Source organism: Methylomonas aurea, from assembly GCF_024505045.1.
In the GTDB taxonomy this organism is placed as follows: domain Bacteria; phylum Pseudomonadota; class Gammaproteobacteria; order Methylococcales; family Methylomonadaceae; genus Methylomonas; species Methylomonas aurea.
In genome coordinates, this window is sequence record NZ_JANIBM010000011.1 from 1 (window position 1) to 57,671 (window position 57,671).

Below are 57,671 nucleotides of genomic sequence, written 5' to 3' on the forward strand. Positions count from 1 at the left end.
CTCTGTTAAATCATGGTTGGTTTCCCAGTATCGATTACGGGCATCGTAATCAATTTTGAGCTCCTTCAGACGTTTAAGTAAAAGGGACAGATCACTATCATGGAAAATACGTTCGACAATTAATTGACCTTCCACCAAGTACAAAGGTGGGGGAAGTATATCGGCGACAACGTCTTTACCTTGGCCCATTCTTTGAGCAGCATCACTTACAGTTTGTAACGAGTGGTATCCAAGAAAAGTGACTCCAACTAAAACTAATGAAGCAACCCATGCCATTAATTGTAATTTGGTTGCTAGCGGTAGGCGGTTAAGCATGATTTTGGCACTCCGTTGTGTTTTATTGTCCGCCCGGCAAAGGTAGACCGGATTTATCAGGAATGCAATGTAAGGATTATCTGTCAGATAAACTAACAAAGAGAATAAATTTTCACCTCAGAAATTCCGAAAAACTACATAAAGCTTCTGGGCGGAGGGTTGTTTGAAATGCCAGGGAAATCAGGCTTTGCCAACGATGGCAATTTACCGCTATGCATAGTTGCGCACTATATGGGTTCGTCACAAGCCGATTATGCCCAAACCAACCAAGCCATGAATTTTCCCGGAATCGAATTCTAATCATGTGATTGAACTCAATCATAAACACAGCGGCTTTCATTCCTCTCTCATTTTGCAAATAGCTGAAAAAAACCCGCCATTGGCGGGTTTCCGCGGCTTAGATTTCGGCGCTGCTTAGCCACAAATCATGCTTGTTGCACAGACTAAGGGCATACAGCGTGCCGCTATAGTTATCCAGCGTAAATTCCGAGACCGGCAGCGGCTCCTTGGTTGGGTCGAACAAATGTTCGGCCAGGAATTTATAGTCCTTGTCCAGCAACACGTGCTTGACGATGTAATGCTCGTAAGCCTTCATTTCGTGCGTGGTCGTCACCTTTACCTTGGTCTTGCCACCGTCCTTGCTGGTCTCGATCAACGGCAAATGGGTTTTGCCCTTGCCGGCCCAGCGCCCCTGCGAGGCTTCGGTGTAGTACAAGTCGCCGGGCGGCGTCGGTTGACTGCCGGCTGCGGCGCGGTTGACCGTGGCAAGGCTCAGGCCGGCGACGGTGCCGGCCGCGCTGAGTTTCATAAAATCGCGACGTTCCATGGGTTATTTCCTGAGTAAGGGTGGATGGGTATCAGGCAGCCCATGTCTGGGCTGACCGGTTGGCTAAAGGCCTCTGCCGACGTTTGCCGTAATCGGTCCTCAGTTCGGTAAGCTTAACTGGGTTTCTTGGTTGCGGGTTCGGCTTTTTCCGCCGTTTTCGGCGCTGTTTCGACGATGCCGACCGTTTCGCCTTCGATCAACAAATCGGAAGGACTGGCGACCAGCAGGTCGTCGGCGGATAGGCCATCGACGATTTCGACTTCCTTGCCCAAATCCCGACCCAACTTGACCGGTTTGAAGCCGATTTTTTTGTCATTACCGACCACGACGACATGTGTTCCAGCCTGGTCGATCACCAAGGTATTGGCCGGGGCCACCAAGGCCGGCGCTTTGCTGGGTACGCTGATACTGATCTCGACGTAGCTGCCGGGCAGCAATTTGGCGTCGTTATTGGCCAATACTATCTCCGCCTGGCGGCTGCGGGTCGCGGTATCCAGCGCACCGGCCACCCTTTCGACCCGAGCGTTCAGCGGTTTGCTGTCCTCCTTGTCCGGCAGGCGGACACTGACGCTCTGACCGGTTTTGATTTCGTCGGCGTAGGCTTGCGGCACCCAGACGTTCAAGCGTAGCGGGTCGGTCTGGGTCAGTGCGAACAACTCCTGAGTACCGGCGCTGATCAAGGCGCCGACATCGACCGAGCGCCTGGTGATGACGCCGTTGAAAGGCGCCACCACCCGCCGGTAACCTTCGATGTTTTCCAAGCGCTTGACGTTGGCCACCGTAGCCGCGACATCGGCCTCCGCTTGCATGAAAGCAGCGCGTTTTTCCTCGAACTCCTGCAGCGGCGCGCCGTCGGTTTCGTTGAGCTGGCTCCAGCGTTGCAGCGTGGTGCGCGCCAGTTCGGCCTTGGCCTTGACTTGCGCCAGCGTCGCCCGGCCTTGCGCCAGTTCGTGTTCCAGTTCCGGCACGTCGATCTCGGCCAGCAAGTCGCCTTGCTTGACGGTATCACCGATGGTTTTGTGCCACTTCTTCAGGTAGCCGTTGGCGCGGGCGAAGATTTGGGTTTCGGTGTAGCCGCGCAAGGTCGCCGGCAGCGTCAGTTTACGCGCGCTGTCGCCAACCCGGGGACGAGCGACGATGACGTTGCGTTGCAAGGCTTCGGCGGTGGTTTGCTGTAATTGGACGTCATGGCGCTGATTGGCGGCCAGGCGCAACGCGGCACCGGACAATAACAGACCAAGCAGGACCAGGCCGGCGCGCTTGGTTTGCTTTAACGTGGCGCCGGCGTTAGCGGTTTTCGGTAGTTCGAAGGCATGACTGGGTTGAGTTTTCATAATCGGTTTTAGGCAACTGAAAAAACGGAATGGGAACGGCGCCGTTCCAGCCAGCGATGGACGCCGGCGAATACCAGGGGTACGAACAGCAGGGTGGACACAGTGGCGAAAGCCAGGCCGCCAATCACGGCGCGGCCCAATGGGGCGTTTTGTTCGGCGCCTTCGCCCCAGCCGATCGCCATCGGCAACATGCCGACGATCATCGCAAAGGCGGTCATCAGCACCGGCCGCAAGCGGGTGGCGGCGGCTTCCAGTGCGGCGGTGGTTGGCGGTACGCCGTCGGCGAGCCGGCTACGAGCGAACGACACCAACAAAATGCTGTTGGCGGTGACCACGCCCATCGCCATGATGCTGCCGGTCAGCGCCGGAATGCTCAAGGTGGTGCCGGTCAGAAACAGGGTCCAGGCGATGCCGGCCAGTGCTGCGGGCAGGGCACTGACGATGATCGCCGGGTCGAGCCAGGATTGAAAATTCACCACCAGCAGTAGGTAGAGCAAGACGATAGCCACCGCCAAACCCGACGCCAGGCCGGTGAACGAGCTGTCCAGGGTTTGCAACTGGCCGCGTACGTTCAGGTCCACGCCGCGCGGCAATTTGCCGCGCATCTCTTGGACGATGGCGTCGATCTCGCGGCCGACCGATCCCAGGTCGCGATCCTCGACGTTGGCGTAAATGTTCAGCACGTTATAGGCGTTGTAATGCGTGACCGCCGCCGGTAGCACGGTCCGTTTCAAGTTGACCAGATTGCCGAGCAGCTGCGGCTGGTCGCTGCTGCCGCTAACCGGGATGCGCAGCAGGGCATCAAGATTGTCCAGATCCAACGGATTGCCCATCACGCCGATATTGACCGAGTTGCCGTTGGCCGGATTCAGCCAGAATTGCGGCGCAGTCTGCATGCTGCCGCTCAAGGTCAGCAGCAGGTTTTGCGCCACGTCTCTGGCCGACAAGCCCATTTGCTGCAACTGCTGGCGGTTCATTTCCAGTTCCAGCGCCGGTTTGTGCATGCGTTGGTAAATATGGGCGTCGACGATGCCGGGAATTCGCTGCAGGCGGCGCTGGAACGCCAGCACATGCGGCAGCACGTCCTCGGTTTTGCCGCCGACGAATTGAACATCGATCGGCGCCGGCACGCCAAAATTCAGGGTTTGGCTGACCTGGTCGGCCGGTTGGAAGAAAAATTCCAATGCCGGAAATTGTTTGGGCAAGGCTGCGCGCAAGGCCTTGATGTATTCGACGCTGGGGCGATGGTCGCCGGGGCGCAGCGAAATCATGATCTCGCTGTCGGCCGTGTCCATCGTCCCGGAGTTGCCGAACAGGGTGTTACGAGTGCTGTAAGGGCCGCCGATGATGTCGAGCAGGTCGGCGATTTCTTCCTTGGGGATAATCCGGCGGATTTCCGCTTCGACGGCGTCGATGTGCTGCGGCATTTCTTCGATGCGGGTGCCGGACGGCGCGCGGACGTGCAGGCGGATCTGGCCGGCATCCACCGCCGGGAACAAGTCCTCGCCGAGCAGCGGCACTAAAGCCAACGAAGCCAGGCAAAAACCGAGAATCGTCGAGCCGTAGCGCAGCTTGTGTTTCAACAGATGGCTGACCAGCACCACGTATCGGCCCCGAAGAGTTTCGAAGCCGGTCTCGAAACCTTGGTGCAGATGCTGGAAACCCCGCGCCAACGCATTGCCCGGCGCGGCATCCAGCTGGCCGTGATGGCCGGACATGACGTACATCACCAGCGTCGGCACCAAGGTACGCGACAGAATATAGGAAGCCAACATCGCGAACACTACCGCTTCCGCCATCGGTACGAACAGGCTGCGGGCCACGCCGGTCAGGAAGAACATCGGCACGAAGACGATGCAGATGCACAGCGTCGAAACCAAGGCCGGCATTGCAATCTCCGCCGCGCCGTCGAGAATGGCCTGCTGCGGATTCTTGCCCAGCAGCATTTGCCGCTCGATGTTTTCGATCTCGACGGTGGCGTCGTCAACCAGAATCCCCACCGCCAAGGCCAATCCACCCATCGTCATCAGGTTGATGGTTTCGCCGAGCAAATACAAAGCAATCACCGACACCATAATCGACAATGGAATCGACACCGCAATGATGCAGGTGGTGCGCCAATTGCCCAGAAACAGCAATAGCATGGCTGCAGTCAAGCCGGCGGCGATCAGGGCTTCGTGCAACACGTTACCGATCGCGGCCTTGACGAACAACGACTGGTCGAACATCAAACGCATGTTGATGCCATCCGGCATCAGGTTCAACAGCCTGGGAATCAAGTTTCTGACGTGATCGACCACTTCCAAAGTCGAGGTCCTGCCGATCTTGAAAATGGAGGTCAAAATACCGCGTTCGCCGTTTTGTCTGGCAATCGTCGTGGTCGGCGCCGGACCGTCGCGTACCGTGGCCACGTCGCGGACCAAGGTCGTGGCGCCATCCACCGTGCGTACCGGCAAATCGGCCAGACGCGGAATCGCCGCCACTGCGCCGTTCAAGGTGACGTCGTATTCGTTACTGCCGACCTTGACGCTGCCGGTCGGTAGAATCAGATTTTGCTCGGCCAAGGCGTCGCTCAAATCCGACGGCGACAGGCCGCGCGCGATCAAGGCCGGCGCGTTGACGTCCAGCGTGATTTGCCGGCTCTTGGCGCCGAACGGATTGGTCATCGCCACGCCGCGCTTGGATTGCAATTCGGTCCGCAGAATGTTGTTGACCAGATCGTTGACCTCGGTTTCCGGCACCGTAGCGCTGGAAATGCCCAACTGCACCAACGGCAAATCCGCCGCCGAATACTGGATCACCTGCGGCGGCATGGTCCCGGCCGGCAGCGAGCGGTACACCGAATTGCTGCTGGACATGACCTGGGCGATGGCGGTGCGGATGTCGGTGCCGGGATGAAAAAACACCTTGATTACTGCCGCGCCGGGGTAGGTCAGGGATTCGCTGTGCTCGATGCCGTCGATCAAGCTCATGCTACGTTCGACGTTGCCGGTCAGCCGGTCGGCGATTTCCTTGGGCGTCATGCCTCGATAATCCCACAGCATCGCCACCACCGGTACGTCGATGGTCGGAAATATATCGGTCGGCATTTTGCGCAGCACGTAAGGCGTGGACAAAATAATGAGCAGGGCCGCCACGACAAAAGTATACGGGCGGCGCAGGGCAATTTGGACGATCCACATGGTGTTTGGGCGAAACTCGATTGCAATGAGAATTGCCTGGAGGGCTTTGTCGTGTTTTAAACGATCGATCCGCCAAGCAAGGCAACCAATACAGCAAGTAACGCGCCATTTTTGCCGGGTTGTCGGGATAACCTCCTTTCTCGGTTTGCGCTGCCGGCTGCGGGAAGGGAACCGGTATCAGGACTCTCCTAGTTGCTGTGATTGAGGCAGAGGTCGAGCAATAGCTGGTGATATGCCAGCAGGGAGCAATTAACGCAACAAGGTAGCCAGTCGTCGTCAGCAATGTTTGGTTTGGATCGTGCTCGTTATCGGGGGGAATAAACGATTCGCTGGTGTCAGGTCTTTACTGATCGGTACAGCTTTTTAAGATCGTAATCCGGCGAGTTACAACTCGAATCGGATGGCGGAGGGAGCCGGCGTTACTGAAGTAAGTCTGCGATTTTATCGCCCGCTATCGGATCAGGTGGGGTGAGCGGGACATGATCGCGACTATGAGCTGTTAACCATAGTCCGCACTATTGGGTTACCAACGGGCTTTGCAAAAAGCGATTATTTCGTCGCGCCTGATAATTTCCTAAAAAGCGTATTTGTCGAACGCTACTTCGGGCACTAAGCTGGTGAAGATGACTCCATTTCACAGAAACGAGTAAACTGATTTGTCAGGCCAACACCATCAAGCGCCGATGCGAAATACGGACAGACTTCAACAGGTACAAACGCCCATCATTCCAACGATCGCCAACTGGACTCGGCAAACGCACGGGACGCTATCGCTGGGGCAGGGGATGGTGAACTATCCGCCACCGGATTCCGCCCTGCAGGCCATCGCAACGTTCGGTAGGCTGCCGGAGGATCATCTGTACGGATCGCCGTTAGGTCATCCCAAATTGTTGGAGCTCATCCAAAGCAAATTACACCAAGACAATCGCATCGATTGCGGCCGGGGCTATCAAGTCATGGTAACGGCGGGGTCAAACATGGCCTTTTTGAATGTCGTCATGGCCATCAGCGACCCGGGCGATGAAATCATTCTGCCGATGCCCTATTACTTTAATCAGGAAATGGCGATTCAGATGCTGGGATGCGTGGCGATACCGGTTGCAACTCGCGAAGACTACCAACTCGATCTTGCAGCACTAGAAGCGGCTATTACCGAGAAGACACGGGCCATCGTCACCGTTTCTCCGAATAACCCGTCCGGCGCGGTTTATCCGGAAAAGGATTTGCGAGCGGTCAACGCCTTGTGTCATCAACGCGGGATTTACCATATCAGCGACGAAGCTTACGAGTATTTCACCTACGATGGCGCCGCACATTTTTCCGCGGCTAGCTTGGCCGATGCCGCCGGGCACACGATCAGTCTTTTTTCGTTATCGAAAGCCTACGGCTTTGCCAGTTGGCGGGTGGGTTATGCCGTTTTTCCGGAAGCGTTGCTAGCTGCGATGCTGAAAATTCAAGATACCAATTTGATTTGTCCACCCGCCATCACGCAAGTAGCGGCTATCGGCGCATTAGAAACCGGTGCCGATTATTGCCGGCAGCAATTGCCGGAACTCGCCCGGATCAGACTACACGTGCTGCAACAATTGCAGGCAATCTCAGAGATTTGCCAACTGCAGGCAGCGTCAGGCGCCTTCTATGTGCTGCTCAAAATCCGGACCTCGCTAAAGGATGTTGAACTTGCCGAACGCCTGATCAAACAATTCAAAGTGGCCGCCATTCCAGGCTGTGCCTTTGGCATGCAGGACGGTTGTTATCTGCGAATATCCTATGGCATGTTAAGTCCGGCACAAGTCGGTGAGGCTATTCAGCGCTTGATCACTGGATTACTTGCTTTATGCAGTAGAAACCCTCTTGAATCGGCTACCTCTCTCGATTGAGCATATCCGACTGGAGTTCAGCAACCGGAGGAGGCCTTTACAGGCACTGAAAATATTTTATGGCCCGATTATTTCTTTGGTGACATATTAAGTGGCGCAATTTGGTTAATCGCGACATAAAAAACAAATCATGCCCAAAATAATCCCATCAGAAGAACCGCGATCGAATCGCGAAGCTGATTTTCTAATTGGCGCCGTATTACGGCGATTAAATTTCGAATATGGACGCAATGCTTTGGTCATGAACGCTGATCCGTTGTTTTCAGTTAACGGGGCGACATCGCCGGAAAATTTATCCGGATACCAAATTCGACGCGATTAAATGTTCCAAAAGAATACGTCGGATTTCCTCAATGGTTTCCGGCTGATCCTGGCAGGAATGTCCCCAGCGGATAATTTTTTCCGAAACCGCCTCGTCGATATGTGCGCTCCGGTAAGCCACTACGCCGTCATCGCGTTCTTCAACCGGGCCGTCGCCTTCCACGGCAATAATCGAATGCGCGCGTACCGTCGGTGATACCGGAATCGAAGCCAGGGCTTTCAAACCGGGATTATTCGGGTTCATATTGTCGGCAGCGGTTGGCGGCCTGCGTAACAAGCGGTTCAGTTTTTCGTCGCCGCTGGAAGCCGCAGCCTGGGCGATACCGTTGAGTACGGTTGACGGTAATTTGACCAATCTGAACACCAAACCGGTCACCCATTCATAGGCAGCCGCCATGGCGCCATGCTGTGGCGTGGCAATAAACACAACGCGTTTGACAAACGGCAACGGCTTGAAAAACAAAGATTTCTGCAACAATTGCCGGATCTCGGGAGTGACGTTGATTTGCTCGAACGGTTTATCGCTGATCAAATCCCAAAAACGCGTGCCGCTATCGATGGCCGTCATTTTGGCTAACAATCCGCCTTGGCTGTGGCCGATCACGACCGTTTTCTGAATCGCCTCGTCCTTGCCTTCTGGATCGAACTCCCTGGTCGCTTTTTGCAAGGCGGCTACAAGTTGGCCCGCGGAATAGGCGATCGGATTGGCCGAGTCGTAAATGAATGCCCAGATTTGAAATTTTTCTCGAATCAGCGGATCGCCTTCCAGTTCATTGACCAGTTCCGCCCAACGGGCAGGACTGGAAGCCGTACCGTGTACCAATATGATCGGAATCTTACCGGGAAAATAGGGGCGCAAAGTAAACAAGCCGTCCTGGGCACGGTCTTTGGGGATGATACTGCCAAATAAGCCGCCACTAAAAAAATTGGCAATTTCAAGCTCGTATAGCGGGTTGTTCTGCAACTGGTGGGCCAGGGCGGCAGTAGGATCATATTCGATGGGTTGCAGCTGGTCATTGATAATGATCTCCTTGGTTTGATCCGCCGCATATACCTGGATGTTCGCCTCGAGCCTGCCACTGGCCAGGCGGCGACGGGCATCGCCCAATTGCATGACAGCGGTGACCGGCACCTTGATTCGCGGACCGATGCGATCGGAACCGACTACTTTATCGCCGGCTTGCTGTGCGGCAATACCGGCAGCTAGCGACGCCCCCAAGCCCGGAATCCGATAGCGGTTGCGTAAGCCGCGAACTTCCATGGCCGCCGTCGATATGAAATGCTCCAGCCGGTAACCGCCCCATACCAATCCCCTTGCGTCGACACTAACCGTCAATTTACCGAATGGCAATTGGTACTCACCGGGTTTCAAAAGGACTTCAATTTCGCCTTTGTCATCGTCTTCCGGATTTGCCAGACCCTGAGCGATACCTTGGTTATAAAAATCGTAAGCAAGTCGATAGCGCGGATCGGACGCCTTGAGTTGAATGCCGGCGACATCACCCGGAAATAGCAGTGACCAGGCATAGACGGATGCCGCCAGATAATAGGCATGGTCGTCGGATTGCTGGGCATGCAGCATGGACAATTCGGCCAAAGCAAACAGCTTATCTTCGTCGCCGTTGGATTTTAGGCTGGCATGCAGTTCCGCCAGCACCGCTTCCGCTTCCGTGTCGAAGCGATCCAGCAAGCCATTGCGTCTAAGCACCATTTTGGTTGGTTCCGAGGCTTCGCCGGCCGACAGCGCGCTGATGCTGTTGAGATGATAGCCGGTTTGAATATCGACCGGATTGGTGCCGACCGGCGTGGCGCAGCCTTGCAGCAGTATAAGCATCGAGGCGAATACCCTAACCTGCGTTCGCGCCGTAGCGATGAATTTTGGGTTCGATAAAGAAAAAATAGGCATCATGGCGCTGGGTTGATTAAGAATTTCGCAAAGGCTGAACAATAACAAATTTTTTTAGTGCATATGACTTGCTTAAAATTGATTTCGATGGCGCTGCTGCCGTTAACGACCATCTGGGGCACCTGTGCGATTGCCTTCGGGGATTCTAGTGGCGGCAACATTGAACGCGCTGTTGCAGGTTTATTTTGCACGCTGGGCTTGCTGACCTTAATCGGGCTGGTGATACGCCGTTGGCGGCAGGTTTTGATTTCGAGTTATCTGTTGGCCTTTGCCTGCCTATTGATCTGGTGGTTGACTATCAGTCCAGCCAACGACAGACACTGGCAAACTGACGCGGACAAATTGGCTTATGCCGATTTTGCGGGCGATTTGGTTACCGTCCGCAACATTCGAAATTTTGCGTACCAAACTGAGTTTGATTATCAACCGGCGTATTACGACAAAACCTTTGCTCTGCATGACTTGCAAGGTGTGGATCTATTCTCGATTTACTGGATGGGGCCTGCCATTGCGCATACCATCATCAGTTTCGATTTTGGCGGCAATAATCATCTGGCGATTTCCATAGAAGCTAGAAAGGAATTGAATGAGGGCTATTCGACCATTAAAGGTTTTTTCCGCCAGTACGAATTGATTTATGTCGTCGCCGATGAACGGGACGTCATTCGCTTACGAACCAATTATCGAAAAAATCCGCCTGAACAGGTTTATCGCTATCGCCTGCAAGGCCGATTGGACAATGCTAAAAGCCTGTTTCTGGCTTACATGCGCAAGCTCAACGAGCTTAAGCAGAAACCTGAGTTTTACAACACCTTGCTGGACAATTGCACCACGGCTATTTGGTTACTGAACAGAATCAACCCGGAACATTTGCCGTTTTCCTGGAAGATTTTACTTTCCGGTTATTTGCCGGAATATCTGTATGAACAGCAACGGCTCGACACGCGGATTCCGTTTGCCGAATTGCGGAACAATGCGTACATCAATCCGCGCGCGTAGGCTGCGGATCAGGCCACCGATTTTGCGACGCGCATTCGTGCAGCAGATTCGGCAACCAATCAGCGCTGAAATTCAGCCGCATCAGCCTTTAACCGCTCGATGCGTTTGGCGTAATAATTAATTCCGGGTAGCGCGCTCAGACCATGGCTAAAGATGCTGATGATGACGGTCATCATCAAGGCGAGCTTGATGGAGCCTTCGCCCGGCAGATCCGCTTGCGTTTCCAGATAGACCAGACCTAAGACGATGGACGCCAAACCACGCGGTCCAAACCAGCCCATGAACAACAGGCTGGCTCGACTCAAGCCGCTGCCCAGCAATGCCAGCCCAACAGGTAGTATGCGTGCCAGGGTCAGACTGAACACGGCATAATAAAAATGGGGCCATGCAAAATGCGACCATGAGCGGGCCACCAATAAGCCGAACAGAAAAAACACAAAAAAATTGAACAGCTGTCCCCAAGTTTCGGTAAATTCCACGCTATGGCGACCGGCCTCGGCAAAGCCCAGCTGCACGGCGAAACCTGCCACGTAACCCGCAATAAACATGCTCGCGCCGGCCGCCTCCGACGCCAGTGCGCAAAGCAGCGGTATCGTTACCAGTCCCATCTGCTGCAGGGATTCGCTCATCCATTGTTTACGAGTCGCCAACGACAGCAACCAGCCGCCGCTGGCCCCAACGCCGATGCCGATCAAACTGCCGTAGCCGATCTGTTCACCGATAAAACCCGACAATACGTCAACCGCGCCGGCGTTGGTTTGTAAGGCCAGCGCGATGAAACACATCAAAAACGGCACGGAAAGACCATCGTTGAGCCCGGCTTCCACATTGAGTGCCTGGCGGATGCGCATCGGCACCAAAGGACTGTTAACGATTACCATCCCCAATCCGGCATCCGTTGGGGCCAGGATTGCGGACAGGATGCCGGCTTCCTGCCAACTCAGGGTTGGAAAGATCCACATCGCGCCCAATCCGCCTAACACAATGGTCATCAGCATACCGGAGGTCAGCAGGCGAATCGGTAAATTGCGATTCGAGCTCAAGCTTAAGCTGCTCAGGCTGATGCGCGCGGCATCGGTGAATAACGTCATGACCAAACCAATCTCGGCGACCAGTAAAAAGCCTTGCCTTTTCAATTCGGTATCGCTGAACACCGGCGGTAAACGGTACAGCGCAATGCCGGTCAGCGTGAAAAGGATCGGCGCGGTGATGACCGTCGTTTCCAGACGCCGCGACAGCAAGCTGTAAATAAACACCGTGAGCACAAAAATGACCAGGAAGATCATGGTTGGCTTCTCCTTGAACGGTTGGGGGATTTGCTAATTTTCCGTTAACCAAGCACGCGCTTTTTCTATGTCATGCGATTCAAAGTATTCGATCGGAAACTCCCGAAAGCCTTTGCCGGTGAACATCAAAGCCAGGTCTTCCCATTTTCTGTCACCGACCAGCGCCATCTTGTTGATATAAGGATCGCTCTGGCTTTGAAACGATACGTCCTCCCAGTCGCTGGCTTTATCCCAGCCCTGGAAATCCTCGCACAGGATCAATAACCGAATACCGCCCTCGCGGCCAATGATGGCGATTACCTCTTTTTGTCTTCGGCGCAGTTCCGATTGAGTGAGTATGCCGCTGATTTTGCAGGTGACAATACCGTTGAAATTGCTGATGATTTCCGCGCTCATAATGTTATCCTCGAATGGGGTGTGCTGACCGGTCAAGCGCCGGCGTAGGTTTCTTTTAGCCAGGATAGAAATAGCTTGTAGCCCAGCGCCAGCACCACAGCACCAACGAAAAGCCCGATAATCCCGGAAAACAGCATGCCGCCGATGGCACCGATGAAGACCACGGCCATCGGCAAATCCAAGCCTCGCCCCATCAATATCGGTTTCAGCACGTTATCGATCGCACCCACGCCCAGCATCCAGGCCATGAAGACCGTGGCGGTCAGGGTGTCTTGATGGGAAAAAACGTAAACGATGCTGGGCAAAATCAGAATGAAGGTCGGCAGTTGCGCCACGGCAAGAAACAGGCAGAACACAGTCAGCAATCCCGCCGCCGGCATGCCGGCCAGGAAAAACGCCACGCCCGCCAGTACGGTTTGAATCAAGGCCACCCCCAAAATTCCGCGCGCGACACCGCGTATCGTGGCGATGCAAAGCTCAGTCCATTCCTCGCCCTTGCTGCCGACCAGCCGCCTGCCTATCGCCAATGCCAAGCGATGCCCGCTATCCCCATTGAGCAGCAACAAACCGCAGATGATGACCGATACCAACAATTGCAGAATGGCCATGATCACCATGGCGCCGGAAGTCAGCAGCCATTTGCTGGCCTGCTTCAGTTGCGGCGCAAAGGTTTTGACTGCTTCCCCGAAATTATTGGCGGCCAGTTGCCAAAAATTGAACAGCGGTTCGCCGATCAGCGGCCAGGCCGCGACTTTTTCCGGGGGAGGCGGAATGTTGAGTTGATTTTGTTGCAGGCTGTCCGCCAACTCCCGAACATTCTCGCCGATGATGCTGGCCAGAATGCCGCAAGGGCCCAGGATGATCAGCAATAACAAGCCGGTCACCAAAGCCGCCGACAGTTTTTCACGCTCGCCCAGCCATGCGGTCAGTTTTTGATGCAACGGGTACAGCGCCACGGCGATGATCACACCCCAGGCCAGGGGATTGATAAACGGCTTGGCGATATGAAAACACCAGTTCAGCAGCACGAACAACAAACCAATTTTCAGTGCCGCCTCGACGGCGCGATGGGAAAAGTCTTCAGGCTTCATGATTTGCGGCTCGTGCGGCATGGCGTATTCCGGTTCAAAGATGAGAAACTCAGGGTAAAAACGCGGCGTCCTTGGGTTTGGGCATTTGTACACCTTGCTCCGCTGCGATGATCCAGCCGCCACCCATCGCCCGGTACAACTGGATCAAGGCGACAAAGGTGTCGCTACGCGCTTGCACCCATTCGATCTGGCCTTCGTAATACTGGCGCAACGCATCCAGCACTTCCAGGTAAGAGGTGTAGCCTTCGTCGTAACGGGTTCTGGAAAGACGCAGATAATTTTTCAGAGCCTCGACCCGCTGCGCCTGGGAAACTTGCCGCTCGTTGGACTTTTTGCTGGCAATCAAGCCATCTTCGAATTCGCGAAACGCTGACAATATCGATTTTTGATAATTAGCCAGGGCTAACTGTTGTGCGCCTTCCGCGGCCTGCACCTGACCGGCGACGCGGCCGGCGGTGATGATTGGCCCTAAAAGACGGCCGCCGATGGTCCAGAAATTAGCGCCGGGTGTAAACAGCGATGCCAGTTCCACACTGGCCTGCCCCAAATCGCCGGTCAGCGTGACCTTGGGGAAATATTCCCCGCGCGCCACGCCAATGCGAGCCGTGGCGGCCATCAACTGTTGTTCGGCTTGTTGGATGTCCGGACGCCGTTGCAATTGTTCAGACGGCAAGCCTGCGGGCACGGCGGGTGGCGTCAGTTCTTCCAGGGGCAGCCCTCGGTCAATGGCGCCGGGAGCTTGGCCTAACAATAAACTCAAAGCATGCTCGGCCTGGGCGATTTGCTGTTCGTAAACCGGAATCAAGGCTCGCCGCCGCTCCAATTCGGAATCCGATTGGCTGATTTCGATTTCCGAAGCGTAGCCCGCTTCAAAACGGGCCTTGGCGATACGATTTTCCTCCACCAGACTATCGACGGTGCGCCGGGTAATCGCCAGACTACTATCCAGCGATCTCAGCGTAATGTAGGTTTGCGCCACCGAGCTGACCAGGGTCAATACCACCGCATCGCGGGCCGATTGTTGAGCCAGTAAATCGGCCCCGGCGGCTTCCTTGGCCCGGCGCAACTGTCCCCAGACATCCAGTTCCCAGACCATGGTAGCGCCGAGTTGAGCGAAATCGGTGTCCGCGGTTTTACCAGCCAATCCCAATGCCGCGGTGCTGGTCTGCTGGCGCTGGTAACCGCCCTGGCCGAAAATCTGCGGAAACAGATTGGCGCGGGTGGCGCCGTAAACGCCCATGAACTGTTCCACATTGGCAATCGCTATTTTCAGGTCAAGATTGTTGTGTAGGGCCTGTTCCACCAGATTGTTCAACACCGGATCCTGCAATTGCCGCCACCAGGGCAGATTGGCGGTATCGCGGGCGTCTTCGGCGGCAAAGCGCCATTGTTGCGGTGTTTCCAGTTGCGGTTTTTCATAATCGGGACCGACCACGAAACAACCGCTCAGGGACAAGGCCAAACTCAGGATAGACAGTTTATTCATGGCCTTCTCCTTCGCCGGTCGCCGTTTTGGATTTGCCCAGTTTCTCCACGACATAGAACAACACCGGAATCAAAAAAATGGCGATGGCGGTCGCGGCGGTCATGCCGCCGATCACCGCGTAACCCATCACCCGCCGGGACAGCGACCCGGCGCCGCTGGCAACGGCCAGGGGTATGCAGCCCAGAATGAACGACAAGGCCGTCATCATGATCGGCCGCAAACGCAAGCGGGCGGCTTCGATGGCGGCGTCGTAAACGCTTTTGCCTTCCTCGACACCCATCTTGGCGAACTCGACAATCAAAATCGCATTCTTCGCCGCCAGACCGATCAGCATCACCAAACCGATTTGGGCATACAGATTGTTTTCGTAATGGCCGATCAGCAAACCGGCAAAGGCCCCGAAAACGGCAATCGGTGTGCCCAGCAGCACGCTGAACGGCAAACTCCAGCTTTCGTACAGCGCCGCCAGAATCAAAAACACGCAGAAGATGGCAAACGCGAATACCGCTGCCGGCGAAACCCCTTGTTGCGCCTGTTTCTCCTGATAACTCATGCCGATGTAGTCGTAACCCATGTCGGCGGGCATGGTTTGGGCAAACACGTCCTCCAACGCAGCCATCGCCTGCGCCGAGCTGAAACCCGGCTTGGGCGTGACGTTGATCTGCGCGCTACGGTACAGGTTGTAGCGCATGGTGAATTCCGGCCCCTCGGTTTTGCGGATGCTGGTCAAGGCCGCCAGCGGCACGGTTTCGCCGGCATTGTTACGCACATAAAACTGGCCCAGTGCGCTGACGTCCTTGCGAAATTCACCTTCCGCCTGAACGTAAGTTTGCCATTGCCGGCCGAAGCGGTTGAAGTAATTGATGAAGCCGGAACCCATGTAGGCCTGCAGGGTTTTATAGACGTCGGCCAGTTGCACGCCTTGCTTCAACACTTTGTCGCGGTCGACATCGACGAAAATCTGCGGTACCGAGGGCAGGGCAGTGGTGAAGGCGTTGGCGATTTCCGGCCGTTGTTTGGCAGCGGCAATGAATTTCATGGTGTTTTCCGCCAAATACGCGACTTCCTTACCGGCGCGGTCTTCCAGGATCATCGTCACTCCGCCCGAGGTACCCACGCCCGGGATCGCCGGCGGCGGGAAAGCGAAACCGATGGCTTCCGGCAGATTGCTCAGTTCCTTGTTGAGATGGGCCCTGATCGCCGCATACTGTTCCTCCGGCTGGGTTCGCTCGGCCCAGTTTTTCAGCGAGATAAAGAAAAAAGTGTTGTAGGTGGTGTTGGCCTGGCTCAGCATGTTGTAGCCAATTACCGACGAGTAGTAAGCCACGCCGGGGGTATTTTTGAGGATGTCTTCGACTTTGCGGGTGGCCGCATCGGTGCGCTGCAACGAGCTGACATTCGGCAACTGGATGGCGGCAAACAGGTAGCCTTGATCTTCGTCGGGCAAAAATCCGGTCGGCACGGTTTTACCCAGGCCGCCGGCCAGCAGCGTCAAGCCGCCGAGAAAGATCATGCTGATACCGGCTTTACGGATCAGTACCGCGCAAAAATTGACATAACCGGCATTGGCTACGCCAAAACGGCGATTGAAACCGTCGTAAAACTTCTGTATTGGCCCGGTGCCGCGCACGCGGGGTTTCAGAATCAAGGCGGCCAGTGCCGGGCTCAACGACAGCGAATTGAAGGTCGAGATCATCACCGACACGCCGACCGTCACCGCGAACTGCTGATACAGTCGGCCGGTAATCCCCGGAATGAACACCGTCGGCAAGAACACCGCGATCAGGGCCAGCGAAGTACCGATAATCGGACCGGTCACTTCCTGCATGGTTTTCAGGGTCGCTTCCTTGGGGCTCAAACCTTTCTCGATGTAGTGCTCCACCGCTTCTACCACGACGATGGGATCGTCGACCACCAAACCAATTGCCAGCACCAGGCCGAATAGCGATAGGGTGTTGATCGAAAAACCCAGCAGCGGAAACAGCATGAAGGTACCGATCAACGACACCGGCACCGCCAGCAATGGAATCAGCGTCGGCCGCCAGCCCTGCAGAAACAGGAACACCACCAGAATCACCAGCACCATGGCCTCGAACAGGGTATGCACGATTTCATTGATACCTTCGGTGACCGCCAGCGTGGTATCCAGCGCCACCACGTAATCCAGATCGTCCGGGAAACGCGTTTTGAGTTCTTCCATGACTTTTTTGGCACCGTCGGCGGCTTCGATGGCGTTGGTGCCCGGCAATTGATACAGCGCCACCAGTGCCGCCGGCTTGCCGTTCAGGCGACCGGACATGTCGTAGGTTTGCGCGCCTAATTCGATACGGCCGACATCCTTGATGCGGACGATGGAGCCGTTCGCTTCCGCCCGCAGCACGATATTGCCGAATTCCTCTTCGGTTTGCAGACGGCCTTGAGCGCGCACCGCATAGGTAAATTCCTGGCCGGCCGGCACCGGCTCGCCGCCGACCTTGCCGGCGGGATTGACGTTGTTCTGCGCCTGCACGGCGCTGACGATCTCCGGAATCGTGATGTTCAACTTGGCCAGTTGATCGGGTTTGACCCAAATCCGCATCGCATACTGCCCGGCGCCAAACACCGAGACACTGGCGATGCCTTTGACCCTCGTCATCTGGTCGTTGATATTGATGTAAGCGTAATTTGCCAGAAAGATGTTGTCGTAACTGCCGTTGGGCGAATACAGCGCGAACATGATCAGTGGCGAAGCTGTCGATTTCTGCACGTTGACGCCGAAATTGCGTACATCCTGCGGCAGTTGCGATTCGGCCTGGGATTTTCGCATTTGCGCCAGCACCTGGTCGGTATTGGGGTCGGTGGCGACGTCGAAATTGACCCGCAAGGTCATGGCACCGCTGTTGGCGTTGATGGAGTACATGTAGTTCATGTTGTCCACGCCGGACATTTGCTGTTCGATTGGCGTGGCCACCGATTGCTCGACGGTCACCGCATCGGCGCCGGTATAGGTAGTGGTGACTTGTATTTCCGGTGGCGCGATGCTCGGAAATTGCGCGATCGGCAGCCCCATCATGGACACCAATCCAATCATCACCATCAAGATGGCAATGACGATCGCCACAATCGGGCGGTTGATGAAAAATTTAGCCATTGGCGATTACCTCGCGCCGGCTGCGGCGGCATCTGTGTAGGGTTGCGGCGTAACGGTGGTGCCGGGGCGCGCTTTTTGAATGCCTTCGGCGATGACGCGTTCGCCTGGTTTCAATCCCTGGTCGATGATCCAGTCGCTGCCTATGGTTTCGGCGACCTTGACCGGACGCAATTCCACGCTGTTATCCGCTTTGACCACCGCCACCAGACGCCGGCCCTGCATCTCGCCCACCGCGCGCTGCGGGACCAATAAAGCGCCGGGCTTGTGTTTGACTACCGCCCGCACTTTGGCGTATTGCCCCGGACGCAACAGGTTGCCGGGATTGGCAAATAAAATGGCGACCTGGATGGTGCCGGTTTTGACATCGACCTGACGGTCGGCGAAAAAGAATTTACCTGGGTGGGCATAGGTCGAGCCATCCGCCAGAATCAGCTCCAGTGCCATATCGTTTGCCGGTTGCGAACCGTTTTGCTTTTCGCGGGCAAACTGCAGATATTCCTGTTCGCTTAGCGCAATGTAGGCCTTGATGGGGTCGAGTTGCGATACCGTGGTCAGTTCGGCATTGGCGCTGCCGGGGCCGACCAGATTACCCAACTGCGCCTTGGAAATGCCGGCCACACCATCGATCGGTGAGGTGATTTTGCTGAAACCCAGTTGCAATTGCGCACTATCCAGAGCGGCCTTGGCCGCCAGCACTTCGGCTTGCGCCGAAGCTTCGCGACCCACGGCGTTGTCGCGGTCGCGAACACTGACGGCGCGTTCCGGCAATAAGCGCTCGACCCGTTCCAGTTCCAGTTGCGCGGTTTTCAGGATGGCCTGTTGGCGGGCTAGATTGCTTCTGGCGCCATCTAAGGTAGCTTGGAACACCTTGGGATCGATCTCGTACAACAGCTGACCTTTCTTGACCGGCTGCCCTTCCTGATAATGTTGCTTGATCAGATAGCCGGTGACCTGGGCCAGTATCTGCGCATTGACCATGCCATCGAGTGTACCCACCCATTCCTGATGGATCGGCACGTCTTTCTGCTGGACCTCCGCCACTTCCACGACCGGCGGCGAGGGCGGGGGCGCTTGCTCGGTTTTGCTGCAGGCGCTGATCAATAGGCATGCCGCCAGTGCAATGGTTCGGGTAACTGGTAATGGCAACGGGCGGTTGCGTTGCCGAAAAACGTCTTTGCGCGATTTTGGATTCATAGTTGATCCCATTTGGCCGGCATATTGAGGGGAAGACGATGATTAGAGACTAATCAGTTTTCCTTGTTAAGCCAAGAAAAACATTAGTTTCTCAGGGAGTTCTCCGAGCTTCGCATCGCGGCAGGGCCGGCAGATTTCTTTCGCTTTTTATCGGAGTTGTGCGAAATTAACCTCAATTTCGCTGTTTTAACGCAGGTGAATTTCGATGAACCAGCTCGATCTGCCCGCTCGCTTGGGCCCTAGCGGCAACTTCTTCTACCTGTTTTTCGGTTTGATATTGACGTTGCTGATGCTGCCTATCAGTTCGGCTTTGCCGGGCGTCGGACGTTATTCGACGACCTTCTTGTTCAGCCTGTTCATGCTGGTGGCGGTCTGGAGCATGGCCGCGTCGCGACGGGTTTTTCAGTTGGGGGCAGCGTTGGTGGTGGTCATTACCGGCCTGGTGGTTATTCATATCGTCATCGGTGACAGCAAGACTCTGGAGTTGTGCGGTTTGTTGCTGATGCTGATTTTTTGCAGCCTGAGCTGCTACATCGCCGCACGTAACGTTTTCGTCCTGCATCGGGTTGATCTCAATTCCCTGATAGGCGCGTTCTGCGTTTACTTGTTGATCGGGGTAATCTGGGCGCTGCTCTATCGCATGTTGCATCTCCACGGTTGGGGAGCATTCTCGGGAGGCTTATCCGAACACGGACGCGAAGCGTTTCCTGCGCTGATTTATTTCAGTTTCGTCACGCTGGCCAGTCTGGGTTACGGCGATATCACACCCGTCGGTGGTTTGCTCAGAACCTTGGCCTATCTGGAAGCCGTGGTCGGTCAGTTTTATTTGGCGGTGATGGTGGCCAGTCTGGTGGGAGTGTACAGTTCCGGGCGGAAACCGCGATGAGTCTGAACGTGATCCAAGGTTTCCTGCGTTGCCTGACAGCGCGCTTGGTCAAGGCCATCCGTCAAGACTTGGAAGGGTCGTACGGCGATCGCCCTATTTTTCAACAACTCTGGTTTTACCAGGTGGCGGCCAAAGCCGGGACATGCGCGGGCGGGTTAGCGTTTTCGCTGTGATGGCGGACGGTCAAATCGGTTCGAAATCTTGCCGCGGGCGGTCTCGTTTTTTTCAATGCCTTTCCTAAACTACAGTTGAGGTAAACCATGAATCGCTTGACGGATTACAGGGACGATGAGGATTTTTCGTTGGTTTTGGGTGGGCCGCTGTACCAATTGTTCATGCGTGCCCGTATCGGTAGCTGTGCCGATACATTACTCAAACGCAGAATCATGGTGATCAGCTTGTTTAGCTGGCTGCCTATGCTCGCGCTTTCTCTGTTATTTCGCGATCAGGGGGCGGAATCAATCAAGGTGCCGTTTCTGTACGACATCGACGTGCATGTCCGGTTTTTGCTGGCCATACCGTTGATGTTGCTGGCCGAACGCGTCGTCCATCAGCGCATCGCCCCGCTGGTCAAACAATTTCGACAACGAGAAATCGTCCCTGACGATGCGCTGCCCCGGTTTCAGGCCATTGTCGATTCGGCGTTGGCCCTGCGCAATTCGGTATTGATCGAAGTCATACTACTTGTTTTGGTTTTTACGGCCGGGCATTATCTTTGGTCACACCAGATGGTACTTGAGACAGCCACCTGGTTTTCGGTTGCGTATGATGGGCAATCCCGGCTTTCCCCGGCAGGCTATTGGTACAGCTACGTCAGTATTCCAGTGTTTCAGTTCTTGCTAATACGCTGGTATTTCCGGCTTGTCATTTGGATGCGGTTTTTGTGGCAAATTGCCCGTATGCCTTTGTCTCTAATACCCACTCACCCCGACCGGGCGGGTGGCTTGGGATTTTTGGGTGGTAGTGCCGCGGCTTTCTTACCGTTTATCTTGGCTCAGACCGTACTGGTTGCCGGCATGATCGCCAACAGAATCTTCCACGAAGGTGCGTCTCTCGTGGCTTTCAAGTCGGAGATTGCGGCGACGTTGGTGTTCATTTTATTGACTATTTTTGCGCCATTGTGTGCATTTGCCCCAAAACTGGCTCAGACCAAACGCCAGGGGCTGCTTGAATACGGAAATTTAGCGTGTCGCTACGTCCGGGATTTTGATCGCAAATGGTTGCGCACGGCACCGCCACCCGACGAATCGTTGGTGGGCAGTGCCGATATTCAATCGTTAGCGGATTTGGCAGGCAGTTTTGATGTCGTCAAGGAAATGCGCCCGTTTCCGTTCGACAAGGCCATGGTACTGCAAACAGCCGTCGTCGCCTTGTTGCCGGTGTCACCGTTACTGTTGACACTGATTTCGCTGGAAGACATCGTTAAAAGCTTGTTGGGCATTTTGCTGTAACGCGCTGCAAAGAGCGCCTGAAGCATATTAAACAGGGGTCGGATGATGAGTAAGAAAGACGCGTTTTCAAAGAAGGGTCAAGCTCATACGGTCTCCGCTGAGGCCGGGGGACCTGCCACGGTGGATCGACGTTCGCGCGCCGATCGTAAAGCCGAGGGTAAAGCTATGCGCTTGGCCGTGCCGTTGCAAAGCCACGCCGTCTGGCGGGCGCCGAAACAGCGGCTTGACCCGGTCGAGCAACTCGTCGAATCCGGCGTCGGCCGGGTACCGGAATTGTTGCCCATCCGTTATGGGCGCATGATGCAGTCGCCGTTTGCCTTTTATCGGGGCTCCGCTGCGATCATGGCTGCCGATCTGGCGGGCTTGCCTTCGACCGGCATCATGGTTCAAGCCTGTGGCGATTGCCATTTGCTGAATTTCGGCTGCTTTGGCACACCCGAGCGACGCCTGATTTTCTCGATCAATGATTTCGACGAAACCCTGCCAGCTACCTGGGAGTGGGACATCAAGCGCCTTGCAACCAGTTTTGTGATTGCCGGCCGTCACAATGGCTTTACCGGCCGCGAGGCGCGCGACGCGGCGCAAGCCTCGGTGCGCAGTTACCGTCAACGCATGCGGGAATTTGCCAAGATGCGGGCGCTCGATTTGTGGTATTTCAAAATCGACGCTGACGAATTGGTTGAGACGATTGCCGATGAAACCGTTCGCCAGCGTGCCAAGAAACGCATTGCCAAAGCGCGCGATCGGGATGTGCTGGACGAGGATTTTCCGGAGATGGTGACTTTTGAAGGGGGCGTCCATCGTATTCGCGACAATCCGCCGTTGATTTACCACTTGCAGGACGAGGAATCGGCCGTCGTCGAGGCTCGCGTTCACGATGCGTTCGCCGTTTATCGGGCCAGTTTGTCCGACGATCGGCGTTTATTGCTGGATCGCTACGAACTCAAGGACATGGCGATGAAGGTGGTGGGTATTGGCAGTGTCGGTAATCGTTGCTTCATCATGCTGATGATGGGCGGTGCGGAAGATCCTTTGTTTCTGCAGGTCAAGCAAGCACGGGCATCGGTGCTTGAGCCCTACGCCGGTCAGAGCGTTTATGCCAATCATGGTCAACGGGTGGCCATGGGGCAGCGGCTGATGCTGTCGGCAACCGACATTTTCCTGGGTTGGGCGGAAACCGATGTCGGCAATCATTTTTATATCCGGCAAATGCGCGACATGAAAATCAAGCCCATGGTCGAACTGTTCGGACCCGAGATCATGCTGCAATATGCCGAAGTTTGCGGCTGGGCGCTGGCCAGTGCCCATGCGCGCTCCGGCGATGCGGCTAAAATCGCCGGCTATCTGGGTAAGCGTGAGGATTTCGATGAGGCGCTGGCCGATTTTGCCGAAGCCTATGCCGATCAGAATGAACAGGATCATCAAGCGTTGGTGCGCGCAGTGCGGGAGGGGCGCATCGACGCATATTTGGAACATTGACGATGGCTCTCTTAGCAATCATCATCAGCCATGCGTGAACCGCCTTGACGGCTGCGGCTGCGGCGATGACTTCTTGGCTTTAACGACCTAAATCGGATGGAAGGCAATGACGATGAACAAAAAAGAAGTGCAACACAGATATGAACGGGCCGGCTTCTACGGCTGTGTCTGTTTCTTGTTCCTGATGCTGACGGGTTGCCAGACACTTGGTGTTTCATCCGGCGACAGCAAAACCAATGCCGCGCAAATCGACCGTGACGTTAACGCGGCCCTGAGCAAACTATATGAAACCGCGCCTTCGGCCCGAATTCTGGCCAGAAAAGCCAAGGGCATCCTGGTATTTCCTAACGTGTTGAAGGCGGGTTTCATTGGCGGTGCCGAATACGGCAAGGGTGCGATGCGTCAAAACGGCCACACCGTGGGTTACTACAATATCGTTGCCGGATCCTACGGTTTGCAGGCCGGAGTGCAATCGTTTGGCTACGCGATGTTTTTCATGAACGACGCCGCTTTGGCCAGCCTGAATAACGCCAAAGGTTTCGAAGTCGGCGTTGGTCCCAGCATTGTGGTTATGGACGAAGGCATGGCCAAAAAAGCCACCTCCACCACGTTGCGTGACGATGTCTACGCCTTTGTGTTCGGACAACGCGGCCTGATGGCCGGACTCGGTTTACAAGGCTCGAAAATCACCCGAATTACCCCCTGATCGACACGCTGGCCATGATGCCAGGCTCTATTTTCACAATAACAATAAATGCGAGGTAAATATGGCAGCGATTAACCACCGAAATAAAAGTAGCATCACCGGATTGGCGTTATGTGCCGCCTTGGTCGCCTGTACGCCGATCAAACAAGCCAGAGACGTCGAACAAGCCGGTTTTCTGGGGGATTATTCCCTGTTGAAAGAAGGCCAGGCCGGCCAAGCGCTTAAAATCTATATCGACCCTAATTACCCGCAAACCTGTAAGAACTACGACAAGGTACTGATCGAACCGGTAAGTTTATGGACCCAACGCAATAGCGAGCTAGCCGGTCTGCCGGCCCAAGAGCGGCAATTGCTGGTCAACCACCTGCACAGTTCAATGGTCAGCGAGCTGGGTAAACAATACCAGATTGTTTCATCTCCACAGCCCGGTACGCTGCGGATCAAAGCGGCGATTACCGAGGCTGAAGGCTCCTGGCCGGTAGCCGATACCGTGTCATCTTTCGTGCCGCAATTGCTGGTGATGTCGAAATTAAAAGAGATAGCCACAGGTACCGGCACCTTTGTAGGCAAGGCCAGTGGTGAAGTCGAAATCAGCGACGCCACCACCGGCGAACGCATTGCGGCAGCGGTGGACCGGATTGTCGGCGCCAAATCCATCATTGGCTCCACCGGTAAGTGGGACGACGTCAATCGCGCCTTTGATTTCTGGTCCGGGCGTCTGGCCTATCGCTTGGCCAACTGCGGCGAAATGCCGCCAGCGCAATAAACCGAAGCATTCTGGAGCAGTGCGTGATCAAGCGTTATTCATGCACTGACTCCTCGATTCCTATACTTGATCGCATGATTCATGCGGAGGTAGCGATACCATGAACTCTGTCCACATTCGTCGCATCCATCTTTTTGGCGCTCTATTGGTTGGTAGCCTGCAACTGGCATGGGCGCAAAGCCAGTTGATGATTTATCCTGCCAAGGGGCAAAGTCCGCAACAGCAACAACAGGACCGCTATAACTGCCATACGTGGTCGGTGCAACAGTCAGGTTTTGATCCCAGCAGCCCGCCGGCTCAAGCGGCCGCTCCAAGCTTGGGTGGTGCTTCCAGAGAAACGCTGCGCGGCGGTGCCCGCGGTGCCGCAGCCGGAGCTGCCATCGGTGCGATTGCCGGCGATGCCGGAAAGGGTGCGGCTATTGGCGCGATCGCCGGAGGCATGAAGCGCGGATTGCAAGCGCGTGAAGAACAAAGGCAAGCGGCATCGGCGCCGCCTGCCGGCCTGGATAACTACAACCGGGCCATGAAATCCTGTTTGGGGGCCATGGGTTATACGGTGAATTGATCTGTCAACCCATTTCCAGACCACGGCTAAGCGGCTTTCGGCTGCAATTCGTAGTCAACGGGCGGCGGGTAGCCATTGGCGGAATGGAGCCGCTCGCGGTTATAAAAGACTTGGATATATTCAAATTCAGCCTGCCTAACCTCGGATTGGATTCGATAGGTCTGATGGCGCACCAAGGGTGACGGATTCGGTAAAGCTACTAAATCCTAAAGCGTGGCTCAAAGTGGGGTATAAAAAGAAAAGGCCTTGATAAGTTCTTATTTATCAAGGCCTTATGCATGAATAATGGCGGAGAGCTAGGGATTCGAACCCCAGGACGGGTATAAGCCGTCAACGGTTTTCAAGACCGCCGCTTTCGACCGCTCAGCCAGCTCTCCAATAGCCGCGCATTATTTCAGAAAGTTTTCTCGGAATCTAGTATTTTTTATGCTTGATGCGAGAGTTTGAAAGATATGTGGCGCCTTGATTGTTCTAAGTGTTTGTTGATAATTGCAAAATCGGCTCGGATGCTGGCGCAGATGTCCAGCCAAATTGGTTGCGATGTGGTGGCAATCGATTGCTATGCCGATGTCGATACCCGGCAAGTGGCTAATCAGGTCTTCAAGGTTGCTTCCCTAGCTTGCCCTGATATACGCGCTGCGGTGTTAGAGGTTCGGCAGTCGTATGTTATCGATGGGATTGTTTATGGCAGCGGCCTCGAGAGCTATCCGGAAACTATCGAGTATTTGCAAGCCGAATGGCCACTATTCGGGAATTCAGCTGAGGTCTTTCGCAAGGTTCAGGACAAATCTTATTTTTTTCAACTTTTGGCGCAACTGCGTATTGCGCATCCGGCGACAAGCTTTGCTGCTTCCTCACCCGGTGATGGTTGGATTTTCAAGCCTTGGTGCGGTGAAGGTGGTATAGGCATAACGCATAACAAAGCATCGGCTGGAGTCGAGGGATACTGGCAACGCTACATCCACGGTCAAGCCATGTCAGTTCTGTTTTTGTCCTCCGCTACTGATGTCGATGTGATCGGGTTCAATCGCCAATGGTGCGCCACCCAAATTTCCGAAAAAAATTTTTTGTTCGGCGGCATCGCTAGTCATGCCGAGTTGGCGGCCGAGACCCGCTGCTTAATAACTGAGGCGGTGCGGAAACTTTCCGCTGCGTATCGGTTGTGTGGTCTGAACACATTGGATTTTATGCTCGACGCCAATGGGTTTTATGTTCTGGAGATCAATCCGCGGATATCGGCCAGCGCCCAACTCTATGGTAGCGAGTTGCTGTTGCTGCATATGGCTGTGTTCGAGGCAGCGGAAATTTCCGCACTAAACATTTCCGGCCAGCCCTCAGCGTACCAAATTGTCTATGCAACCAAAGACTGCGAAATCGGCGCGGGCCTGGATTGGCCGGATTGGGTCGTGGATCGTCCGGTCGCAGGCTCGATTTTTGGCGTGGGCCAGCCGATATGCAGTATTATTGCCACCGGAAAAAATTCGCGGCAGGTTGCCGAGCAGTTGGAGCATCGGCAGGCCATCCTTCAAACTCTATTAGAATCAGGTTGTTAAATTCATGCAATATCAGGCGAGCGTCAACAAACTTTCACAGCCCTTGGTGCAGGAGCTGCTGGATAACGCTGACAAATTGAGGTTGGGCATCGAGCAGCTCGACAATGGTTGTACCATCATCGATGCCGGCATCCAGGTGCCAGGCGGCTTGGAAGCAGGCCGGATCATTACCGAAATCTGCATGGGCGGCATGGGGACTGCGACCATCTCGCAAAGCGCTTACACCGAAAGTTGGCCGCTGACGATCAATGTCCACGCCACTAATCCGGTGTTGTCGTGTTTGGGCAGCCAATACGCCGGCTGGAGCTTGTCGCATGGCAAGTATTACGCCTTGGGTTCCGGCCCGGCGCGGGCGATGGCGACCAAGGTCAAAGACGGCGCAGTCGAGCCGGTGGAAGAATTGTACAAGGAGCTGGAGTACCGCGACAGCGCCGAACGGACCGTGTTGGTGATCGAAAACGATGCCGTGCCGCCGGTGGAAATTGTCGAAAAAGTCGCGGCGGCTTGCGGCGTGGCCCCGGATAAACTGACGATCATCGTCACGCCGACCAGCAGTCTGGCCGGCGGCGTGCAAGTTGTCGGGCGGGTATTGGAAGTGGCGATGCACAAAGCCCATGCCTTGCATTTTCCGTTGGAGAATATCGTAGACGGTTCCGGCAGTGCGCCGATCTGCCCGCCGCATCCGAATTTTGTCAAGGCGATGGGCCGGACTAACGATGCGATTTTGTTCGCCGGACAGGTACATTTGTTTGTCAAGGGTGACGATGCTGCGGCCGAGAAACTGGCCAAAGAATTGCCGAGTTCGACTTCCAAAGACTACGGCAAGCCGTTTGCAGATATCTTCAAAGCTTACGAATACGACTTCTTCAAAATCGATGCGATGCTGTTCAGTCCGGCCGTGGTCATCGTCACCGCCGTCGAATCCGGAAAGAGTTTCCGGGCCGGTAAGCTGGACAATGCATTGTTAAATCAATCGTTCGGCGCTTAACCGTCTCCGACTTCCCCTCGCGGCAGCGAGTATTGCTAGGCAAGCCCGCCGCCGCACCGCTAACTTTTTTGCTCATTTTCCATTGCGCCGAATTGCAATCTTTACCGACGACCCAGGTTGGCACGGCAAGCAATTGTGCCTGGCTTTTGCCGAGCACGGTTTCGAAGCCGAATATGCATCGCTGACCGCTTGCCGCTTACAACTGGACAATAACGATCTGCCGGTATTGGTACCGGGGTTTGCGGAGCGCTTGCCCGCAGCGGTTTTCGTTCGCGGCGTGCCCGGCGGATCGCTGGAAGAGGTGGTTTTTTACCTGGATATATTGCACGCGTTGCAACGGCTTGGCGTGCCGGTATACAACGACGCCGGCGCGATAGAGCGCAGCGTCGACAAAGGCATGACCAGTTTTCTGTTGCAGCGCGCCGGTTTGCCGACGGCAGCGACCTGGGTGTTACGAGATCGCGAGCAAGCTTTGGCAATCGCGGAACTCGAGCTGCGCCATGGTCATTATTTGATCAGCAAGCCGTTGTTCGGCTCGCAGGGCGAAGGCATCCGTCGTATCGAAAAATCCACTGATCTGTTATGGCTGACCAGCAGCCGCGGCATTTACTATTTGCAGCGGTTTATCGAATGCGATGGCGACGGGTATTCGGACGTGAGGGTGTTTGTGGTGAACGGCCAAGCGGTCGCGGCGATGCGGCGGCGCGGAATATCCTGGCTGAATAACGTTGCCCGCGGCGCCAGTTGCGAGGCCATCGACATGGAACCCGAATTGGCCGATCTGGCTGTGGCGGCAGTCGATACGCTGCGCATGGATTATGCCGGCGTCGATTTGATTCGAGACCGGGATGGCGTTTACCGCATCATAGAGGTCAATAGCGTTCCGGCATGGAAAGGCTTGCAAAGCGTTTGCGATGCCAACGTCGCCCGGATGTTGGTGGCCGATTTATTGAGTCGCTATCTGGGCGAACCATGTTGAGTCGGCAGCAGTTGATCCAGGCTTATCGCCAGGCATGCGAGATTGAGTTGCAGGCCTTTAAGCCCGGCAATGTCAGCATTTACAGCCCGGCGCACGACATGACAGTCGATGATTTCAGGCTCAGCGCCGAAGTCAGTAGCGGACCGATTACCGATCCTGAGTTTTGTTTGGGTGAAAAAATTTACTACGCCGTCAAAGCGACCCGGGAGGCCGTGGCGTGTAACACCAATCTTGGCATCGTTTTGCTGTGCGCGCCGTTACTTCACGCCTTAACGAATTCGAAACCCGGAGAATCTTGGCGGCAAGCGCTCGACCGGATTTTGGAAACTACCACGCAGCAGGATGCCGACTGGGTATTCGAAGCCATCGTATTGGCTGCGCCGGCCGGGCTCGGCGATTCCGAGCAACACGACGTCCAGGAAAAAGCGGCGGTCACGTTGACGGAAGCGATGCGTTTTGCAGCAGACAAGGATCGGATCGCCTTGCAATACGTTACCCATTTTAAAGACATTTTTGATTTTGCAGTTTTACGATATAATCGTGCTTTCGTTTTGTCTGGCGATTCTGGTTGGGCGGCGCTAGCGGTTTTTGCTGCGATGTTGGCCCGCTATCCCGATAGCCATATCGAACGGAAGTATGGAAAGCGGTATTCAGAGTGGATCAGGGTTGAGATGGAATCGCTAGATAAAGCGATGCAGCTCGCCATTGAGCCTGAAGAGCTTTTTCCGGTACTTTACGGACTGGACAAAGCTTTTAAGGCACAAAGAATCAATCCGGGTACGACAGCTGATATGACTGTAGCGACAGTACTGGTGGTGCTTCTGGAACAGCTTATCGGCCAACAACGGGCCGGTGAGTTATAGAGGGAACTTCGAAGAAACTATATTTTGGGACATTATCGTGTCTATTTTTTGGTTCAATCTTATCTTTAGGGGATAAATTTAAAATGGCAAAAATTACAAACATGCGCGTAGGCGAATCTTTGGTTGGTGACGGCAACGAAATTGCCCATATCGACCTGATCTTGGGCCCACGTGGTTCAGCGGCGGAAACCGCGTTTGCAAATGCTTTGACCAACAACAAAGACGGTTTCTCTACTCTGTTGGCTGTGGTCGCACCTAACCTGTTGGTTAAACCGGCTACCATCCTGTTCAACAAAGTAACCATCAAAGGTTCAAAACAAGCCGTTCAAATGTTCGGACCAGCGCAACGCGCTGTTGCTCAAGCAGTTGCCGATTCTGTTGAAGACGGCACCATTCCTGCTGACGAAGCTGACGACTTGTTCGTTTCCGTTGGTGTTTTCATCCACTGGTTGGCTGAAGACGACGCGAAAATCGAAGAATTCAACTACAAAGCAACCAAAGAAGCTATCGCTCGCGCTGTAGCCGGCACTCCGACTGCTAAAGAAGTATTGGCTGCCAGAAAAGACGCTAAACACCCGTTTGCTGCTAACAAAATTTAATTTTTTAGTATCGAAGGCTGTACAAAATACCCCGGCTTGCCGGGGTATTTTTTTGCCTAAAATTTGCTTAATTCGGCTGTGCCGATGCTGCCGTTGTGCAAGGCGCTGGCAATCAATACACCGGACAGTCCGGTCGCTGCGAGGCTGTGTAAATCGTCAATGCCGCGCACGCCGCCGGCGGCAATCCAACGGCTGCCCGGATGAACGCGGCGAAGCGAATCGAGTCTGGCGAAGTCGGGACCGCGGTTCGCGCCGACCTGATCCAGGGTCATGGCGATTACCGTATCCGGCCAGTATTGCGGCAGATCCAGCCAAGCCGGATTTCCCAAGGCCTGATTGTTTTTGAAATCCAGCGATAAAATCGTCGCCGAACCGCTTAAATCGGTCGGTTCTGACTGGGTTTCGGTGCCGATAACCGTTCTCAGATTAGGTGCTGGGTTCGGAGTTAGGCTGCGGGGCTGCAAACCGTTGTCGAGCCAAAAATCGACGGCCGGATAACGGCTTAGCAGCGGTTCGAGGATTGAACGATGGCTACCATTGCGTTCGATTGCATTCAAGTCGGCGATGTAAAACGCCGAAAATGCATACAGCTCCAACAAACCGGAAACGACTTCTTCAATCGAACTGCCGCCAACGATCTGGGAATGCAGATGTATCGGCCGGTAACGGCTGCGGTCCCCGCCGCTGGCGTGAACCACCAAGCCATCCTTTAAATCAATGACTGGAATAATTTGCATGGAGTGAGCGGATGAAACAACTGACCATTCTGGTATTCGAATACATTAGCGGCGGCGGCATGGCCGGCGAAGATTTACCCGCATCCTTGCTGGCTGAAGGCAGGATGATGTTACAGGCTTTGCTAGGCGAACTGAAGCAGATTCCGCAACTGCGTTTGCGGGTTACTGTGGACGAACGCTGCGATTTGGCTGTCGATTCGGAGCGTGTCGAGTTGGTCAGAGTCGGTCCAGGCCAGGATGTTTTGGAACTGTTGCCGGAGTCGCTGGCGCAAGCCGATCTGTTCTGGCCGATCGCGCCGGAAACCGGCGGCATATTGACCCGGTTGGTTGAGCTGGCGCGCGCAGCCGGTGTCGAAACCTTGGCGTCGGATGCGGCTACTCTGACTCTATGTGGCGACAAGTTGGCGACCTACCGCCACCTTTACGCCCAAGCGATACCGGCGGTCGAGACCTACCCGGCTGAGGAATGTCCGGATTTTGGCGGGCCGGCGGTAATTAAAATCCGCGATGGCGCCGGGTGCCAGGATACCTTGGTCGTGGAGCCGGAGGCTTTGCCGGCCGCGGTTGCGGCTTTGGATCAGCCGCAACACTATGCCATCCAGCCTCTGGTTACGGGCCGAGCCATCAGCCTGTCGGCCTTATTCAATGACGGCAAGGCTTATTTATTGACTTGCAACCAACAGCAAATCGTATTGGAGGCCCAGCGATTCGTTTTACGCGGATGTTTTGTCAACCAGCGTAACGGCCGGGAAAACTATTATCGTGACTTGGTCGGCCGGATTGCCGCGGCGTTGCCGGGCTTGTGGGGTTATGCCGGTATCGACCTGATCGAAACCGGCGAATCCGGGGCATGGGTTCTGGAAATCAATCCGCGTTTGACCAGTTCTTACGTCGGTATCGGCCCGGCTACGGGCATCAATGTGGCGGAGCAAGTGTTACGGCTCAGGCAGGGCGAGCCGATAGTGGTTCCGACAAGACATCAAGTTGTGGAGGTTACGATATGAGTCGATCCGGCGCTGCTCGGATTGCCGGTTGGGATGTGGGCGGTGCCCACTTGAAGCTGGCGCTGTTGAATGCCGCCGGCGATATCGTCAGCGTCGGCCAAGTGGCTTGCCCGTTGTGGAAGGGCATCGATTACTTGCAGCGTGCGATTGCCGAACTGACCGCTAACCTGGATTTGGAATACTGCCGGCATGCGCTGACGATGACCGGCGAATTGGTCGATTGCTTTAGCAGTCGGGAGCAGGGGGTCGCGGCAATTATCGGTACCATGTGCCGCCATTACGGTGCAGACAAGATCGATGTTTTCGCCGGTTTGCGCGGTTTTTTGCCGGCGGGGCAGGTGATTGCAGCGGATGCGATGGACATCGCTTCCGCCAATTGGCTGGCCAGCGTGATGCTGGCCGCGAAACGTGTACCCGATGCCTTGTTTGTCGATATCGGCAGCACCACGACCGACATCCTGCTGATTGAACAATCGCAGCCACGCGTGCAAGGCTTTACCGATTACCAACGTCTGGTGTCCGGTGAGTTGGTCTATACCGGCGTGGTCAGAACGCCGGTGATGGCGATTGCCCAGCAGGCCGAGTTCAATGGCCGGCAAATGGGGCTGATGGCCGAGCTGTTCGCGACGACGGCCGATGTCTACCGGCTGACCGGAGATCTGAACGACGCTCATGACCAGGCCGATACTGCGGACGGCGCGGAAAAAACCGTGCTTGCCAGCGCCAGACGCCTGTCGCGCCTGACCGGCTACGAATTCGACCCAGCCGATTGGGGGTTATGGCAGGCGTTTGCGGCCCACCTTAAACAACGCCAGCTGCAACAGCTTGTCGAGGCGTGCCGACGGCAGTTACCCGCCGCGGCGGTGCAACGCTACGCCATGCTAGGCGCCGGCGTTGGCCGTTTCCTGGTGAAACAGATAGTCGGCGAGTTAGGGCTGGAGTACCGGGATTTCGCCGATTTACTGCCGACGGCGGGCCAGGGCGGCGAGATCGATGCCGGCGACTGTGCGCCGGCCGCCGCAGTGGCTTATCTGGCCGGTGGGTTTGGTTAATGTCGGCGGCTGGTATAAAATCTGTCGGTGTTCAATCACGTCCTTGCCGCCCAAGCCGGCCCTGCATCCCCGTTTAATGCTTCTAGCCAAACCCACTAAACAACCGCTGCCGTACTTTTCGGATAGCGCGCAATTATTCGCCCCAATTGCCCATCTGCCGTGGGCGGTGTTCCTGGATAGCGCGCAACCCCACAGCCGGCAGGACCGTTACGATATTCTGGCTTACGCGCCCGTTGCAACTCTGCAAACTTACGGCAACCTGACCAGAATAGAACGCGACGATCGGGTCGTCGAAAGCGCTGAGGATCCGTTCGAATTATTGAAGCAGGTGTTGGGCGCAACCTTACCGGCCATCGACGGTTTGCCGTTCTGTGGCGGCGCGATCGGCTATTTCGGCTACGATCTGGCTCGCCGCATCGAAAAATTACCCGCTATTGCCGCAGACGCCGAGGGCATTGCCGACATGGCGGTCGGCATTTACCGTTGGGCGGTGGTCGTCGATCATCAGCAACAGCAAAGCTGGCTGGTCGGTTACGACCTGCCGGACGAGTTACTGCAGCATTTGATTGCGCAATTCAGCCAAATATCGCCACCGAGCCTGACTGAAGCGTTCCAGGTGTTGCAGGCACCTGCCGCTAACATGGACAAGCGCCAATACGCGGCGGCATTCGGCAAAATCAAGAGTTATCTGAAAGAAGGCGACTGTTACCAGATCAATCTGACTCAGCGTTTCAGTAGTGCCTGCGCCGGCGACCCGTGGCAGGCTTATTCGGTACTGCGGCGGATCAATGCCGCGCCGTTCAGCGCCTATTTGCATCTGCCGGATGTCCGGATATTGAGTTCGTCGCCCGAACGATTTCTGAAGGTGACCGACGGCGCGGTCGAGACCAAACCGATCAAAGGCACCCGTCCGCGCCGCGCGGATCCGGAACAGGATCAGGCGCAGATCGAAGACTTGGTGTCGAGCAGTAAGGACAGGGCGGAAAACGTCATGATCGTCGATCTGTTGCGTAACGACTTGGGCAAGTGTTGCCGGAAAGGTTCGGTGTGGGTGCCGAATCTGTTCGCGGTGGAAAGCTACGCCACAGTGCACCACTTGGTCAGCACCGTCACCGGCCAGTTGGCGTCCGGCCAGCACGCGCTGGATTTGTTGCGCAGTTGTTTTCCCGGCGGCTCGATTACCGGCGCGCCGAAGATCCGGGCCATGGAAATCATCGAGGAATTGGAACCGCATCGGCGCGGAGTCTATTGCGGTGCCATCGGCTACGTCGGCTTCGACGGCAATATGGACACCAATATTGCGATCCGGACGCTGGTGCATAATCGCGGCACGATTCGCTTTTGGGCCGGTGGCGGTATCGTCAACGATTCGGTGCTCGACGAAGAATATCAGGAATGCTTTGATAAAGCGGCGGCACTGCTACAGTTGTTGGCCCAATTCGGCCGATGATCGGTGTAGTCAAGCTCGGCGGCAGTCTTCTGGAAAGCGGGGCGCTACCGGCTTGCCTGGCGGCCGCGGCGATGCGGCCGGGGCGGGTCGTCATCGTGCCAGGCGGCGGACCGTTCGCCGACCGGGTTCGCGCGGCGCAACGCCAGTATGCGTTTGACGACGTTGCCGCGCACCGGATGGCCTTGCTGGCGATGCAGCAAATGGCCGAACTGATATGCGGGCTGCTTCCCGATCTGGAAGTCGTATTCGATGCCGCATCGTTGGCAGCCGGGGCGGCTTCCGCCAAAACGCTGGTCTGGGCGCCGCAAGTTGTCGAATTGGACGCCGCCGGGATTCCGGCCAGTTGGGATGTCACCTCCGACAGTCTGGCCGCATGGCTGGCCGGTCGTATCGGCGCCGACGAATTGATCCTGGTTAAGTCGGCGCCGGTCGATGCCGGGGCCCACTGGCCGGAACTGCAGCGGCAAGGCATTCTCGATCCGGCATTCGCCCGCTTTGCTAAACCCGCTTCCTGTAAAATTAGCGTGGTCAATAAAGACGACTTCGTGTTCCATCATGATTAATTTCCTGAAAGCCATTCTGAACCGGCGCTTGCGCAAGGCGTATTACCAGAGCCGGGAATCCCTGCTCGGCCACCACAAACGCGATATCGTCGTGATGCAGGTGGACCAGGCCTGCCACAGCCTGAAAGACAGCCGCGACCAATTCGTCGAGGCGCTGGATAAATTCAAAACCCTGGTGCACTTGCCGGAGAGTTCGTTGGAACAACGCTACCAGCAATTGAAGCGGCGCTATGATGTATGCCGCAGCAAGGCCGACCACGTCAGTCAAAAGATACAGGCGGTGGAGGAGGTCAGCGAGGCCTTGTTCGCCGAATGGGAAGCGGAGCTGGATTTGTACAGCAACCGGGCTTTGCGCGCCCGTAGCCAGCAGCAATTGAAAAAATCCCGCCAGCAATACGCGCGGTTACTCAAGGCGCTGCAAACCGCGGAAAATCGGATGGTGCCGGTGCTGGCGGCGTTTCAGGACCAGGTGCTGTTCTTAAAGCACAATCTCAATGCCCATGCCATCGCTGCTTTGCGGCACGAATTCGTTGAGATTGGCGTAGATATTTCGAAGTTGATCGAGGTGATGGAGAAAACCATCGCCGAGGCCAGCCAGTTCGTTGCGATCCTTGCGGACCAAAAGCAACTGCCGGCCCCGGTGGCCGTGCGCAAGTAATTACATCGCGTGCATTTTGTAATCGACCCGCGCCGGCGGATTCTTGTCGCGCGCGTCAGGCGTTTTTTTGCGGTTCTGGTCGATGCGCTCTTGCGAATACTGGGTAATCATTTGGTCCCACGAATCGTATTGGGCGTATTCTTTGTTGCCGGACGCCTTGCGTTTGGCGAACAATTCCTTGCCGGTTTCTATCAACTGTTCGGGGGTTTTGCCATCAATCGCGTCCAGGAATTCCTGGTTGCTGCGGATCTCGTCGCGCAAAGTCCAGAACGACACTTCGAACTCGATGCGTTGGTCCAGCGGCAATTTCTCCTTGATATGGCTGATCGACCTGTTGACGGTTTTCATGCTGCTGCCGTTGATCTGGTTGCTTTTGTTGCAACCGGCCATCACCGAACAGAGCAGTAAAACCAATACCGTTGACGCTTTTTTCATAGTGCAGCCCCCCAGTGGCTAAATAAACAAACCCGATTTTTGTATTTATAATGGTTGTAATGCGGGTCACCCAACAAACCAAATTACTCGGTAATTAAAAACACAAGCTTACCACATGCTGGAATTTATCCAACTTCTCAAACAGCGTTACGAAATTGTGCTACAGCAGTTGGACCGAAAAAATTCCCGCTTCATGGAATACCAGCAACGCATAGAACAGTTACTCCACGCCGAAGCCTTTATTCGCAAGGGCCAGTTGCTGGAAAACCAGTCCGCGTTGCCGTTGCAGATCGCCGTGATCGGCCCGACTCAGGCCGGGAAAAGCTCGGTGGTCAATCTGCTTTTGAATAGCGAGAGCGCCGGCGTCAGTCCGTTGGCCGGCTATACCGTCCATGCTCAGGGTTTTTGCCATCGGGTGCCAGCTGAAGATTGCGCCGGGTTGCAACAGTATTTCGGCCGGTTTCAACAGTTGCAGCGCGATGCGTTACGGCCGGGACGCTACGATTGTTACTCGCTAAACTCGTCTGCCACGGCGTCGCCCCTGCTGCCGGACTGCGTGCTGTGGGATACCCCGGATTTCGACTCGATCGATTCCGCCGATTACCGGGAAGGGGTGGTACGCACCATCGCCTTGGCCGATGCCGTGATTCTGGTGGTCAGCAAGGAAAAATACGCCGACCAATCGGTTTGGGACCTGATGAAGTTCATCGAAGCCTACCGACAACCGACCTTGGTTTGCGTTAACAAACTCAGCGAGGGCAGCGAGGCCGTGATTCTGGAGTCGTTGCGAGACAAATGGCGGCAAACCCGCAGCGATCCCCCGCCGCCGGTGCTGGCGCTGCCGTTCCAGAAAGCGCCGGCGCAACTGCAATGGCCGGCCCCAGCCTCCCGCGTCGTGCTCGATCTGGCGCAGAAAGTGGCGCGCAGCAAACACGCCGACAAGCAGCAACAATTGCTCAGCCGGTATTGGCTGGCATGGCTGGAACCGGTGTTTAGCGAACATCACGCCCAGCGCCATTGGCAAACCCTGGTCGAGCAATGCCTGGCCGATGCCATGCGCGATTATCGGCGCGATTATCTGAATCATCCCCACCATTACGAAACCTTCCAGAATGCGTTGTTGAACCTGCTGACGCTGTTGGAGATACCCGGTCTGGCGCGGGTTTTGGGCAAGACCCGGCGCGCCATGACCTGGCCGTTTCGCAAATTGATGGACTGGGGCAACGCCAAAGCCGCGGCCAATCCCAGCCATGAACTGGCGGTGTTGCAGCAATTGGGCGAGCATTTGTTGATTCAACTCGCCGACAGGGTGCTGGAGAAAACCGAAACCGAACCGGCGGACAGTTTCTGGTGGCGGGAAAATGCGATGGCCTTGCGCCAGCGCCGCGGCGAAATCCTGTTGGCCTACCAACGTGCGGTCGATAGCTACCATCAGGATTTCCAACAGGATGTCGAGGCCGCCGCGCAGCGCTTGTACCATAAACTGCAGGGCCAGCCGCTGGTTTTGAACAGTCTGCGCGCAACCAGAGCCACCACTGATGCCGGCGCGATGTTGCTGGCGATTCAGGCCGGCGGCATTGGCGTGCAGGACCTGGTGATCACGCCGCTGATTTTGACCATCACCTCGTTGCTGGCGGAAAGCGCCATCGGCAGTTATATGCACCGGGTCGAAGCCGAATTGAAGCAGCACCAATTTACTACCGTGAATAACGCCTTATTCGACGGCTGCCTGAAGCAACGGCTGTATCAATTGCCTCTGGCCGTACACAGCCAGACCCGGTTCAATATTTCCGAACAACAATGCCATGCGGCGGAGCTGGCTTTGAAAGAGAAGAAACATGGCTTACGCATACTCTGAGCTGCTGGCCGAGGCGCAACAGTGGGCGGCTAGCGCCGTCGCCGCCGGCCGTCTGAACGCCGAGCAGGCCGCGCTGCTGCAGAGTCTGGAGCCGGCCGGGACCGGCGCACTGTTTACCAGTCAGACCGGCGCGCCGCTGATCGTCGCCTTCATGGGCGGTACCGGCGTCGGCAAGAGCAGCCTGTTAAACCGCCTGGCCGGCCAGGCCGTCGCCAGGGCCGGCATCGAACGGCCGACCTCGCGGGAAGTGACGCTCTATCACCACCAGAGCCTGGACATCGACCAATTGCCGGAAGGTTTACCGCTGGACAGCATCAAAATCAGCAGGCATAACGACGCGAGCAATAGCCATATCGTCTGGATCGACATGCCGGATTTCGATAGCGTCGAACTCGGCAATAAACGATTGGTGTTGGAATGGCTGCCGCACATCGACGTACTGCTGTATGTGGTCAGTCCGGAACGGTACCGCGACAATAAAGCTTGGCAATTGCTGTTGGCGGAAGGCGCCAAGCATGCCTGGCTGTTCGTCATGAATCAGTGGGACCGCGGCCTGCCGGTGCAATTCGACGACTTCAAGCAACAATTGGCCAAGGCGGGTTTCGCCGATCCGTTGATCTTCCGCACCAGTTGCAGCGAACCGGAGGGCGACGAATTCGGCCTGTTGCTGGAGCAATTGCGGCAATTGTCCGGCCGGCATAACGTTGCCCAGTTGGAACGCCGCAATCAGCAACTGCGCCTTCGGCACCTGCAACAAGCTCTGCAACGTTTGGCCGCAGAGATCGACGGCCGCGATTTTGGGGCGTTACAGACTAATCTCGACTTGCGATGGCCGCAAGTCGAATCCCAACTGCAACAAGGCCTGGCTTGGGCCATGCAGCAGTTGGCCAAGTACTGGGCCGACCACCTGGGCGATAAAGCCGACACTGCGCTGTGGGACGATTGGGCGCAAAATCGGCTGAGTGACATGCTGGACGAACTAATCCTGCAGGCGGCGCAAGCCGGTCTGCCGACCAAGCCGTTGAAGGCCGCTCTGCAGAGCATGCGCGAAGATGCCGGCAAGCGCGTGGCTGCGCAGACCGAACTGGCCGGACGCCAGGCCATGTTGAACCCCGGCAACGGTGCGCAGCGTGTTTTGCTCAAGTTGACCGCTACCGCTGAAACCTTACTGCCGCTGGCGGCGATGGGTACGGTCGGCTATCAGGTTTTCTCCGGCTATTACCGCAGCACGGCCGACCATAGCGCCTATCTCGGTACCGATTTTGCGGTGCACAGCGTATTGTTGATTGGTTTGAGCTGGCTGATCCCGTTTTTCCTGCATAAAAAAATCCAGCCGTCGTTGTACAAGGCTGCGGTAAAGGGCTTGGCTAAAGGCCTGCAGCAGGCCCTGGCCGCGGTGTTAACCGATATACGCCAAGTACTGGCCTCTGAACAGCAGCGCAACCGGGCATTGGGCGCCGAGTTGCAGGCGCTGATCGGCCGATGCGCGGCGGAGCCGGAAACTGCGATCGACCAACAGAGTTTATTGGGCAGAGCGTTGTTGGCCGATGGCGGTTATTGACCCGGCCCTGTTGATCACTGGCACTCCGTTCCTGGTGAGCCTTTAGAAGCCCGCAGAACAGTATCCTTCGACAATCTCAGCTCGCAGCAGCACATTGATCCGGCCGGCGGGTAGGCCGCCGCGCCTTCAAATGGTCCCGCCGGTCGCCGCGTTTTATCCGCGCCGGTTTACTCCACCAACGGCAGAATCAAATAATCGGTCCACTTCCGTTCGCCGCCGGCTTGATCCGCGGTCGGCAGCAGGGTTTCATTCCAGCCGCCGCCGAGGGCTTTGACCAGTTGTACCGATGCCGATAAGCGCTGACCCAATAGTTGCACGGCAGTTTGCTGGTTGGCCAAAGCGGCGGTTTGTGCGGTCATAACGTTCAAATAACTGACGGTACCGGCTTGATATTGGTTGTTGGTCAATGCCAGGGCTTGTTTGGCGTTGGCGACCGCTTTGTCCTGGACTTGGGTTTCCTGTTCCAAGATGCGCAACGCCGACAAATTGTCCTCCACTTCCTGGAAGCCGGTCAGCACGGTCTGCCGGTATGCGGCGACGCTGGCATCGTAGGCGGCGATGGCCTGTTTGTATTGGGCGTTCGTCACGCCGCCGTCGAATAGGGTCAGGGCCAGCCCGGCTGGCCCCAATGACCAGTAACGCCGTGCCATCGTAAACAGATTGCCGGGGTCGCCGGACTGGAAGCCGTTGGTGCCGGCCAGGTTCAACGTCGGGTAATAGGCGGCCTTGGCGACGCCGATTTGGGCGTTGGCGGCGGCGATCTGGCGCTCGGCTGCGGCAATGTCCGGACGCCGCTCCAGCAATTCCGACGGCAGGCTGACCGGAATGCTCGGCGGCAGGCTGTCTAGCGGCGCCGGCGCCAATGCCAGTTCGGCCGGGGTTTTACCGATCAATACTGCAATCGCGTGTTCCAGTTTGGCCCGTTGCACGCCCAAGTCGATGGCTTGGGCACGCACGGTTTCGAGTTGAGTTTCGGCTTGGACCACATCGGCCTTGGCCGCAACGCCGACCGAGTAGCGGTTCTTGGTAATTTCCAGGGTTTTGGCGAACGCGGTGATGGTTTCATCGAGCAAAGCCTTCTGTGCGTCCAGCGTGCGCAATTGAAAATAATTATCGGCCAATGCGGCCTGGCTTGACAGAATCAGGCCGTGCAAGGTGGCGGCGCTGGCTTGGGCGCTGTCGGTATTGGCTTCCAGTTGGCGCCGGACCCGGCCCCATAAGTCCGGCTCCCAGGCGATGCCGACCGCCTGGCCGAATAGATTGCGTACGCCGGCAACGGCGACGTTTTGGCCGGTGGCGGCCTTGAAGCGGTTGAACGTGCCGGTCAGAGTGGCCACCGGCAACAGCGACGATTGCGCCGATTGCACCAGATGCTGCGCTTGGCGGTATTGCGCCTCGGCTTGCAGTACAGACTGGTTGGCCTGGGCGACTTGTTCTTCCAGGCTGTTCAACTGCGGATCGCCGAAAATTTCCCACCATTTACCGGGCAAACCGTTGTCGCGCGGCTGAGCCGGCTTCCAGCCTTGCACTTCCTTGAATTCGTCGGTCAGTTTGGCTTGCGGGCGGACGTAATCGGGGCCGACCGTACAGGCCGCCAACGGCAAAGTCAGGAAACAAGCGATTGCGGTGGAGTTTTTTGTCGAGCGCATGAAGATCAGTTTTAAACGGAGTTGGTCGCCGGGCGGGCGTTAAGGTTGTAAAAGCGGCTGTGCAGCCAGAGCCGGAAACGGTCGAGATACAAATAAACCACCGGCGTCGTATACAGCGTCAGCAGTTGGCTGAATATTAGGCCGCCGACAATGGCGATGCCCAGTGGCTGGCGCAATTCGGCGCCGTAGCCGCTGCCAAAAGCCAACGGTAGGGCGCCGAACAGCGCCGCCAGCGTCGTCATCAGAATCGGTCTGAAGCGCAGCAGGCAGGCTTCGAAAATGGCTTCACCCGAATCCAGGCCGTGCTCGCGTTCGGCCTGCAAGGCAAAATCGATCATCATGATCGCGTTCTTTTTGACGATACCGATCAACAATATCACACCGATCAGCGCGATGAGGCTGAATTCCTTGCCGCAGGCCATCAATGCCAGCAGCGCGCCGACCCCGGCCGAAGGCAGGGTGGACAGAATCGTCAACGGATGCACCAGGCTTTCGTACAGAATGCCGAGCACGATGTAAATACTGACCAACGCCGCCAAAATCAGCCAAGGCTGGTTGCGTAGCGCTTCCTGAAAGGCCTTGCCCGAGCCCTGAAAACTGCCGGTGATGCTGGCCGGCAAGCCGATGTCGCGCAAGGCCTGGTCGATCGCGGCGCTGGCGGCCGACATCGATACGCCGGGCTTCAGATTGAAGGACAACTCGCCGACCGCGAATTGCCCCTGATGGCGTATCGATAACGGCGTATTGCCTGGTGCGAAACTGGCCAGCGCCGACAGCGGCACTTGCTTGGCCGGGCTGGGCGCCGCGCCGGTTTGGCCGGGAGTACTGATGTAAAGTTGTTTCAAGGTGTCGCTGGATTGCCAATATTGCGGTGCGACCTCCATGATCACCCGGTATTGATTCAACGGGTTGTAGATCACCGACACCTGGCGTTGGCCGAAGGCGTTATTCAGGCTGGTATCGATCAAGGCCTGGCTGACGCCGTAGCGGGCGGCCAGATCGCGGTTGACGCTGAGGCGGATCTGTTCGCCCTTGTCCTGCTGGCTGGTGCTGACGTCGCTCAGTTCCGGCAATTTGGCAAAGGCGGCCTGCACTTTGGGCGTCCATTGCCGCAACAGAACCAGATCGTCCGCTTGCAGGGTGTAATCGATCAGGCCGAACGAGGGCCGGCCGCCGATACGCAGTTCCTGGGCCGGAAACATGTGCAGATTGGCGCCCGGTATCCTGCCGGCGGCCTTGCGCAGCCGGTCCATGACGATTTCGATGGCGTCGCGCTGTTCGTGCGGTTTCAGGGTGATGAATATCCGGGCACTGTTGCTGCTCTGCGAGCTGCCGGCGAAGCCGGCCACATTGGCAACGGCAGGGTCTTTCAGCAGGATGTCCAAGATTTGTCCGAACTGCTTTTGCAGGGTCTGAAACGACGTATTCTGATCGGTCTGAATCTCGCCGAGCAGGCGACCGCCGTCCTGAGTCGGGAAGAAGCCCTTGTCGATATGGATATACAGGTACACATTCAGGCCTATCGTCGCCAATAACAACAGCAGCATGATTCGGCCGTGGCGTAAAGCCCAGCCCAGGCTGGTGCGATACAGGTTCTGCACCCGGTCGAAACCGGCGCCGATAGCGTGATATGCCCAACCGTGCTGTCGGTCGTCCCGGCCCAACCAACGGGCGCACAGCATCGGCGTCGTGGTTAACGACACGACCAGCGACACCAGCACCGCGGCCGACAAGGTAACGCCGAATTCGCGGAACAGCCGGCCCGGCACTCCGCCCATCAGCAATATCGGCAAGAACACCGCGACCAGAGAGACGCTCATTGACAACACGGTGAAGCCGACTTCCCTGGCTGCCAACTGGGCGGCGCGAAACGGGGCCATGCCGGCTTCGATGTGACGGTTGCTGTTCTCGACCACGACGATCGCGTCGTCGACGACGAAGCCGGTAGCGATGGTCAAGGCCATCAGAGTCAGGTTGTTGATGCTGAAACCGCACAGATACATCACCGCGCAGGAACCCAGCAAAGAGGCCGGCACCGCGACGATCGGCACCATCGCCGAGCGCGGGTTACGCAAAAACACCAGCACTACCAAAATGACCAGCACCACCGCGACGAACAGGCCGTGCTCGACTTCCTCGATCGACGCCCGAATCGACAGCGAACGGTCGACCACCACCGACAGATCGACATTGCTCGGCAATGCCGCTCGCAGTTGCGGCATCACCGCCAGGACCTGGTCCACAGTCTGGATCACGTTGGCCAGCGGTTGCTTGCGGATGATCAGCAATACCGACGGCTTGCCGTTGTGCAAGCCGGTGTTGCGCAGGTCCTCAACCGAATCCACCGCCTCGCCCAGGTCGGCAATCCGTACCGGCGCGCCGTTGCGGTAGGCCACGATCAGCGGTAGGTATTCTGCCGCTTGGCGGGCCTGGTCGTTGGCCTGGATTTGCCAGCGAGTGTCGGCGCTTTCCAGTACACCTTTCGGTCGGGTGACGTTGGTCTGGGCAATAGTGGTGCGAACGTCGTCCAGGCCGATACCGTAATGGCTCAGTGCGTTCGGGTTCAATTCGACCCGTACCGCCGGCAAGGCTGCGCCGCCGATTTGCACCTGGCCGACTCCGGGTATCTGCGAAATCTTTTGCAACAGGATCGTCGAGGCGGCGTCGTACATCTGGCCGCGAGTGAAGCTGTCGGAAGTCAGCGCCAGAATCAGGATCGGCGAGTCGGACGGGTTGTCGCGCCGGTAGCTGGGCCGGTTGGGCATATTGCTGGGCAGCATACTCGCGGCGGCATTGATCGCGGCCTGTACGTCGCGACAGGCGCCGTCGATATCGCGGTTCAAATCGAATTGCAGGGTGATCGAGGTCGAGCCTTGCGAACTGCTGGAGGTCATTTCGCTGACGCCGGCAATGCGGCCCAACGCCCGTTCCAGCGGCGTGGCGACGGTGGCGGCCATGGTTTCGGCATTGGCACCGGGCAACTGCGCCTGCACCGACACGGTCGGAAAGTCCACTTGCGGCAGCGACGATACCGGCAGATTCAAGAACGCCAATATACCGCACAGGCTGATGGCGACGGTCAGCAAGCTGGTAGCAACGGGACGGCGGATGAACAAGGAGGACAGATTCATCTCAATCGAGGTCCTGTTCCACGGCGTTTCCGGAATCGACCCCCAGTACGGTTTCGACCCGGCGCGCCAGGTTATCCATTGTCAGATAAATAACCGGGGTGGTGTACAACGTTAACAATTGGCTCAGCAGCAAGCCGCCGACCATGGTGATACCCAGCGGATGGCGCAGTTCCGAACCGACGCCAGTGCCCAGCATCAAGGGCAAGGCGCCGAGCAGCGCGGCCAGAGTCGTCATCAGAATCGGCCGAAACCGCAGCAGGCAAGCCTGAAAAATCGCCTGATCCGGCGGCAGGCCCTGCTGGCGCTCGGCTTCCAATGCGAAATCGATCATCATGATTGCGTTCTTCTTGACGATGCCGATCAGCAAAATGATGCCGATGATGCCGATGATGCCCAAGTCGCCACCGGACAGTCGCAAGGCCAGCAGGGCACCGACGCCGGCCGAGGGCAGGGTGGATAAGATCGTCAGCGGATGGATATAGCTTTCGTAAAGCACGCCGAGCACGATGTAGACGGTGACGATCGCCGCCAGAATCAGCCATAAGGTATGGCTCGCCGAAGCGTTGAACGCTTGGGCCGCGCCCTGGTAGGCACTGCGGATAGAAAGCGGCAATTCCACCTCCCGCTGGGCGGCTTCCACCGCGGCGATGGCGTCGCCCAAGGCGTAGCTGGGTGCCAGGTCGAACGATACCGTAGTCACCGGATATTGATCCAGATGGTTGATCGCCAATGTGGTCGGCCGTTCGGAAAGCTCGGCGATCGCCGATAACGGCACTTGTGTGCCGTTGCTCGACGGTACCCGCAGTTCCTGCAAGTCTTGCGGCCCGGTTTGCTCGGCCGGATCGACTTCCAGCACCACTCGGTACTGGTTGGCCTGGGTAAAGATGGTCGAGACCAGGCGTTGGCCGTAGGCGCTGTACAACGCGTCGTCGATTGCGGCGGTGCTGACGCCGAGCCGGCTGGCCGTAGCCCGGTCGATATTGACGAACACCTGTCGGCCCTGGTCCAGCACGTCGCTGACGACGTCGCCGAACTCCGGCTTTTGCCTGAGCCGGTCTACCAACTTGGCGGTCCACTGGTTCAGTTGGTCCAAATCGGCGCCTTCAAGGGTAAATTGGTATTGGGTGCGGCTGACCCGGTTTTCCATGGTCAAATCCTGCACCGGTTGCAGATACAAGGCAATGCCGGGCCGGCCGGCCAAGCGCTCGCGCAACGACGCGATGACTTTGCCCGACGGCGGACGTTGGCCGTGCGGCTTCAAATTGATCAAAAACCGCCCGCTGTTCGGTGTCGGGTTGATGCCGTCGACGCCGATGAACGAGGACAAGCTTGCCACCGCCGGATCGCTCAGGATCAAAGCGGCGAGCTCGCGCTGCTGCTCGGCCAGCGCCGGAAACGACACGGTTTGCGGCGCTTCGGAAAAACCTTGAATAATGCTGGTATCCTGACTGGGGAAGAAACCTTTCGGAATCCAGACGTACATCGCCACGGTCAGCGCCACGGTGGCAAAGAATACCAACAGCGTGGCGGTTTGCCGGCGCATCACCCAGCTCAGGCTGCGTCCGTAAACCTTAATCAGCCGGCCGAACCAGTCGTCGCCGACCTCGTGGTGTTGATGATGGCCGCCGCCGGGCCGCAACAATTTGGCGCACATCATTGGCGTAAGGGTTAACGACACCACGGCCGAAATCAAAATCGCCACCGCCAACGTGATAGCAAATTCCCGGAACAGCCGGCCGACCACGTCGGACATGAACAACAGCGGAATCAATACCGCGACCAATGAAAAAGTCAGCGAGATAATGGTAAAACCGATTTGCTCGGAACCCTTCAGCGCGGCCTTGAGTGGCGGCTCGCCGCGCTCAATGTAGCGGGAAATGTTTTCGATGACGACGATGGCGTCGTCGACCACAAAGCCGGTCGCTATCGTCAGCGCCATCAAGGTCAGATTGTTGATGCTGAAGTCGGCCAGATACATCGCGGCGAAGGTGCCGACCAACGACAGCGGCACTGCCACGCCGGGAATGATCGTGGCCGGGATGTTGCGTAAGAACAGAAAGATCACCATCACCACCAGCGCCACCGCCAGCAGCAGTTCGAATTGCACGTCGCGCACCGAGGCGCGAATGGTCACGGTACGGTCGGTCAGTGGCGAAACTTCGACGCCGTTAGGCAGCGAGGCTTGCAATGTTGGCAGCAGGTCTTTGATGCGGTCGACCACCTCGATCACGTTGGCGCCGGGCTGGCGCTGAATGTTGACGACGACGGCAGCCTGGTCATTGGCCCAGGCCGCCAGCCTGACGTTCTCCGCGCCGTCGACCACGTTGGCGACATCGGCCAGCTTGACCGGCGCGCCGTTTTTATAGGTGATGACCAACGCGCGGTATTCGGCCGCCGAGCGCAATTGGTCGTTGCTGTCTATCGTCGCGGCTCGGCTCGGGCCGTTGATCGAGCCTTTGGGTTGGGCCACGTTGGCGGCGGCGATGGCATTACGCACATCTTCCAGGCTGATGCCGTAAGCGGCCAGGGCTTTGTGGTTGGCTTGAATCCGCACCGCCGGGCGCTGGCCGCCGCTGATGCTGACCATGCCGACGCCCGGTAACTGAGCGATCTTCTGGGCGATGCGGGTATCGACCAAATCCTCGACTTTGAACAATGGCATCGATTTGGAGCTGACCGCCAAGGTCATGATCGGCGTATCCGCCGGATTGACCTTGCTGTAGATCGGTGCTTGCGGCAGATCTTCGGGCAGGAAATTGGCGGCGGCATTGATCGCGGCCTGTACGGTTTGTTCGGCAACGTCCAGGTCCAGATGCAAATTGAATTGCAACGTAATCACCGAGGCGCCGCCGGAACTGGTAGAAGTCATCTGCGTCAGCCCCGGCATTTGCCCGAATTGGCGCTCCAACGGTGCGGTGACGATCGCCGTCATGACGTCAGGACTGGCGCCCGGGTAGAGTGTCGTCACCTGTATCGTCGGGTAATCGACCTGGGGGAGGGCGGACACCGGCAGCAGCCGGTAGGCCAGCACGCCGACCAACAACAAGGCGACCATCAACAGCGAGGTCGCCACCGGCCGCAGAATGAACAGTTGCGACGGGTTGAATCCGGCCTTGCCGGGATCGGTGAAGCTCATGGTTTAACCGCGCCTCCGCCGGCTGCCTGCTTGGCCGGCGGCCGGATGCGGATCGGCTGGGGCGGCCACGGTCTGGCCGTCCCTTTCGGCGACATCGACTTTGCCACCATCCTTGACCCGGTCGCTGCCGTTCACGATCAAGGCTTCGCCGGCCGCCAACGCCGACGGCACCGCGATTTTCTGGTCGTTGCCGGGGCCGGGCGCGATGCGGCGCAAATGAGCGACGTTTTCGCCGTCCACCACATAGACGAACGCACCTTGGGCATCGTGCTGCAATGCCGCGGCCGGCATTTGCGTGACGCCGCGCAAGGTCTCCAGGTGCATCCTGATATTGACGAATTGGTTGGCGAACAGGGTTTGATCGCGGTTATCGAATTCGGCTTTCAGTTTGATCGTGCCGGTGGTCGGGTCGATTTGGTTGTCCAACGCGATAAGTTTGCCGTCGGCCAGCTTGGTCTTGCCGCTGCGGTCGAAGGCTTCGATGTCGATGGTTTTACCTGCTCGGTAGCGTTTGGCCACTTCCGGCAACTGGTCTTCCGGCAACGTGAAAACGACGCTGATCGGCTGCAACTGGGTGATGACGACCAGGCCGTTGGCGTCGCCGGCGCGGACGATATTGCCTTGGTCGATCTGGCGCAAACCGACCCGGCCGGAAATCGGCGCGGTCAATTTGGCGTAGCCCAGTTGCAGTTTGGCGTTGTCGACCAGCGCCTGATCCATCTCGACGCTGCCGCGGTATTGTTTGACCACTGCCTCCTGCGTTACGGTTTGCTGGGCCGCGATCGAATCCTGTTCCAGCAGGGTTTGGTAACGGGCCTGGTCCAGTTCGGCGTTTTTCAATAACGCTTGGTCGCGTTGCAGTTGGCCTTGAACCTGTTGCAACTGGACCTGGAACGGCCGCGGGTCGATCTCTGCCAGCAGGTCGCCGGCTTTAACTAACTGACCTTCGCTGAAATTGATTTTGACCAGTTCGCCATCGACGCGCGGCTTGACGGTGACGGTTTTCAGTGCGGTCACTGTGCCGAGCGCGTTCAGATACACCGGAAAGTCGCCGCTGCCTGCGGTTTCCACAGCGACGACGGCCGGCGCGTCGTCTTCCTGGAACAAACGTCGGCCCTTGCTGCGTTCCGCCTTTTGCTCCGGAGCGGCAATGCCGTCTTGAAAATAAATGCCGGTGCCGGCAGCGCCGAGTGCCAGCAGCGTTACCAGCGAGAGCCAGCGGCGGTTTTTGCCGGCGATCAGCGAAGTTGTCGATCGATGAGTCATGCGGAGTTGGTTTTCACTAAAGTTTGCGAGCGGATGGCGCGCGTGCAGGCCGCCGAAAAGTCGACGACGTGCACGACAAGGAAGGGTGATGTCGCGGTCAACGGCCGAGTCTGAGTGCGGTCGATTTGGAGTTCAAGGTCGGTCATACGCGCTGCTATTCGTCCGTTAACAATCCGGACAATTAAAATTGCCGATTCAAATTAGGATTTTGATTGAGCATTTACTGTGCCATTGTTCTGAGATATGCCGGTTCAAGCTGATCGCTGCCGCCCATGAGTAGCGGGCTGTCTGAAAAGCAGCAGCCGTTGCACATCGGCTGCTGCCTGGCATACAAGTGGTATTGTGACTGAAGTGCGGCCCGAGCGTTCCGGCCGGAAGTGTAAAATCGGGTAAAACTGGCGCGGTAATGGCTGGCGGAAGTAAGCGGTGACGAAACTCAGAAACTCAGATAGAGATAAACGGTCAATGCGCTAGCGCTGATTCCGACGATTTTCAACTTGTCCAGACCGCTTTGCTGATCCCAGAAATACAGACAACTGGATTTTTTTCGGGAGGCAAACAACCCTAATGCGTTGTACCAGCGTTTGACGACGCCCGGTAATTTTCGGCCCAGCAGATAGAGCGCTACTGCTCCGATAACGACGATGGTATAGAACACGATGACCTGGGTTTCGTGGGTGCCGGTGTGGAACAGATGTTCGACCACGTGGTCCAGCCCCATTTCCAGATACTCGAACAGCAGGTGAGCCAGATGCAGCGCTATTTCCCATATATGGTGCAGCAGTCCGATAAGCACTGCCCAGGCCAGATCGGGCATGGCCAGTGCTCCCAGGATCAAGGCCGCTGCCAGTACGGTGATAGCCAAGCTTTGCCGCTTGCGGCGCTCGACGTGGCGCCGCAACAATTCGGCGTCGGTTTCGCTCAAATTAACGAAACGGACGCCGACCGTATGCGGGTAGCGGCCGTCTTCATAGGGGTTGCTGGGTTTGCAATACACCACTTGGCCGCAGGTGCTGACCGTGGTCATGCTCGATAGCAATAAAATTCTGAGTTGCAGATAGTCGCCGCTTTGTAGGCGTTCCTTGCAGGTAAACGACATGCCGTTGGCGCTGATATTGGCTTGCAACGTGTCGTTCTCGATGCTGTTCGAGGCCGGCAGTTGCCGGCCGGACAGGCGGCTGTCGCCCGAGCCGCTCGTCGCGGATGAATCCCCGTAGGGAAGGATCTGGTAGAACAGGTTGATTTGCTCGTAGATGCGAAGCGCGAGTCTGCGGTTGTAGTTGTTATTATCGGTTGCGTTCGAGCTCATCGATGTCCTCGTTGATGAAGCGGATTAGCTTTGATAATAGCCAATGCCGTTAATTTCTCAATCTGTCTGCCGGCAACGCCGAGGGCGTAGCTATTGTCGCAGACTGCGTTCCGCCATTTTAACCCACCCAGGCAGGCGGGTCGGTATCAAGTCGGTCTGGCCCAACGCAAGGCCATTCTCTGGGCGAAACGCGGTACACTTAGTCGGGTGCGGGGTTTGCCGCATTAGGCCTTTTCCTTAGATACCACATGCATCTGTCTGCTTATTTCAATCCCGCGTTCGTCAAATTACTCAGTTTCCGCTTGTTGATCGTGTTGGCCTACCAGATGATGGCTATCGTTGTGGGCTGGCATATCTACGAATTAACCCACGACGCGTTGGCCTTGGGTTTGATCGGTTTGGCCGAGGTGATTCCGTATTTCTGTTGCGCGTTGTTCGCCGGTTACGCAGTCGATCACTATTCTCGGCGCTGGTTCGGGCTGGGCGCCAGCTTGCTGGTGGCCGTGAATGGCCTGATGTTGGTTGCCGTGGCGGAGAATTGGATCGTCAATCAGCCATTGGTCTGGATTTACGCTGCAATCGGATTGACCGGTATCGCCAGGGCTTTTATCGGCCCCAGTTACAGCGCTTTGTTCGCCTTGGTGTTGCCGCGCGAACATTATGCCCGCGCCGCCGGTATCGGCAGTTCGGCGTTTCAATTCGGACTGGTGGCCGGACCGGCCATCGGCGGTTTGATTGTCGCTTGGGCCGGTAAGACCGCGGCTTACCAAACAGCGACCGGTTTGTGCGTGCTCGCCACGCTGGCATTGTTATCGCTGCGGGTCGCGGAACCGCCGCCGGCGGAAAGCGCGCCGATTTTTACCAGTATCGGCGAAGGCTTGCGTTTCGTGTTCGGCAATCAAATCGTGTTAGGCGCGCAGTCGCTGGACATGTTTGCAGTATTGTTCGGCGGCGCGGTGGCGATGTTGCCGGCTTTTATCCACGAAATTTACCATTACGGGCCGGAAGGTTTGGGCATTCTGCGCGCGGCGCCGGCGGTCGGGGCGGTGATGATGGGCTTGTTCCTGGCCCGGTTTCCGATCGACAGACATGCCGGACGCTGGCTGCTGGCGGCCGTGGCCGGCTTCGGCGTCTGTATGATCGGCTTTGCTTTGGCGCACAGTTTTTGGCTGGGCGGCGCGTTTTTGTTATTTTCCGGTTTGTTCGACGGCGTCTCGGTGGTGATGCGCACCACGATTTTGCAATTGGCGACGCCGGATGCGATGCGCGGCCGGGTATCGGCCATCAACGGCATTTTCATCGGCTCTTCCAACGAACTCGGCGCATTCGAATCCGGCGTCGCGGCCCGCTTGTTGGGCTTGGTGCCGTCGGTGGTGTTCGGCGGCGCGATGACCTTGCTGGTCGTGGCCGGTACCGCAAAATTGGCGCCGCAATTGCGCCAATTGCAATTGCGGCAATTGCATTGACGAGTATTCTGCGACTTCCCGAAACGAGGCGGGCAAAACCATGGCGACACCGTTGATTACCCGGCAGGGTTACGAAAAATTGCAGCAGGAATTGGATCATTTGTGGCGGGTAGAGCGACCGGAGGTGACCAAACTGGTGACTTGGGCCGCCAGCCTGGGCGACCGCAGCGAAAACGCTGATTACCAATATAACAAGAAGCGCTTGCGCGAGATCGATCGCCGCGTGCGTTATCTGCAGAAGCGACTGGATACCTTGAAGGTGGTCGATTACCACCCGGATCAGGAAGGCAGGGTGTTCTTCGGCGCCTGGGTCGAGATCGAAAACGACGAAGGCGAAAAGAAGCGGTTCCGCATTGCCGGTTACGACGAAATCTTCGACCGCAAGGACTATATCTCGGTGGATTCGCCGATGGCGCGGGCGTTGTTGAAAAAACAAGTGGACGACGATGCCGTGGTCAAAACCGAAGCCGGCGTATTTATCTGGTACATCAATTCGATCGAGTACCAGAAATAGCGCGCCGCGCGGCAAAAGGCTTTATCATGTCGGCTTTTTTAATCAGTCAAAAAGCGCCTTATGCAAATTACAGATAAAACCGCCGTTTCCATTCATTACACCCTGACCAACGGTAGCGGCGAGCAGTTGGATAGTTCCAGAGGCGAGGCCCCGTTGGTTTACCTGCACGGCGCCGGCAATATCATCGCCGGTCTGGAAGCGGCTTTGACCGGCAAACAAGCCGGCGACACCTTCAACGTGACGATTCCGGCCGACCAGGCCTACGGCGAAGTGTCGGAAGAAATGATCCAGGTCGTCTCCCGAAACATGTTCGACGGCATGGACATCGAAGTCGGCATGCAATTTCATGCCGAAGTCAGCTACGGTCCCGGCGTCATTACCATCACTGCCATCGACGGCGACGATATCACCATTGACGGCAATCACCCGTTAGCCGGAGAGGATTTGACTTTCGACGTGGAAGTGGTCGAAGTGCGACCAGCCAGCGCCGATGAAATCGCTCACGGCCACGTCCACGGTGCCGGCTGCCACCATTGATCGAACGGCAGCACCGGCCGAAGTCAGCCGGTTAGGTCCGCGGCCGGGTCGAGCCCGGCCGATTTGAAATCCTGCCAGCTGTCGCTAATCTTGTAGTTCAATGACCACGGTGAGCTGTCCGCGCTTGCCGGCGTGCCGGCCGTGCCGGAAATCGGGCTGCAGCGATTTCTGCTCAGGCTTTTGCCGGCGCGGCGGTTTTCCGAGCGTGTCGAGTCTCTGAGGTCTGCCCATCTTTAATCAGCCGGATGTTTCGTGTTTCGGAATGAATGCTCGGACGTTGTATTGATGCCTACCGTTAAAAGCTCCCTGCCGGCAAAGCTGCGACCATTACTCGCAGTGGTCGGACTAATCGTTCTGTTGTATCTGACCGCCTTTTCCTGGACCGCATCCGCTCCGCAACCGCTGCTGCGGGTCGCGACCAACGTCTGGCCCGGTTACGAAGCCTTATATCTAGCCCGCAGCTTGGGCTTGTTCGGCTCGGCGCCGATACGTTTGGTGGAAATGACCTCAGCCAGCCAGGTATCCCATGCCTTGCAGAATGGCGCCGTGGAAGCCGCCGCGTTAACCCTGGACGAGGCGGTCGCGGTAATGCAGCAAAACGGCGTCGAATTGCGCGTCGTATTGGTACTGGATGCTTCCAACGGTGCAGATGCGCTGCTCGCGCGGAACGGGATAGACGCAGTGGCTGGATTGCAAGGCAAGCGGATCGGCGTAGAAAACACCGCCACAGGCGCGGTGTTGCTCGACGCGGCGTTGCAAAGCGCCGGATTGGATATTAGTCAGGTCGGCATTGTGCCGATGACGGTGAATGACCATCTCGCCGCTTGGCAACAAGGCGATATCGATGCGGTCGTCACCTTCGAGCCTTTTCGCAGCCGTTTATTGGCAGCCGGCGCCTGCGAACTGTTCAGCAGCCGGCAAATTCCCGGTCGCATTTTAGACGTGTTGGTGGTGCGCGCCGACGCCTTGGCGGCCCACAGGCAGGCTTTGCGAAGCCTGGTTCGCGCTCATTTCGCAGCACTCGACTATTTTTTTGCCAACCCCGGCGATGCTGCGCAACGGATGGCGCCGCGGCTGGGTGTGGCGGCCGCTCAGGTGTTGCCGTTATTCGCAGGTTTGACGTTGCCGGACAGAGTTGCCAATCGGCAATGGCTGGCCGGCGATAAGCCCGAGTTGCAGCCGGTGGCCGCCGATTTGGCCCAGTTGATGTTGCAACGACGCTTGATCGGCGACCCCGTCGATGTTGCCAATATTGCCGCTGCCGAATTCGTCACGGAGCCGCAGCCTTGAAACAGATTGTCACGGTTCGCTTAAGCAGAGCCTTGCCGACTCTGGTCGTTGCCAGTTTCGGTCTGCTGTTGTTGTTTTCCCTTTTTTACCAGCATAGCCGGATGTTGATCGGCATCGAAACTCAAGCGATGGAGGACGTCCGCAGATTGCTGGCGGACACCGAGTTGCATATCGAAACCCTGTATCGGCATGGGCAACAGCAACTGATTTCCGAACAGATAGCGGAGTTGGCGGTTGACAGCCATATTGACAGCGCCGCGCTGCTGGACGAAGGCGGTAAGGTGTTGCGGGCGACCCGTTTCGAATGGGTCGGAAAGGGTTATGCCGAACTATTCGCCGAACCGGGGGCGGCGGAACTCGGCCGGTTTCGGGCCGAGCGCCGGGCCGAAATCCGTTTCTCCGAAGACAGGCAGCGGCTGACCGCGTTCCAAGCCGTGGCGATGGCTACCGATCCCGGCAGGCTCCGCCCGAATCAAATCGGTTTGTTGGTGCTGAATTACGATCTATCGCGAAGCAAGGCGGCAAGCTGGAATTTGTTGGTCCGTTCGATGTACCCGATCTGGGGTATCGGCATCTTATTGCTGCTTGCAATGGCCTCCGCGATTTCGCTTTGGATGGAGCGGCCGTTACGGCATTTGGTGGATGTGGTGGGGCGTTTCGCCGGCGGCGACTATCGGGTACGTTCGCGGCTGGCCGGCAACAGCGAGCTGGCTATTTTAGGTGAGGCTTTGAACCGGATGGCGGCCGAATTGGCCGATACCATCGCTCAGTTGGCGGAAAGCAAGGAAAATCTCGCCGTTACGCTGTTTTCGATCGGCGATGCGGTGATCGCCACCGATGCTGAAGGCCGGGTCAGTTTCATGAACGATGTCGCGCAAAAGCTGACCGGCTGGCAATTGGCGGACGCGGCCGGACTGCCGCTGGAACGGGTCTTCGATATCGTCAACGCCCATAGCCGGCAGGTGGCCGAAGCCCCGGTCGCCAAAGTGTTGGCTACCGGGCGCATCATGGGCTTGGCCAACCACACCATTCTGGTGGCGAAAGACGGTACCGAATACCAGATCGCCGATTCTGCCGCGCCGATTCGACGCCAGGACGGCGCAATTTCCGGGGTGGTATTGGTGTTTCGCGATGTGACCGAGGAATATGCGTTGCGCGATTCCTTGCAACAAGAACGAGCTTTACTGCGCAGCCTGATCGACGCGGCTCCCGATCTGATTTTCTTCAAGGATCGCGATAGCGTCTATCTCGGTTGCAATAAGGCGTTCGAGCGCTACGCCGGCAGTAGGGAGGCGGAACTGGTCGGCAAGACCGATTTCGATTTGTTCGATAGCGAAACTGCCGATTGCTTTCGCAGGCATGACAGGCAAATCTTGCAGAGCGGCCGCTCCAGCGGCCATGAAGAATGGATCACTTACCCGGATGGCGAAAGGGTGTTGTTGGAAACCGTGAAGACGCCGTTTTTCGGAGCGGACGGTAAGATTGCCGGTTTGGTCGGAATCAGCCGCGATGTAACAGAACGGAAGAAGGCCGAAGAGCGCCTGGAATTATCGGCGCAGGTATTCCAGGAAGCGCACGAAGCCATCATGATTACCGGCGTCGACGGTAACATCGTCGATGTCAATCCGGCTTTTTGTGCAATGACCGGTTATGCGCGGGAAGAGGCCGTCGGCCAGAATCCGCGTATTTTGAGTTCCGGCCGGCACTCGCCGGAATTCTTCGCCGAAATGTGGCAAAGCGTGCGCGAAAATGGTTATTGGCGCGGCGAAATCTGGAACCGAAAAAAGAACGGCGAATTTCACGCCGGGTTGTTGAGTATTTCGACTCTGCCGGCCACTAACGGCGACATCCGTCATTACATCGGGCTGTTTTCCGATATCACCGAGAAAAAATTATCCGAAGAGCAGATTTGGCGGCAAGCCAATTTCGATGCCTTAACCGGTTTGCCGAACCGGCGCATGTTTCTCGACTGTCTGGCGCGCGAGATAAAAAAAGCCCACCGTAACGGCAGTGTGTTGGCGTTGTTGTTTCTGGATTTGGACCGGTTCAAGGAGATCAACGACATTCTCGGGCATATCCAAGGCGACAGTCTGCTGCAGATTGCCGCCGAGCGTCTGGCCGGTTGCGTGCGCGATACCGATACCGTCTCCCGCCTGGGCGGCGACGAATTCACGATTATCCTGCCCGATTTGGAAAACGGCGAATGCGCAGAACGCGTTGCGCAGAACATTCTGCGCAAAATGGCGGAACCCTTCCCTTTGAACGGCGAACTGAACTATGTCACCGCCAGCATCGGCATTACGCTGTATCCCAACGATTCTCTCGATCAGGAGCAGTTGATCAAAAACGCCGACCAAGCCATGTATGCGGCCAAGGAAACCGGGCGCAACTGTTACAGCTTTTTCACGGCCTCGATGCAGCAAACCGCGCAATTCCGCTTGGGGATGGTCACCGATCTGCGCAGTGCCTTGGCCAATCGTCAACTCGAGGTGTATTACCAGCCGATCGTCGAGTTGCCTAGCGGAGCGATCCGCAAAGCAGAAGCGTTGCTGCGCTGGCGGCATCCGCAACGCGGCATGGTCAGTCCGGCGCAGTTCATTCCGCTGGCGGAAGAAAGCGGCCTGATTCACGATATCGGCGATTGGGTATTCCGGGAAGCAGTGCAGCAGGCCAAGTTGTTGCGCGAGCAGTATCGACCCGATTTCCAAATCAGCGTGAACAAGTCGCCGGTGCAATTCCGGCCGCGTTCGGATGTCGATTTTGGTTGGCTGAATTACCTGAAGAGTCTGGAGTTGGACGGCGCAGCCGTGGTGGTCGAGATCACCGAAGGCCTGTTGTTGGACGCGCAAACTTTGACCAAAGCCCGCTTGCTGGATTTCCGCGACGCCGGCGTGCAAGTGGCGATCGACGATTTCGGTACCGGCTATTCGTCGCTGTCTTACATCAAAAAATTCGATATCGATTACATCAAAATCGACCGCAGCTTCATCAATAACCTAAGCCCCGAATCCCAGGACGAGGCCTTGTGCGAAGCGATCATCGTCATGGCCCACAAGTTGGGCCTGAAAGTGGTGGCCGAAGGTGTGGAGACCGAGCAGCAGCGCGATTGGCTGATCGCGGCGGGCTGCGACTATGCCCAAGGTTATCTGTTCAACCAACCCATGACCGGATCGGAATTGTTGGTACTGCTGACCGGCTTCGACCAGGATTAGCCGGCGACGGGTCGCGGCTGTCTGGTCAAGCCGCTGCGCCGTTCAGGGTTGCTGCAACACGCGCTCGCATTGCGGCGGCAAGGGCGGTGCCGGTTGCGGCGCGCTTTTTCCCGGGGCTTTGGCTTCTTCGGAAAACCACCAGGCTAGGCTGGCGTCGCAGCCGTCGCCGGCCGGCAACGGTTCTTGGGCTTGGCACAGGCCGTTGCCGGGGGGGCATTTCAGGCGAACGTGGAAATGGTCGTCGTGCTTCCACCATGGCCTGATTTTCCGTAGCCAGCCAGACGAGCCAAGCGCTTTGCGGTTGCAAAGTTCCTGTTTGATGCTGGGGTTGACGAAGATTCGGTCTACTTCCGGCTGGCTTGCTGCCGCTTCCAGAATTTTGGCGTGCGCCGCGGTCCATTGCCTCCGATCGACCGCATCGGCGCGGCCGTCGACGACGGACGGCGCGTTCCAGGCTTCCCGTTCCGCCGCACTCAAGATGCGGGTTTCTGCCGGCTGCAGCAGCAAAAACCAGATGTCGACGTCCAGGCCGGTTTGGTGGCTACGGTGTCCGCTCGGTGTCGGGCCGCCGCGCGGTTGGCCGAGATCGCCGATCAGTAACGAACCGAGGCCCTCCCGTTCGGCGGTCAGACCGAGTTGTTGGATGAAGTCGACCAGTAGCG

The 57,671-nt window shown here is 56.9% G+C and carries 44 protein-coding genes, 1 tRNA gene and 2 pseudogenes (1 of these 47 running past the window's edge); 26 read left to right on the top strand and 21 right to left on the bottom strand.

Features of this window, described 5'->3' with window-relative positions; genetic code table 11:
* The 4 genes and pseudogenes from NP603_RS11030 to NP603_RS11045 all read right to left on the bottom strand — a co-directional run.
* A pseudogene (locus NP603_RS11030) lies at positions 1-315 on the bottom strand (hypothetical protein); the annotation flags it as partial.
* A 397-nt stretch (positions 316-712) separates the two neighbouring features.
* Positions 713-1,141 carry a desulfoferrodoxin family protein gene (locus NP603_RS11035; protein WP_256610935.1) on the bottom strand — a complete coding sequence of 143 codons (429 nt, stop codon included), beginning with the start codon at positions 1,139-1,141 and terminating at the stop codon, positions 713-715.
* 113 nt (positions 1,142-1,254) lie between these two features.
* Positions 1,255-2,475, bottom strand: coding sequence for an efflux RND transporter periplasmic adaptor subunit (locus NP603_RS11040; RefSeq protein WP_256610936.1), 1,221 nt, complete (start codon positions 2,473-2,475; stop codon positions 1,255-1,257).
* Between the two features lie 8 nt (positions 2,476-2,483).
* Entirely contained in the window at positions 2,484-5,657 is a 3,174-nt protein-coding gene (locus NP603_RS11045; RefSeq protein ID WP_256610937.1) for an efflux RND transporter permease subunit, read from the bottom strand.
* Between the two features lie 656 nt (positions 5,658-6,313).
* Here NP603_RS11045 and NP603_RS11050 point away from each other — a divergent pair.
* The gene (locus tag NP603_RS11050; RefSeq protein ID WP_256610938.1) at positions 6,314-7,537 is read left to right on the top strand and encodes a pyridoxal phosphate-dependent aminotransferase; all 1,224 of its coding nucleotides are present in this window, start codon (positions 6,314-6,316) and stop codon (positions 7,535-7,537) included.
* Between the two features lie 292 nt (positions 7,538-7,829).
* On the opposite strand, the gene NP603_RS11055 is transcribed toward NP603_RS11050, so the two are convergent.
* Positions 7,830-9,692, bottom strand: a complete 1,863-nt coding sequence (locus NP603_RS11055; RefSeq protein ID WP_256610939.1) for an esterase/lipase family protein — start codon at positions 9,690-9,692, stop codon at positions 7,830-7,832.
* Between the two features lie 135 nt (positions 9,693-9,827).
* On the opposite strand from NP603_RS11055, the gene NP603_RS11060 reads away from it, so the two are divergent.
* Complete coding sequence (locus tag NP603_RS11060) at positions 9,828-10,763, top strand: Lnb N-terminal periplasmic domain-containing protein (RefSeq protein WP_256610940.1); 936 nt, start codon at positions 9,828-9,830, stop codon at positions 10,761-10,763.
* Between the two features lie 59 nt (positions 10,764-10,822).
* On the opposite strand, the gene NP603_RS11065 is transcribed toward NP603_RS11060, so the two are convergent.
* From NP603_RS11065 to NP603_RS11090, 6 genes are read right to left on the bottom strand one after another with little or no spacing between them, the layout of a single operon-like run.
* Positions 10,823-12,049, bottom strand: a complete 1,227-nt coding sequence (locus NP603_RS11065; protein WP_256610941.1) for a cation:proton antiporter domain-containing protein — start codon at positions 12,047-12,049, stop codon at positions 10,823-10,825.
* Positions 12,050-12,082: 33 nt separating this feature from the next.
* Entirely contained in the window at positions 12,083-12,445 is a 363-nt protein-coding gene (locus NP603_RS11070) for a SpoIIAA family protein (protein ID WP_256610942.1), read from the bottom strand.
* Between the two features lie 32 nt (positions 12,446-12,477).
* A complete protein-coding gene (locus NP603_RS11075; protein WP_256610943.1) occupies positions 12,478-13,557 on the bottom strand; it encodes an AI-2E family transporter in 1,080 nt (359 codons plus the stop codon).
* Positions 13,558-13,585: 28 nt separating this feature from the next.
* Entirely contained in the window at positions 13,586-15,022 is a 1,437-nt protein-coding gene (locus tag NP603_RS11080; protein WP_256610944.1) for an efflux transporter outer membrane subunit, read from the bottom strand.
* Positions 15,015-18,152 (bottom strand): efflux RND transporter permease subunit, encoded by a 3,138-nt coding sequence (locus NP603_RS11085; protein WP_256610945.1) that lies wholly within the window; start codon positions 18,150-18,152, stop codon positions 15,015-15,017. The genes NP603_RS11080 and NP603_RS11085 overlap by 8 nt, the downstream gene beginning before the upstream one ends.
* A 6-nt stretch (positions 18,153-18,158) precedes the next feature.
* Positions 18,159-19,346 carry an efflux RND transporter periplasmic adaptor subunit gene (locus NP603_RS11090; RefSeq protein ID WP_256610946.1) on the bottom strand — a complete coding sequence of 396 codons (1,188 nt, stop codon included), beginning with the start codon at positions 19,344-19,346 and terminating at the stop codon, positions 18,159-18,161.
* A gap of 205 nt (positions 19,347-19,551) precedes the next feature.
* On the opposite strand from NP603_RS11090, the gene NP603_RS11095 reads away from it, so the two are divergent.
* The 7 genes from NP603_RS11095 to NP603_RS11125 all read left to right on the top strand — a co-directional run bounded on the left by NP603_RS11095 (position 19,552) and on the right by NP603_RS11125 (position 25,199).
* The gene (locus NP603_RS11095) at positions 19,552-20,232 is read left to right on the top strand and encodes an ion channel (RefSeq protein WP_256610947.1); all 681 of its coding nucleotides are present in this window, start codon (positions 19,552-19,554) and stop codon (positions 20,230-20,232) included.
* A complete protein-coding gene (locus NP603_RS11100; protein WP_256610948.1) occupies positions 20,229-20,405 on the top strand; it encodes a hypothetical protein in 177 nt (58 codons plus the stop codon). Before NP603_RS11095 ends, NP603_RS11100 begins: the two co-directional genes overlap by 4 nt.
* Before the next feature lie 87 nt (positions 20,406-20,492).
* Entirely contained in the window at positions 20,493-21,683 is a 1,191-nt protein-coding gene (locus NP603_RS11105; protein WP_256610949.1) for a hypothetical protein, read from the top strand.
* A 165-nt stretch (positions 21,684-21,848) separates the two neighbouring features.
* Positions 21,849-23,162 carry a DUF2252 domain-containing protein gene (locus tag NP603_RS11110; RefSeq protein ID WP_256610950.1) on the top strand — a complete coding sequence of 438 codons (1,314 nt, stop codon included), beginning with the start codon at positions 21,849-21,851 and terminating at the stop codon, positions 23,160-23,162.
* Positions 23,163-23,274: 112 nt separating this feature from the next.
* Complete coding sequence (locus NP603_RS11115; RefSeq protein ID WP_256610951.1) at positions 23,275-23,868, top strand: lipid-binding SYLF domain-containing protein; 594 nt, start codon at positions 23,275-23,277, stop codon at positions 23,866-23,868.
* Positions 23,869-23,929: 61 nt separating this feature from the next.
* The gene (locus NP603_RS11120) at positions 23,930-24,634 is read left to right on the top strand and encodes a DUF3313 domain-containing protein (RefSeq protein WP_256610952.1); all 705 of its coding nucleotides are present in this window, start codon (positions 23,930-23,932) and stop codon (positions 24,632-24,634) included.
* A gap of 100 nt (positions 24,635-24,734) precedes the next feature.
* Positions 24,735-25,199 carry a glycine zipper family protein gene (locus NP603_RS11125; protein WP_256610953.1) on the top strand — a complete coding sequence of 155 codons (465 nt, stop codon included), beginning with the start codon at positions 24,735-24,737 and terminating at the stop codon, positions 25,197-25,199.
* Positions 25,200-25,225: 26 nt separating this feature from the next.
* On the opposite strand, the pseudogene NP603_RS22020 reads toward NP603_RS11125, so the two are convergent.
* Both NP603_RS22020 and NP603_RS11130 read right to left on the bottom strand, forming a co-directional pair.
* Positions 25,226-25,375: pseudogene (locus tag NP603_RS22020) on the bottom strand (IS3 family transposase); the annotation flags it as partial.
* A 110-nt stretch (positions 25,376-25,485) separates the two neighbouring features.
* Positions 25,486-25,576, bottom strand: a tRNA-Ser gene (locus NP603_RS11130).
* 141 nt (positions 25,577-25,717) lie between these two features.
* Here NP603_RS11130 and NP603_RS11135 point away from each other — a divergent pair.
* The 5 genes from NP603_RS11135 to fae all read left to right on the top strand — a co-directional run bounded on the left by NP603_RS11135 (position 25,718) and on the right by fae (position 30,181).
* The gene (locus NP603_RS11135) at positions 25,718-26,752 is read left to right on the top strand and encodes an ATP-grasp domain-containing protein (protein WP_256610954.1); all 1,035 of its coding nucleotides are present in this window, start codon (positions 25,718-25,720) and stop codon (positions 26,750-26,752) included.
* Between the two features lie 4 nt (positions 26,753-26,756).
* On the top strand, positions 26,757-27,740 hold the full coding sequence (mch, locus tag NP603_RS11140) for a methenyltetrahydromethanopterin cyclohydrolase (protein WP_256610955.1): 984 nt from the start codon (positions 26,757-26,759) through the stop codon (positions 27,738-27,740).
* Positions 27,741-27,822: 82 nt separating this feature from the next.
* Positions 27,823-28,719: an ATP-grasp domain-containing protein gene (locus tag NP603_RS11145; protein WP_256610956.1), complete on the top strand. Its 897-nt coding sequence runs from the start codon at positions 27,823-27,825 to the stop codon at positions 28,717-28,719.
* Positions 28,713-29,582: a triphosphoribosyl-dephospho-CoA synthase gene (locus tag NP603_RS11150; RefSeq protein WP_256610957.1), complete on the top strand. Its 870-nt coding sequence runs from the start codon at positions 28,713-28,715 to the stop codon at positions 29,580-29,582. Before NP603_RS11145 ends, NP603_RS11150 begins: the two co-directional genes overlap by 7 nt.
* An 83-nt stretch (positions 29,583-29,665) precedes the next feature.
* Positions 29,666-30,181: a formaldehyde-activating enzyme gene (fae, locus tag NP603_RS11155; RefSeq protein ID WP_256610958.1), complete on the top strand. Its 516-nt coding sequence runs from the start codon at positions 29,666-29,668 to the stop codon at positions 30,179-30,181.
* 56 nt (positions 30,182-30,237) lie between these two features.
* On the opposite strand, the gene NP603_RS11160 is transcribed toward fae, so the two are convergent.
* Positions 30,238-30,918 (bottom strand): HisA/HisF-related TIM barrel protein, encoded by a 681-nt coding sequence (locus NP603_RS11160; protein WP_256610959.1) that lies wholly within the window; start codon positions 30,916-30,918, stop codon positions 30,238-30,240.
* Between the two features lie 11 nt (positions 30,919-30,929).
* On the opposite strand from NP603_RS11160, the gene NP603_RS11165 reads away from it, so the two are divergent.
* From NP603_RS11165 to NP603_RS11185, 5 genes are all read left to right on the top strand, one after another.
* On the top strand, positions 30,930-31,922 hold the full coding sequence (locus NP603_RS11165; protein ID WP_256610960.1) for an ATP-grasp domain-containing protein: 993 nt from the start codon (positions 30,930-30,932) through the stop codon (positions 31,920-31,922).
* The gene (locus NP603_RS11170) at positions 31,919-32,974 is read left to right on the top strand and encodes a hydantoinase/oxoprolinase family protein (RefSeq protein ID WP_256610961.1); all 1,056 of its coding nucleotides are present in this window, start codon (positions 31,919-31,921) and stop codon (positions 32,972-32,974) included. Before NP603_RS11165 ends, NP603_RS11170 begins: the two co-directional genes overlap by 4 nt.
* 76 nt (positions 32,975-33,050) lie before the next feature.
* Positions 33,051-34,424 (top strand): aminodeoxychorismate synthase component I, encoded by a 1,374-nt coding sequence (pabB, locus tag NP603_RS11175; protein ID WP_256610962.1) that lies wholly within the window; start codon positions 33,051-33,053, stop codon positions 34,422-34,424.
* Entirely contained in the window at positions 34,421-34,987 is a 567-nt protein-coding gene (locus NP603_RS11180; protein WP_256610963.1) for an amino acid kinase family protein, read from the top strand. The genes pabB and NP603_RS11180 overlap by 4 nt, the downstream gene beginning before the upstream one ends.
* Positions 34,980-35,645: a DUF2959 domain-containing protein gene (locus NP603_RS11185; protein WP_256610964.1), complete on the top strand. Its 666-nt coding sequence runs from the start codon at positions 34,980-34,982 to the stop codon at positions 35,643-35,645. The genes NP603_RS11180 and NP603_RS11185 overlap by 8 nt, the downstream gene beginning before the upstream one ends.
* Here NP603_RS11185 and NP603_RS11190 read toward each other — a convergent pair whose 3' ends face one another.
* Positions 35,646-36,080 (bottom strand): DUF6694 family lipoprotein, encoded by a 435-nt coding sequence (locus tag NP603_RS11190; RefSeq protein ID WP_256610965.1) that lies wholly within the window; start codon positions 36,078-36,080, stop codon positions 35,646-35,648.
* A 115-nt stretch (positions 36,081-36,195) separates the two neighbouring features.
* On the opposite strand from NP603_RS11190, the gene NP603_RS11195 reads away from it, so the two are divergent.
* Together NP603_RS11195 and NP603_RS11200 are read left to right on the top strand one after the other, a co-directional pair.
* A complete protein-coding gene (locus NP603_RS11195) occupies positions 36,196-37,938 on the top strand; it encodes a GTPase domain-containing protein (protein WP_256610966.1) in 1,743 nt (580 codons plus the stop codon).
* Positions 37,919-39,499, top strand: coding sequence for a GTPase (locus NP603_RS11200; protein WP_256610967.1), 1,581 nt, complete (start codon positions 37,919-37,921; stop codon positions 39,497-39,499). Before NP603_RS11195 ends, NP603_RS11200 begins: the two co-directional genes overlap by 20 nt.
* Before the next feature lie 167 nt (positions 39,500-39,666).
* On the opposite strand, the gene NP603_RS11205 is transcribed toward NP603_RS11200, so the two are convergent.
* The 5 genes from NP603_RS11205 to NP603_RS11225 form a co-directional block, all read right to left on the bottom strand.
* On the bottom strand, positions 39,667-41,148 hold the full coding sequence (locus tag NP603_RS11205) for an efflux transporter outer membrane subunit (protein WP_256610968.1): 1,482 nt from the start codon (positions 41,146-41,148) through the stop codon (positions 39,667-39,669).
* Between the two features lie 11 nt (positions 41,149-41,159).
* Positions 41,160-44,279, bottom strand: a complete 3,120-nt coding sequence (locus NP603_RS11210; protein WP_256610969.1) for an efflux RND transporter permease subunit — start codon at positions 44,277-44,279, stop codon at positions 41,160-41,162.
* A 1-nt stretch (position 44,280) separates the two neighbouring features.
* Positions 44,281-47,415 (bottom strand): MdtB/MuxB family multidrug efflux RND transporter permease subunit, encoded by a 3,135-nt coding sequence (locus tag NP603_RS11215; protein ID WP_256610970.1) that lies wholly within the window; start codon positions 47,413-47,415, stop codon positions 44,281-44,283.
* 3 nt (positions 47,416-47,418) lie between these two features.
* On the bottom strand, positions 47,419-48,681 hold the full coding sequence (locus tag NP603_RS11220; RefSeq protein WP_256610971.1) for an MdtA/MuxA family multidrug efflux RND transporter periplasmic adaptor subunit: 1,263 nt from the start codon (positions 48,679-48,681) through the stop codon (positions 47,419-47,421).
* A 436-nt stretch (positions 48,682-49,117) separates the two neighbouring features.
* On the bottom strand, positions 49,118-49,990 hold the full coding sequence (locus tag NP603_RS11225; RefSeq protein ID WP_256610972.1) for a PilZ domain-containing protein: 873 nt from the start codon (positions 49,988-49,990) through the stop codon (positions 49,118-49,120).
* A gap of 248 nt (positions 49,991-50,238) precedes the next feature.
* On the opposite strand from NP603_RS11225, the gene NP603_RS11230 reads away from it, so the two are divergent.
* From NP603_RS11230 to NP603_RS11250, 5 genes are all read left to right on the top strand, one after another.
* On the top strand, positions 50,239-51,456 hold the full coding sequence (locus NP603_RS11230) for an MFS transporter (protein ID WP_256610973.1): 1,218 nt from the start codon (positions 50,239-50,241) through the stop codon (positions 51,454-51,456).
* 40 nt (positions 51,457-51,496) lie between these two features.
* Positions 51,497-51,970, top strand: coding sequence for a transcription elongation factor GreB (greB, locus tag NP603_RS11235; RefSeq protein WP_256610974.1), 474 nt, complete (start codon positions 51,497-51,499; stop codon positions 51,968-51,970).
* Between the two features lie 60 nt (positions 51,971-52,030).
* Positions 52,031-52,507 (top strand): FKBP-type peptidyl-prolyl cis-trans isomerase, encoded by a 477-nt coding sequence (locus NP603_RS11240; protein ID WP_256610975.1) that lies wholly within the window; start codon positions 52,031-52,033, stop codon positions 52,505-52,507.
* 285 nt (positions 52,508-52,792) lie between these two features.
* Entirely contained in the window at positions 52,793-53,797 is a 1,005-nt protein-coding gene (locus tag NP603_RS11245) for an ABC transporter substrate-binding protein (protein ID WP_256610976.1), read from the top strand.
* Positions 53,794-57,009: an EAL domain-containing protein gene (locus tag NP603_RS11250; RefSeq protein WP_256610977.1), complete on the top strand. Its 3,216-nt coding sequence runs from the start codon at positions 53,794-53,796 to the stop codon at positions 57,007-57,009. The genes NP603_RS11245 and NP603_RS11250 overlap by 4 nt, the downstream gene beginning before the upstream one ends.
* Before the next feature lie 42 nt (positions 57,010-57,051).
* Here NP603_RS11250 and mepA read toward each other — a convergent pair whose 3' ends face one another.
* Positions 57,052-57,671, bottom strand: the 3' portion of a protein-coding gene (gene mepA / locus NP603_RS11255) for a penicillin-insensitive murein endopeptidase (protein ID WP_256610978.1). It continues 259 nt past the right edge of the window; the window shows 620 of its 879 coding nt (coding positions 260-879); the start codon falls outside the window, past its right edge — the gene reads right to left on this strand; it ends in the stop codon at positions 57,052-57,054.

What these genes read in the sequence shown, in the direction of transcription:
- NP603_RS11035 (WP_256610935.1), bottom strand. Translation starts at nt 1,141, where the DNA reads ATGGAACGTCGCGATTTTATGAAACTCAGCGCGGCCGGCACCGTCGCC.
- NP603_RS11040 (WP_256610936.1), bottom strand. Translation starts at nt 2,475, where the DNA reads ATGAAAACTCAACCCAGTCATGCCTTCGAACTACCGAAAACCGCTAAC.
- NP603_RS11045 (WP_256610937.1), bottom strand. Translation starts at nt 5,657, where the DNA reads ATGTGGATCGTCCAAATTGCCCTGCGCCGCCCGTATACTTTTGTCGTG.
- NP603_RS11055 (WP_256610939.1), bottom strand. Translation starts at nt 9,692, where the DNA reads ATGCTTATACTGCTGCAAGGCTGCGCCACGCCGGTCGGCACCAATCCG.
- NP603_RS11060 (WP_256610940.1), top strand. Translation starts at nt 9,828, where the DNA reads ATGACTTGCTTAAAATTGATTTCGATGGCGCTGCTGCCGTTAACGACC.
- NP603_RS11065 (WP_256610941.1), bottom strand. Translation starts at nt 12,049, where the DNA reads ATGATCTTCCTGGTCATTTTTGTGCTCACGGTGTTTATTTACAGCTTG.
- NP603_RS11070 (WP_256610942.1), bottom strand. Translation starts at nt 12,445, where the DNA reads ATGAGCGCGGAAATCATCAGCAATTTCAACGGTATTGTCACCTGCAAA.
- NP603_RS11075 (WP_256610943.1), bottom strand. Translation starts at nt 13,557, where the DNA reads ATGCCGCACGAGCCGCAAATCATGAAGCCTGAAGACTTTTCCCATCGC.
- NP603_RS11080 (WP_256610944.1), bottom strand. Translation starts at nt 15,022, where the DNA reads ATGAATAAACTGTCTATCCTGAGTTTGGCCTTGTCCCTGAGCGGTTGT.
- NP603_RS11085 (WP_256610945.1), bottom strand. Translation starts at nt 18,152, where the DNA reads ATGGCTAAATTTTTCATCAACCGCCCGATTGTGGCGATCGTCATTGCC.
- NP603_RS11090 (WP_256610946.1), bottom strand. Translation starts at nt 19,346, where the DNA reads ATGAATCCAAAATCGCGCAAAGACGTTTTTCGGCAACGCAACCGCCCG.
- NP603_RS11095 (WP_256610947.1), top strand. Translation starts at nt 19,552, where the DNA reads ATGAACCAGCTCGATCTGCCCGCTCGCTTGGGCCCTAGCGGCAACTTC.
- NP603_RS11100 (WP_256610948.1), top strand. Translation starts at nt 20,229, where the DNA reads ATGAGTCTGAACGTGATCCAAGGTTTCCTGCGTTGCCTGACAGCGCGC.
- NP603_RS11105 (WP_256610949.1), top strand. Translation starts at nt 20,493, where the DNA reads ATGAATCGCTTGACGGATTACAGGGACGATGAGGATTTTTCGTTGGTT.
- NP603_RS11110 (WP_256610950.1), top strand. Translation starts at nt 21,849, where the DNA reads ATGCGCTTGGCCGTGCCGTTGCAAAGCCACGCCGTCTGGCGGGCGCCG.
- NP603_RS11115 (WP_256610951.1), top strand. Translation starts at nt 23,275, where the DNA reads ATGAACAAAAAAGAAGTGCAACACAGATATGAACGGGCCGGCTTCTAC.
- NP603_RS11120 (WP_256610952.1), top strand. Translation starts at nt 23,930, where the DNA reads ATGGCAGCGATTAACCACCGAAATAAAAGTAGCATCACCGGATTGGCG.
- NP603_RS11125 (WP_256610953.1), top strand. Translation starts at nt 24,735, where the DNA reads ATGAACTCTGTCCACATTCGTCGCATCCATCTTTTTGGCGCTCTATTG.
- NP603_RS11135 (WP_256610954.1), top strand. Translation starts at nt 25,718, where the DNA reads ATGTCCAGCCAAATTGGTTGCGATGTGGTGGCAATCGATTGCTATGCC.
- mch (WP_256610955.1), top strand. Translation starts at nt 26,757, where the DNA reads ATGCAATATCAGGCGAGCGTCAACAAACTTTCACAGCCCTTGGTGCAG.
- NP603_RS11150 (WP_256610957.1), top strand. Translation starts at nt 28,713, where the DNA reads ATGTTGAGTCGGCAGCAGTTGATCCAGGCTTATCGCCAGGCATGCGAG.
- fae (WP_256610958.1), top strand. Translation starts at nt 29,666, where the DNA reads ATGGCAAAAATTACAAACATGCGCGTAGGCGAATCTTTGGTTGGTGAC.
- NP603_RS11160 (WP_256610959.1), bottom strand. Translation starts at nt 30,918, where the DNA reads ATGCAAATTATTCCAGTCATTGATTTAAAGGATGGCTTGGTGGTTCAC.
- NP603_RS11165 (WP_256610960.1), top strand. Translation starts at nt 30,930, where the DNA reads ATGAAACAACTGACCATTCTGGTATTCGAATACATTAGCGGCGGCGGC.
- NP603_RS11170 (WP_256610961.1), top strand. Translation starts at nt 31,919, where the DNA reads ATGAGTCGATCCGGCGCTGCTCGGATTGCCGGTTGGGATGTGGGCGGT.
- pabB (WP_256610962.1), top strand. Translation starts at nt 33,051, where the DNA reads ATGCTTCTAGCCAAACCCACTAAACAACCGCTGCCGTACTTTTCGGAT.
- NP603_RS11180 (WP_256610963.1), top strand. Translation starts at nt 34,421, where the DNA reads ATGATCGGTGTAGTCAAGCTCGGCGGCAGTCTTCTGGAAAGCGGGGCG.
- NP603_RS11185 (WP_256610964.1), top strand. Translation starts at nt 34,980, where the DNA reads ATGATTAATTTCCTGAAAGCCATTCTGAACCGGCGCTTGCGCAAGGCG.
- NP603_RS11190 (WP_256610965.1), bottom strand. Translation starts at nt 36,080, where the DNA reads ATGAAAAAAGCGTCAACGGTATTGGTTTTACTGCTCTGTTCGGTGATG.
- NP603_RS11195 (WP_256610966.1), top strand. Translation starts at nt 36,196, where the DNA reads ATGCTGGAATTTATCCAACTTCTCAAACAGCGTTACGAAATTGTGCTA.
- NP603_RS11200 (WP_256610967.1), top strand. Translation starts at nt 37,919, where the DNA reads ATGGCTTACGCATACTCTGAGCTGCTGGCCGAGGCGCAACAGTGGGCG.
- NP603_RS11205 (WP_256610968.1), bottom strand. Translation starts at nt 41,148, where the DNA reads ATGCGCTCGACAAAAAACTCCACCGCAATCGCTTGTTTCCTGACTTTG.
- NP603_RS11210 (WP_256610969.1), bottom strand. Translation starts at nt 44,279, where the DNA reads ATGAATCTGTCCTCCTTGTTCATCCGCCGTCCCGTTGCTACCAGCTTG.
- NP603_RS11215 (WP_256610970.1), bottom strand. Translation starts at nt 47,415, where the DNA reads ATGAGCTTCACCGATCCCGGCAAGGCCGGATTCAACCCGTCGCAACTG.
- NP603_RS11220 (WP_256610971.1), bottom strand. Translation starts at nt 48,681, where the DNA reads ATGACTCATCGATCGACAACTTCGCTGATCGCCGGCAAAAACCGCCGC.
- NP603_RS11225 (WP_256610972.1), bottom strand. Translation starts at nt 49,990, where the DNA reads ATGAGCTCGAACGCAACCGATAATAACAACTACAACCGCAGACTCGCG.
- NP603_RS11230 (WP_256610973.1), top strand. Translation starts at nt 50,239, where the DNA reads ATGCATCTGTCTGCTTATTTCAATCCCGCGTTCGTCAAATTACTCAGT.
- greB (WP_256610974.1), top strand. Translation starts at nt 51,497, where the DNA reads ATGGCGACACCGTTGATTACCCGGCAGGGTTACGAAAAATTGCAGCAG.
- NP603_RS11240 (WP_256610975.1), top strand. Translation starts at nt 52,031, where the DNA reads ATGCAAATTACAGATAAAACCGCCGTTTCCATTCATTACACCCTGACC.
- NP603_RS11245 (WP_256610976.1), top strand. Translation starts at nt 52,793, where the DNA reads ATGCCTACCGTTAAAAGCTCCCTGCCGGCAAAGCTGCGACCATTACTC.